The following is a 57671-nucleotide window of genomic DNA, read 5'->3' on the forward strand; positions in this document are numbered from 1 at the left end:
TGCGCGAACCGTTGGGTGCCGACCGGGTGGCGCTCGCCGAACTGCAGGACGACCGGCTGGCGGTCACCGTGCTCGACCCGCCGCAGCCCGTCGCCTGGCCCCGTACCTGGCGGGCCGAGTGGCCGGACGCACCGATCGACGCCCTGCCCACTCTCCGGAAGGCCCTGCGGCGCGGACGCATGAGCCTGTGGCCTGCCGGTGCCGCGCTCGAGCCCGGTCTGTCGGAAATCGGTCCCGGCGCCCTGGCCGTCCTGCCGCTCCCCGCCAAGAGCCGGGTCACCGGCGTGTGCCTTGTCGGGTGGGACGAGCCGCACGAGTTCGTTCCCGCCGAGCGGTCCCTGCTCATCGCGACCGCCGGCCTGATCGGGCAGGCCCTGATGCGGGCGCACGCGTATGACGCCGAGCAGGAGCTGGCGACGATGCTGCAGCGCAGTCTGCTGCCCCGGCGCCTGCCCGAACTGCCCGGTGGCGTCGCCGTCGCCCGCTATCTGCCCGCCGAGCGCGGGCTGCAGGTGGGCGGTGACTGGTACGACGTCATCGCCCTCTCCGAGACCCGGGTCGCTCTGGTCATCGGCGACGTACAGGGCCACAGTGCCGCAGCCGCGACCATGATGGGCCAGATGCGCACCGCGGTCAGGGCCTACGCGGTGGAGGGCCATCCGCCCGATGTGGTCGTCTCGCGTGCCAACCGCCTCCTGGTCGGGATGGAGAGCGACCTGTTCGCCACCTGCTGCTACGTCGAGCTGGATCTGGAGGAGGGCAACGCCTGGTTCGTCCGGGCCGGCCACCTCCCGCCGCTCGTGCGCCGCCCCGACGGCAGTACCGGGGAGGTGCAGGTCGAGGGCGGACTTCCGCTGGGTGTACTCGCGGAGGCGGAGTTCCCGATGACCGCGGTCACCCTGGCTCCGGGCACGGTCCTCGTCCTGGTGACCGACGGCCTGGTCGAGTCCGCCGGCCTCCCTCTGGACGAGGGCATGCACCGGACGTGTGACGCTCTCGCCGCCGCCGATCCCTCGGACCCCGGGCGGATGGCCGACGACCTGCTCGGGGACGCCGGGCGCCGCGAGGACGACATCGCGCTGCTGCTGCTTCGCTACGACGGGCCGAAGGTCCGGCCGGTACGGGCCGGCTACGTGGTGTGGCGGCTGCCCGACGCGGTGATGCACGCCCGCCGTTTCGCAGCGCGCACCCTGCGCGCGTGGAAGATGACGGAGCACGCCGACGCCGTGCTGCTGATCGTCTCCGAGCTGGTCACCAACGCCGTGGTGCACACCCAGGGGGCGGTTCGCCTCGATCTCACCCGTGCCGCGGACCGGGTGCGGGTCGCCGTGAGCGATTCCTCGCCGCGTGCACCCGCGAAGCCGGTGATCGTGGACTGGGAGGCGACCGGCGGCCGGGGTCTGCTGCTGATCGAGTCGATGTCGGCGGCCTGGGGCTCTGTACCGGTCGGCGGGGGCAAGCAGGTGTGGAGCGAGATCGTCGTACCCGATCCCGCTGATGCCGGGCCGGCGGAAGGACGAGGGGACATCGCATGAGGATCTGCGCGCAACAGGTCCTCGCGGCCGTCGTCGCGGGTCTCACGGCCATGTCCCTGGCCGGCTGCGGAAGCGGCGGCGGGGGCGGCAGGGACGGCTTCACCGTCGGTCTGCTGCTGCCGAGCCGTGGGCTGCCTCGCTGGGAACAATACGACAAGCCCTTGGTCGAGAAGAAGCTGAAGGAGCTGTGCGCCCGCTGCACCGTGGCGTACCGCAACGCCGAGAACGACGCGACGAGACAGCGTCTGCAGATGAACTCCATGATCGCCAATGGGGTCCGGGTCGTGATCCTCGACGCCGTAGCCCCTGAAGCACTCCGCTCCTCGGTCCGGACGGCGCACAGGGCGAACGTCCCGGTCGTCGCCTATGACCGGCTCGCCGAAGGCCCGATCTCGGGTTTCGTCACCTACGACGGCGCCAGGATCGGCAGGCTCCAGGGCGAGGCTCTCCTCAAGGCCATGGGAGAGAAGGCGCACGGCGGCCAGGTCGTCATGATGAACGGCGATCCGACCAGCCCCAACGCCGCCTGGTACGCCCAAGGGGCCCTGTCCGTCATCAAGGGCAAGGTGAAGATCGGCAAGACGTACGACACCCTGGCCTGGACGACGGAGAGCGCACGCGACCGTATGACCGCCGCCATCACCGCCCTCGGTCCGGAGCGGATCGGCGGTGTCCTGGCCGCCAACGACGCCATCGCCGCCGGAGTCGTCACCGCTCTCAAGAACGCCCACGTCGAGCCGCTGCCCCCTGTCACCGGTCAGGACGCGGAGCTCGAGGCCGTACGGCGCATCGTCAGAGGGGAGCAGTACATGACTGTGTACAAACCCTTCGGGGCGGAGGCCGCCGCAGCGGCCGCCATGGCCGTCGCCCTGGAACGCGGCGAGCGCATCGGCGGCAACACCACCGTCAAGGGCGTCCCGGCTGTCCTCCTCGCCCCGATCGCCGTGACGCTCGGCAACATCCGGCAGACCCTCGTCGAGAAGGGCGTCTACACGACCGACCAGATCTGCACGCCGGAGCTCCGGCACGCCTGTGACACGGCCGGCCTCCTCCGGGAGACGCACTCACCCGGCAAAGGGAGGTGATCCCCGTGGCGTACCCACCCGTGCTCTCGTTGCGCGGCGTCTCCAAGCGGTTCGGCGGCGTGCACGCGCTCGTGGACGTCGAGCTCCAGATCCGTGCCGGGGAGGTCGTCGCCCTGGTGGGCGACAACGGCGCCGGCAAGTCCACCCTCATCAAGGTGATCTCCGGTGTCGGCCCCGCCGACAAGGGCGCCATCGAATGGGAAGGCCGCCCCGTACAGATCAAACGCCCCCACGACGCCCAGAGGCTGGGCATCGCGGCCGTCTACCAGGACCTCGCGATGTGCGGCAACCTCGACATCGTCGGCAACCTCTTCCTCGGCCGTGAGATCGGCAGATTCGGCATCCTCGACGAGGTGGAGATGGAACGCCGCGCCCATGAGCTGATGCGCACGCTGCCCATCCACATCCCGGATGTGCGCATGCCCGTCGACGCACTGTCGGCCGGACAGCGGCAGGCTGTCGCGATCTCGCGCTCGCTCATGACCGCACCCAAGGTTCTCCTTCTCGACGAACCCACCGCCGCACTGGGCGTCGAGCAGACGAGCCACCTCCTCGACCTCATCGAGGAACTGCGCGACCGTGGCCTCGCGGTCCTCCTCATCAGCCACAACATGGGCGACGTCAAGGCCGTCGCCGACCGCGTCGCCGTCCTGCGCCTCGGCCGCAACAACGGCCTCTTCGACGTGAACACCACGCCACAGGAGCAGATCGTCTCCTCCATCACCGGCGCGGCGGACAACGCCGTGGCCCACCGCACGACGCGCGACGAGGAGGCATGGCCGTGAGCAGGAAGGGGGCACCCGAGGATTCAGGGCACAGCCGCACGGGCACCGGCACCGCGTCCACCACGTCCGGCCGGGAACCGCGCAGCCACGTACGGAACCTGTCCCTCAGGGGATACGCCGCAGCGTTCAACGCCAGGTTGCGCGGCGACGAACGCGGCCCGCTCCTGATCATCCTCGGCCTGGTCGCGATCTGGCTCGTCTTCCAGGGCCTCGACGACAACTTTCTCTCGCCGCGCAACCTGTCCAACCTCAGCGTGGACATCGTCGGTACCGGCCTGGTCGCCGTCGGCGTCGTCTTCGTACTGCTGATCGGCGAGATCGACCTCTCGGTCGGTTCCGTCAGCGGTCTGGGCGGGGCCGTGTTCGCCGTACTGAACGTGAACCTCGGCGTACCGGAATGGCTTGCCGTCGTCGTGGCGGTGGCCTCGGGGACTGCGGTGGGAGCCGTCCACGGGTTCTTCTACGCCCGGGTCGGCGTGCCCGCGTTCATCGTCACCCTCGCCGGACTGCTGGCCTGGAACGGCCTGACCCTTCTCCTCCTGGGTTCGAGCGGCACCGTCAGCATCGACGAGGGAGGCCTGGTCGCCTCCCTGACCAGCACGTACTTCGGTGCCGCCGGTGCCGCGTACGGTCTGGCCGGGCTCGGTACCACGGGGTACCTCCTGGTTTCCCACCGGAACAGGCGCCGACGCCGGGACGCCGGGACGCCGTACCGGTCGCTGAGCGAGATCTGGGTGCGGACAGCTCTCCTGGCCGTGATCTCCTTCGCCGCCGCCCACATGCTCGACCAGTTCCAGGGGCTTCCGTTCGCCCTCCTGATCTTCCTGACGGTCGTCGTCGCCTCGGACTGCTTCCTGCGTCGCACCCGCTACGGGCGGAGGGTCTACGCGCTCGGGGGCGGTATCGAGGCGGCTCGCCGCGCCGGCGTGGGTGTGGCAGGGGTGCAGATCATGGTGTTCATGGTGTCGGGGACGCTGGCCGCGACCGGTGGGCTGATCGTGGCCTCGGAACTCACCTCGGCCAGCCCGACGACAGCCCGCGTCGCCGGCTCCGGCATGCTGCTGATCAACGCCATCGCCGCGGTCGTCATCGGGGGCACCAGTCTGTTCGGCGGGCGCGGTACGACGTGGTCCGCGCTGCTCGGGGTGCTGGTCATCGAGTCGATCGCCTCGGGCATGGCGCTTCTGGGCGTCCAGGACTCCGTCCAGTTCATGATCACTGGTGCTGTACTGCTCGCTGCGGTCACCACCGACACCCTCTCCCGGCGGGCGGCACGTTCGTACCCGAGGAGATAACCCATGCGAGTTGAATTAGCATGAAATATCCATCCGAGGCGAGATCGGGAACGAGAGGAAAAAGGCGGACCCCGGAGTCATCGGAGTGCCATGAAGCGCAGGAGCCTCAGCCGTCCGACCGCGGCAGCCGTGGCGGCCGCGGCCGTCGCGTTCTCCGGCTGCACCGCCACGCACCAGCCGTCCGGCGGGCCGAAGCGGAGCATCAACGTGCTCGCGCTGGACATCGCCCAGACACAGCAGCTGGAAAGGCTCACGAAGAGGCACTTCACCGCGGACTCCGGCATCACGGTGCATTACACCCTGCTGCCGGAGAACCAGTTGCGCGTCAGGACGGCTCGCGAATTTGCGAGCCGGGCGGGGCATTACAACGTCGTGATCGTCGGCTCGTACGACGCACCCATCTACGCGAAGGACGGCTGGCTCGCCCCGCTGGACTCCTACGCGAAGGCGGACAAGTCCTTCGACCAGGGCGACATGTTCCCCAACCTCATGACATCGATGACCGGGACCGACGGCAGGGTCTATGCCGAGCCCTTCTACGGTGAGGGTTCCTTCCTGATGTACCGCAAGGACCTCTTCAGGAAGAACGGGCTGACCATGCCGCAGAATCCGACCTGGGACCAGGTCGCCTCGCTGGCGGCCAAGGTCGACGGCACCGACGGTGTGAACGGCATCTGTCTGCGGGGGCTGCCGGGATGGGGCCAGAACCTCGCCCCGATCAACACCGTCGTCAACACCTTCGGAGGCTCCTGGTACGACATGAACTGGAACGCACAGCTCACGTCACCGGCGTTCAGGAAGGCCGTGCGGTTCTACGTCGACCTGGTCCGCAGGTACGGGCAGCCTGACGCCTACCGCAGCGGTGTCCTGGAAACACTCGACACCTTCGTGGCAGGCAAGTGCGCCATGATGTACGACGCGACCTCCCTGGCGTCGTCCGTCGAGGCCGACGGCTCGGCGGTCAAGGGCAAGGTCGGCTATGTCGCCGCCCCGCACGACAGGACCGAGAAGACCGGCTGGCTGTGGGCGTGGGCCTGGAGCATCCAGAACGCGAGCAAGAACAAGGACGCCGCCTGGAAGTTCATCTCCTGGGCTTCCTCGAAGGAGTACCAGTCCCTGGTCGGCACGGAACTCGGCTGGATCGCGGCACCCGCCGGAAGCCGGAAGTCGCTCTACGCCAACTCCGACTACCAGAATGCGGCCGCCGCGTGGTACCGGCAGGAGTACGCGGCGGAGACGAACTCCGCCGACCCTCGGAACCCGGGGGTGGGCCCACGCCCCTACACAGGCGTCCAGTACGTGGGCATCCCCGAATTCGCCGATCTCGGTACCAAGGTCTCCCGGGAGATCAGCCGCGCCATAGCCGGTGGACAATCGGTGGACACCGCTCTGCGCAGGTCACAGCAGCTGGCCCAGGCGGCGGCGAAGAAGTACCGCACCGGCTGAGCCGCCTGCCCGTGCGGCTCCGCGAGGCCGGGCCGGCCCGGTGCGGCGTCCGCCGGCTCCGTGGCCGGGGCCCGCTTTCCGCCGGCCGCCGGAGGGGTCGGCGGCCGCTCCGGCCGAAACGCCTCGAGCACCGACCGCTGCGGTACGCGTGGGTCGGAGCGCACGGTCTGCGACAGCAGGGCCGGTCGTCGAACGGCGGTGGCGGCGGACGCTTCTGCGTCAACGCGGTGAGCGCCTCGGTGCCCCAGGGCACGCCGGTCAGGCCAGGATCTCGACGTACCCGTGGGTTCCGTGCACGCGGATCCGCTGTCCGTCCCTGATCAGCCGGGTGGCCCGTTCCACACCCACGACGGTCGGCAGGCCGTACTCCCTGGCGATCACTGCGCCGTGGGTCATCAGGCCGCCCACCTCCGTCACCAGGCCTTCGATTCCGACGAACAGCGGCGACCAGCTGGGGTCCGTGAAGGCCGTCACCAGGATGTCGCCCGCTTCGAGATCGGCCTCCGCCATGTCGAGGACGACGCGGGCCCTTCCCTCGACGGTCCCGGCCGAGACCGGCAGGCCGACCAGGGCGCCGGCCGGCACGTCGTCGCGCCGGTACGCACCGTTGACGGCTTCGCCGTCCGAGGTGAGGACCCGGGGCGGTGTGAGCGCGTGGTACGACCGGAACGCGTCCTTGCGCTGCTGGATGAGCCGGTCATCCGCCCGGTGGGAACGCACGAGGTCGCGGAGTTCGTCGAACGTGAGGAAGAAGATGTCCTCCTTCTCGGGAAGCACGCCGGCCCGCACGAGGCGTTCCGCCTCCTCCAGCAGGGCCTGCTTGTAGACGAAGCAGCGGCTGATGATGCCGTACTTGGGGTACTCCCGATACCCGATGAAGGTTCGGACCCGGTCGATCATCCGCTTGGTCTCGTCGGCTTTCCGGTCCCCGTCCGGCAGGGCCCGCAAGCATGACAGCACGTCCCGTTCCTTCTTCTCCGCCTTCTGCCGCCCTTGCTCGAAACGCCGCTCGGCGGCACCCGGTTCGAAGTTCCTGACGTTGTCGAGAATCATGGGCACGAGCGTGGTGGGGCGCTCGCGCCAGCGTGGCCTCGTGATGTCGATCTCGCCGACGCAGCGCATGCCGTACCGGTCGAGGTAGGCCTCGAGGGCGTCGCGCGCCTCGGCCCCGCCCGGGAGCTCCTCCAACTCGTCCATGAAGCCCTCGTCCTCGACACCCTGCAGGAACCCCACCACCTCCGGCTGCCTGCGGATCACGTCCGCGACATCGAGGAGCGCCAGTCCCATTTCCGAGGTGACGTTGCCGGGGGCGGACAGAGTCAGCGTGTCCGCCGCGTTCTTCTCACCCAGCCACTCGTGCAGGTTGTCGTTGAGCCACCACGTGGCCTCCATCCCCGCCATGATCACTTGCATGCTCAGCGGATCGCTGAGCACTCGCTTGTGCTCCTCGAACGCCTCCAGCAGGAAGTCGAACAGCGCCGGCCCTGTCTTCGTCCGGATGCCTCGCTCAAGGGCGGCGAGGGACGCCTGGCTGCGCTCGACCAGTTCGGTCACGACGGCCCGATCGGTGTCGATCACAGCGGACGCGCCACCGGCCGGCGGCCCCCCGGGACCCGTACCCGTGTCCGGGAGCGACGGGACGAAACCGTCGCGGTCCAGGAGGGTTTCCAGAGCGTCCCTGACCAGCGGATCGCCTCTTCCCATGACGTCCAGAAGGCCGGCGCGGCTCACGGGCGAGGCCAGCCGCCGGGTGGCGTCGACGAACAGCCTCCCGCCGGCCTCGTGCATCGGCACCATGGCCGTCAGCTGCCACATGGAGAGCCCGAGGGGCTTCATGGGGTCGGTCATCATCTGCTGATGGCCGACGGAGACATAGACGTGATTCTCCTGGTCACCGCTCTCCGGAACGGGGAACAGTGTGGTGATCGGCCGGCTCTGAACGAGGTGGAAACCGTCGTCGGCCAGGCACCACTCGATGTCCTGAGGGCGGCCGAAGTGCGCTTCGATCCGCCGCCCGAACTGCACGAGGCGCACGACCTGCGCATCCGTCAGCGCAGGCTGCTCCCGGCGCCGCGCGTCGATCACCACTTTCCGCGTGCCTCCGGACGGCAGGGCGTGAACGGCACACCGTTTGGCGGCGATCGTCCTGGCGACCACCTCACCGTCCCGCACCTTGAAGACGTCGGGATTCACCAGGCCGGAGACCAGGGCCTCGCCGAGGCCGAAGCCGGCGTCCACGGTGGCGACCTTCCGGTTGCCCGTGACGGGGTCGGCGGTGAACAGGACGCCGGCCGCGTACGGGAAGACCATCCGCTGCACGACCACGGCCATGTGGACCGTACGGTGGTCGATGCCGCTGCGCTGACGGTAGGTCACGGCCCGCTCGGTGAACAGCGAGGCCCAGCAGCGGCTGATGTGCCGGAGGACCGCCGTCGGCCCCACGACGTTCAGGTACGTGTCCTGCTGCCCGGCGAAGGAGGCCGCAGGCAGGTCCTCTGCCGTCGCGCTGGATCGGACGGCGTAGGCGGCCTGCTCACCGAACCCGGCGAGCGCGCGGGTGATCGCCGCCGCGAGATCTCCCGGGACGGCGGTTTCCTCGATGGTGCGGCGGATCTGCGCGCTGAGTGTACGGATCGCCTCCCGGTCGTCCGGGTTCAGGCGCGACAGCCGGTCGAGCCGCTCGTCGATCGACGGCGCTTCCGCCATGACCCGCCGGAAGGCGTCCGTCGTCACGCAGAAGCCACCGGGCACCCGGATGCCGTCGATCCGCGACAGCGCGCCCAGGTGCGCACCCTTGCCTCCGACGGCCGGGCCCTGGCTCTCGTCGATCTCTTGAAGGTCCAGCACGTACTGCCCGATCACCGCGACACCTCCGTGCGGTACGCCCTCGACCGTGGTCGCCTTCCCGGCCCCGTTGCCGGTCCCACCGCCGGTTCGACGCCACCGCGCCCCTCTTGACATCGACAACGACACACGCACGTCATACCCCTGTTTCCGCAGGTTGTGGCCTTGGCCGACGATTCTGCGCCGCGACCCGGGTCTTGCCGCAAGCCCCCCGGCGCGCTATAAGTTAAGAGTGGCGAGGACAGAGTGCTCCTTGCCTTTTCCTTTGCGGGTGTCCCCATCGGCCGGCTTGCGGATGTCCCGTCGACCGGACGCCCTCTTCAGCAGCACGCTGCGCGAACCCGGACTTCGACGGTGTCGCCACGACATGCGTCCTCGCCCGGGAGGAACGGGCCCGGGAATCCTCGGCGTTTCATGCGGGACCGCATCACCGAGGAACTCACCTCGTAGCACGCTCCGCGTTGTCGATGCCGACGTTGCTGGTGATGGTGCCGGGGTTGCTGTTGCAGGTGAACCCGTGAGGGCCGTCGTCGCAGGCGATGTCGTGCCGGACGGCGTGGTGGACGGCGATGTCGCCGCCGCCGAACTGGCAGCCCTGGCGGTCGCCGCTGTCGTTCACGGTTCCCGCGGTGTCGCGCCCCCGGCCGGATCCTTCCTCGACTCGTGCCCGACCGGCGTCCGGCGTCCGCGCACGCGGCACACCGCGGGCCGTGTCCGATTCACCGGAACGGACATCCGACCGCCCTTTTGATCCGTACCTTCCATGACGAACCCGTGAGGAGCGTCCTGAGGAAGGAATCCGGAACCATGGCGATCTTCAGTCATATGAATCCCGCCAAACACGGGAAGCACCACAAGACCACGACCGACACCACGAAGGGCACGACGCACAGCGTCAGCCGCCGCCGGCGTCGCCGGCACAGCCACGCGACCTCGCGGGGCTGACCTGACCGCACTCGAACGGACCGACGGGCCGGGGACGTCTCCGGCCCCTCGGGCCCCGGATCATCCCGGATGGTGCGATGCCTGACACACGGCGGCGCCTGACGGCCGCGCTGCGTCGGCTGCTGTCCGTGGCGGAGGATCCCGATGCCGTGGTGGCGGCCGCGCCGCCGGTGCCGTTGCGGGAGGTGTTCCGTCGCTTCTGGCCCTGTACGAAGGGCGGCCGGCGCTGGCTGTGGCTGATCCTCGTGTTCAGCATGGCGGGGCCCCTGATCGACGCGGCGGAGATCTGGCTGTTCAAGCTGGTCGTGGACGAAGTGCTGGTTCCCCGTGACCTGAGCCCGTTCGGGCCGATCGCGCTGGCGTACGGAGGGTTGTTCCTGGCGTCCGGTGTGCTGGCCTTCTCCGACGACGTGACGTCGACCTGGGTCAGCGAGCGTTTTCTGCTCTCCCTGCGTGCCGACCTGTTCCGGCATGTGCAAGGCCTGTCGCTCGGCTTCTTCGAACGGCGCAGACCGGGTGACGTGCTGTCACGGGTGACGGGGGACGTGGACGCGGTCGAGACCTTCCTGCTCTCCGGGATCGCCAACGCCGTGTGGTACGTGATGCGCCTCGGCGTCTTCGTCGGCCTGCTGTTCTACCTGCGCTGGGATCTGACCCTGCTCGCGCTCGTCATCGCGCCGCTGTTCTGGTTCGCCGCGCGCCGCTTCTCCCGCCTGATCAAGGCCGCCTCACGTGAACGGCGCCGCCGCAGCGGCTCGATCAGCGCCGTCACCGAGGAAGTACTGGGCAACATCGCCCTCGTCCAGGCCTACAACTGCCAGGACCGGGAGCAGAACCGCTTCCAGCGCGAGAACCTGGGACGCTTCCGGGCCGCCATGGCCTCCACCCGGATCAGGGCACTGTTCGGGCCCATGGTCGATCTGATCGAGCTGGCCGGCGCGCTGACCGTGATGGGGCTGGGTACCTGGGAGCTGGAACACGACCGGATCACCCTGGGCGGGCTGCTGGTCTTCCTCGGTCTGATCAGTCAGCTCTACAGCCCGATCCGGGGCCTGTCCCGCCTCAACAACACCTTCTACTCGGCGTCCGCCTCCGCCGAGCGGATCATCGAACTGCTCGACCAGCACCCCCAGGTCATCGAGACCACCGACCACCGGCCGTTGCGGCGGGCGCGCGGCGGCATCGAATTCCGCCACGTCCGCTTCAGTTATCCGCAGAGCCCCCGGCCGGCGCTGACCGATGTGTCCTTCCAGGTCGCACCCGGCGAGACCCTGGCACTGGTCGGGGCGAGCGGCGCCGGCAAGTCGACCGTCGCCAAGCTGCTGCTGCGCTTCTACGACCCGGATCCCGGCTCCGGATCCGTGCACCTGGACGGGATCGATCTGCGCGACCTGTGCCTGGCCGACCTGCGGGACAACGTCGCCGTGGTGCTCCAGGAGACGCTGGTCCTGCACGGCACGGTACGGGAGAACATCGCCTACGGACGCCCGGGAGCCACCGACGCCGAGATCATCGCCGCGGCCCGGGCGGCCGACGCGGACGAGTTCGTCGGGCGACTGCCGGAAGGGTACGACACCGTGGTCGGCCAGCGTGGCCGATTGCTGTCGGGCGGGCAGCGCCAGCGGCTGGCCATCGCCCGGGCCATGATCAGGGACGCCCCGGTGCTGATCCTCGACGAGCCGACCACCGGACTGGACGCCGAGTCGGGCCGGCGGATCCTGGGACCGCTGCACCGGCTGATGGCCGACCGCACCACGATCGTCATCTCCCACAATCTGCTCACCGTCCGCGACGCCGACCGCATCGTCGTCCTCGCCCACGGCCGGATCGTCGAGTCCGGCACCCACGACGGCCTTCTCCTGCGCGACACGGTGTACGCCCGCCTGCACAAGCTCCATGACTCCTCGTTCCGGACGGTCCCATGAGCGCTCGCACCGCCGCACCACCGCCGCCTCCCCGCACGTCCCCGGGACCGGCCCCCGCCCCCGGCTACGACCTGCTGGCCCATATCTCCCGCACGGGATGGCTGGACGTCTACGACGCCTGGAGCCGGGAGCGCGAGTGCCGCTGCGTGGTCAAACTGCTGCGCCCGGACCGGCGGCACGAGACCCCGCTGCGCCACCGGCTGCTGCAGGAAGGCCGCTGGCTCCAGGAGTTCACCCACCCCCACCTGGTCCGCGCGTACGACACCATCGAGGAACCGGAGCCGCTGGTCGTCCTGGAAACCCTGACCGGGGAGACACTGTCGTTCCTCATCCACCGGCTGCGGCACCGTCCCGCCGCCACCGACCTCGCCTTCCTGGGTCTGCACCTGTGCTCGGCACTGCACTATCTGCACGGCCGAGGGCTGCTGCACCTGGACATCAAGCCGACGAACGTGGTGGTGGAGTGCCACCGCGCCAAGGTCCTCGACCTGAGCGTCGCCCATGCCCCCGGTCCGGTGCCGGCCGGGACGGGCACCTTCGGTTATCTCGCGCCCGAGCAGGCACGCGGCGGCACGGTCACGGCGGCCGCCGACGTGTGGGGGGCGGGCATCACGCTCTACGAGGCGGCCACCGGCGCGATGCCCTTCGACTGCGGAGAGACCGCCTCCGCCACCGACGGGTCCGGGGACGACGACTGGTATCCCCAGCTGGAGGGACGTGCCCCGCCGGTCAGGGCCCGGCGCCGGCTGCCGCCCGTGCTCGGCCGGGCGATCGACGGCTGTCTGGAGCCGGAGCCCCGGGACCGCCCGTCGGTCACCGAACTCGCCGAACTCCTCGACACGCTGCTCCCCCGGAGCAGACGCAATCCCTCGTCGGAGGTGTTACGTAATAGTGGTATGCAGTACGGCGTTCCCCTGGAGCAGCTGCCTGACGACGCACTGCTGGAGGGCCTGACCACCGGGGATCCCTGGCTCACGGTGTCATTCGTGCGGAGGTTCCAGCAACGGGTCTTCGGCGTGGCCGTCACGGTGACCGGGGATGCCCAACTCGCCGAGGACATCGCCCAGCAGACCTTCGAGCAGGCGTGGCGGCATGCGCAGATGTACGATCCGCGGCGCGGATCCGTACGCGGTTGGCTGACCACCATCGCCCGCAACCTGGCCATCGACGCCACCCGCGCCCGCCGGGCCGTCCCCGTCGACCCGGGCGAGCTGTCCCTGCTCCTGGACGAGGCCACCCGTACCCCCGAAGGACAGGCCCTCGCCGACGAGACCTCCGCCGAACTACGCAGCGCGCTCGCCCGGCTGCCCCGCGAGCAGGCGCGGGCCCTGGTCATGGCAGGTGTCTACGGCATGACCGCCCAGCAGGTCGCGGACGCCGACCATATCCCGCTGGGCACCGCCAAGACCCGCATCAGGGCGGGCATGAGCAAGCTCCGGGCCGCGCTGGCCCCGCGGGACGCCCGGAACGGAAGTGAGCCATGACCAGCAGCGGAGCCTCCCCGCTGAGCTGCGCCCAGTTGCACGAGTGCGGCGCGGAGCTGGCACTCGATGTACTGCCCGGGCCCGAGCGCTCCGGCGCCGTGGCGCACCTCCAGCACTGCGCGGAGTGCCGGACGTACGTCCGTGATCTGACGCCGGTGGCCGACGGTCTCCTCGATCTCGTCCCGGCCGCCGAACCGCCGCCGGGCTTCGATTCCCGCGTCCTGCGACGTATGGGGCCGCCCGCCCGGCCCCCCTGGCACCGGCGGCATCGGATCGGCCGCACCCTGGCCGCCGCCGCGGCCGCCGCGGCCCTGGTCCTGGGCGGCTGGGCCGTCGGCAACGCGTCCGCCCCCACGACGCACCCGGCCCTGCGCACCGCCGTGCTCACCGCCCAGGAACGGCACGTCGGCAAGGTGTACGCACACACCGGCGCGTCCCCCTGGCTCTACGTCGATCTCGACGCCGGCGCGATCGCCGACGACCCCACCGTGCGCTGCCAGGTGGTACGCGCCGACGGCTCGGTCAGCACGGTCGGTACCTTCCGGCTGGACGACGGCTACGCCCACTGGGGCGGCCCCTACCCCGCCGGTTCCTCCCCCGTCACGACCGTGCGGCTGCTCGCGCCGGACGGGTCGGTCCTGGCCGCCTCCGACTTCCACGACACCGGCGCGTCCGCACGGCCGGGAGACCGGCACGGCGCTCTCGTCGGCAGGACCCGGGGAGGCGGCACGATCGTCGCGACGGCCCGGTGAGCTCACCGGGGTCTTGCCGGATCGCTCCGGTGACGCCTCCCGCTCGAGTTGCCGGCACGCGCCGTGCGACGGGCCGACTCGGGCCGCGGCTTCCCTGTCGGAGTGGGCGATCACGAGGACGCCGTCGAGATCGATGACGACCCGGCCGTCGGTGTCGGGCGCGTGCTCGCCGGCCATCGACCAGGCGCGAAGACGTACTTCGGAGCGCGCGGAGCGGATGACCGGCAGGTCATTCCCGCCGGAGGCGGCCAGGGCGTCCGTCAGGCGGGAGACGGTCGGGCCGGACGCCGGTTCACCCCGCAGCATCGGTCTCCCCGGCGGTACGGGCGGCGGCTGCGACAACGGTCGCCAGGTCGTCGCTCGAGAAGCCGGCGCGGCTCAGCACTGCCAGGGACTTGTTCGTCGCCAGCGTGCACAACGCCAGTTCTGCCGCCTCCCGCTCACCGGCCCCCGCCGCCAGCAACGCCCGCTCCAGCATCGTCCGCACACCGTCGATCATGCCGCGGACCATCGCCTGGCCCTCTGTGTCGAGGGCCGGGAACTGCGCTGCCGACATCGTGAGCAGGCAGCCGTCCGGGACCGCCGGATCGGCGATGCGGTTCAGGGTGACCTGCAGGTAGGCGGCCACCACGGCGCCGGGGCCCGGGTGGGGGCCGGACAGTGCCCGGTCGTACAGCGGGTGGTAGGTCTGCGCGTACCGCTCGAGGCTTTTCCGGAAGAGGGTGCTCTTGTCCCCGAAGGTGCCGTAGAGCGAACTCCGGCCCAGGCCCGTGCCCTCGGTCAGGCGATCGATCGAGGCCTCCGAATAGCCCCAGCGCCAGAAGACGTGCATCGCACGTCGTAGCGCCTCGTCCACGTCGAATTGCTTACGGCCCGCCATGGTTCGTCAGCCTACACATCTTGCACCGATCGTTTCAAGATGTGTAAGGTCACCGGCATGACATGTTGCACCGATCGTTCCATGATGAGTCCGGCCGACGGCACGACAAGCCTGGGTTCGCTACGGCTGCCCGAGGGGTTCACCGAGGTCTTCACGAGTCGGCTCGTGGAGCTGAACGGGCTGCGGCTGCACGCGGTCACCGGCGGGGACGGCCCGCCGCTGCTGCTGATCGGCGGGTGGCCCCAGACCTGGTACGCCTGGCGGGAGGTGATGCCCGCGCTCGCCCGCCAGCACACCGTCGTCGCCGTCGACTCGCGCGGGGCCGGGCTCTCCGGCAAGCCCGACGACGGTTACGACGCCGGCACGCTGGCCGCCGATCTGGTCGCGCTGATGGCCGCGCTCGGGCACGACCGGTTCGACGTGGTCGGCCATGACATCGGCACGTGGACCGGATACGCCCTCGCTGCCGATCACCCCGAGCGGGTGGGCCGGCTCGCCGTCGTCGAAGCCGTGATCCCCGGTGTCGTGCCGTCCCCGCCGGTCTTCAGCCCGGCCTCGGTCAACCAGAAACTCTGGCAGTTCGGCTTCAACCGGCTCACCGGGCTCAACGAGGAACTGGTCCGAGGGCGGGAGCGGCTCTTCTTCGGCCGGCAGTTCGCCACCAAGGCCGCCACCCCGACAGCGATCCCCGCGTACGCCGTCGACGTCTATGTCGACGCGATCGCCGCGGATCCTCGCGCACTGCGCGCGAGCTTCGCGTACTACCGGGCGCTGGACGAGACGATCGCGCAGAACGAGCGGCGCAGCAGGACCCGGCTGACACTGCCGGTGCTCGCCGTCGGCGGCGCGCTGTGGAGCGGCGAGAATGCCGCCCAGACGATGCGCCTGGCGGCCGGCGACGTCACCGGGGTGGTCCTCGACGACTGCGGCCATTATCCGGCCGAGGAGCAGCCGGAGCGGTTCACCGAGATCCTGGAGGACTTCCTCGGCGGCGAACCGGCAGCAGGCGTGCCGCACGGCTGACACATCGGCGGCGGAGCTCCGCTGTGCCCGTCTTCCGCCCCCGTTCGTTCACGGCCGCACGTGCTTCCCGCGCACCGGGAATCGACGGCGATGCGTATGCCGTGGGCGGTACGTGAGGAACGACGCCGATATCCACAGACAGCCGGCGCAGCGTTCCGGCCGCGATGATCACGGCGGCGCTCTGCGCCGGAGCCGACCCGCCGTCCGAAGCCGACGAAGCGCTGCCGACCGGCTCGCCACGTACCTCGGAGGCCCCCTGCTCACCCTCGTGCACCCGGTCGACGGCCCGCGGCCGAGCCGGGAGCGGATGCGATCAGAGCTGGTGGACCAGGACGGGTCACAGACCGCCTGGTCCGGCCGGGCCCATCCCTGCCCGTGCCGCCGGGGCCGGCGGGCGCCCGGGGAGCCCGGCACATCCGCCGATCGCGCTTCCCAGGGCGCCGGGCACGGGAGGCGTGACCGATCGGCAGAGGAGGAACCGCCCATGCCTGCACACCGACGCGACCGCAGGAAGCCGGGCATGTCCCCCGCACGGGCACCCAGGCGACCCGCCTCCGACGTCTGACGCCGCTTCGAACCGTTTTATGAAGGTTCGTCAAGACAGAAGCAGGGAAGACCAGTTCACGTGTCGGCCGAAAGCAGACGATCCACCTGTGGGGGGCTGGTATGGAGGGCTGGACGGACGCCGCGGTGAGAGCGGGATCAGCCGGTGCGGCGCGGCCACGGCTGGTCCTGGTCCACGGCATCGGGAACATACACGACCCCGACGAGGCACGCCGTGAGTGGACCGGGGCGCTGGCCCGCGGCGCGGTGGCGGCGGGGCACTCCGCTGCCGCGGGTGCGTTACGGGACGGCTCGGGCGCGGACGTCGTCTTCGCGGGATACAGCGACCTGTTCCAGCCGCGGCGCGGCACTGCGCAGGGCGCCGGTGAAGGGGAGGCGGACGGGGAGACGGAGGAGGAAGCCCTCCTGACACTCCGTCTGATCGGTGAACTGGTCGACGCGCAGATCGCCGAGGGGGTCGACGACGACTCCCGCGCGATCCTGGAGCAGGCCAGGGACCGGATCCGCCGAGCGCGGGACGGATCGGCTCCGCAGGGTCCCGGCGAGTGGGTACGCGTCTCGTTGAACGTTCTCACCACGCTGCTCGAACTGCGTGGACTGCGGCGCGCCGGCCAGTGGACCCGGGCCGTCGCGCTGCGCGGCCCCTTCGCCCAGGTCTCCCGGTACCTGAGTCGCGAACCCGCGAAGAACCCGCTCGACCGCCTGGTCCGGGCCAGGGTGACCACCGCGCTCGGCACCGGTCCGGCCGTGGTGGTGGCGCACTCGCTCGGCAGCGTCGTGGCTCTGGAGGCGCTGCACGAGTCCATGGCCCGGGTGCCGCTGCTCGTCACGATCGGTTCCCCCCTCGGTATGCGTACGGTGGTGTGGCCGCATCTGACGCCCCGCCCGCCGGTCACCCCGGAGTCGGTGGACCGCTGGCTGAACTTCTGGGACCGGGACGACGTCATCGTCAGCCGTGCCTCGCTGTCGGGGATCGGCACCAACTCCCGTCGTGTCGGGCCCGAGTCCTTCCGGGTCGACTCCGACGGTCTGCTCGTGCACTCGGCGGTGAAGTACCTCGAGCAGCCTGCGGTCGCCGGGCCGGTCGTCGAAGCCCTGGACATCGTCCGGGACGTCGTGTGAGCCGACCACGCCGCCTGCTGGTGGTGGCGAGCCAGTGCCGGACCATGCACCACCTGGACGGGCTGTCCGATACCGCGCGCGACCTGGCCACGGTGCTGCTGGACAGCCGTATCGGCGGATGCCTGCCGGCCCTCGCCGACGGCCCGCTGCTCCGCGCGGCCGACGGGACCGGCTTCATCCCGTCCGCCGAGATCGTCGAGGCCGTCCGCCGGACGGCGCGGGAAGCGGCCCAGGAGGGTGCGACGCTCGTGCTCGCGCTGCTGGGCCACGGATTCATCCCCGGCAACGCCCGTACCCTCTACTTCATGGGCGCCGACGCGGTCGACCAGGACCGCGGCTCCGCCGTCGACGTGGGAGAACTGCTGCTCGCCGCGGACGCGCCGGGCATGGGCGGCGTCGTGGCCCTGATCGACACCTGTTCCGCCGGTTCCGCCCTGCCACCGGTGAACGAACTGCTCGCCGGCCGCCGCGGCGGCGAGGCCGGGCTCGCGGTGCTGGCCTCCTCGGGACCCGACGACCCGTCCTACGACCTCGCGTTCACCCGGGAACTGTGCGAGGTCCTGTCAGCGGGAACACCGGGCGCCGCGGAGCGGCTGTCGGTCGGCGACCTGGAAACCGCCCTGAGGGAGCGGCTGGAGGGGCAGGTCCCGAAGGCAAACAGCCTGGGCGGCGGCATGAGCGACCGGCTCTGGGTGGCCCACAACCAGGCCCTGGCTCCGCGCCCGGTGCACGCCGGGGCCGGACCCCGCGGCGCGGTGTCCCGCGCCCCGGTGCCCCGGCCCGCCGACGTGCCGTACCGCACGCTCTGCGACCGCTATCTGGGGTGGGCCGAGGAGGCGTGGCGCTTCATCGACCTGGGCGCGCTCGGCGCCGAGCAGGGCCGGGCCTCCGGCCGCCCTCCGGTGCAGCGGCTACCGCTGGAGCGGATGTACATCTCGCTCCAGGCCGATCCCCGTACCCTCACCGACCGGCAGCTCAACGAACGGCTGCGCCGCCAGGACGAGGCCGACGAGGCGCCTCCCGTCGCACGGCACATCTCCCAGCGGGAGATCATCCGGCAGATCATCGACAGCCGGGAGAGCGACAGGGAGGAGGACCCCGGCCCTCCAGCGGGCCGAGGACCCCAAGAGGGCCAAAGGGATCACAGCGCGCAGCGCGGCCGCGCCGATGCCCGGACGCCCTCGCCCGGCGTCGCCCTGGAGACGGCCTTCGCCCGGCACCGTCTGTTGGTCCTGCTGGGCGGCGCGGGCAGCGGGAAGTCCGTGACCTGCCAGTGGCTGGGAACCACCCTGGCCAGGGAAGGTCTTGAGGTGCTGTACGGGGAGCGGCCGGGGCCGTTGCGCATACCGCTGCGGTTCCGGGTCGCGCAGTACGCCCAGTACTACGAGAACGAGTTCGCCTCCGGCGACGAGCCCGGCTCGCTCGCGGAGTTCTTGGCGTGGTCCCTGTCGGAGGAGGACCTCGACGGCGTCCCCGTGCGGTACCAGGCCATGATCCAGCGCGCACTGGACGACCGCCAGGCGGTACTGCTCATCGACGGACTCGATGAACTGATCCACCACCGCGAGGAAGTGATCGGCTCACTGGCCGGGCTGGTCACCGACTACGTGGTCGCCGACGCCACCGGCACCAGCCGGGCGGTGATCACCAGCCGGGTCGACGGGTACGACAGCGTGCACCTGACGCTGGAGGACGTGGCCCACTACCTGATCCGTCCCATGTCCCCCGAGCAAGTCGAGCATTTCACCGAAAGTTTCTTCACCGCTATCGGCGAACCGGGACAGACCGGACCGTTCCTGGCCCGGCTGGCAGCGGACAGACCCGTGGTGCGCCGACTGGCCGCCAATCCGCTGCGGCTCACCTCCCTGTGCTCCACCTGGCACCGGTGGCACGAACTGCCCGCCGGCCTGGCCCCGCTCTGCCGGAGGCTGATTCTCGACACCGCGTATCTCTGGCGCGGCTTCGGCGACGACAGCGCGGACCCTGCGCTCGGCCGGGTGCTCGCCGACGAGGACTTCTTCCTGTGGATGCTGGCCCATGTCGCTGAGTACGTACAGGAGGACAAACCCGACGGACAGGTGAGCCGGACGCAGCTGCTGCGCCTTCTCGACGAGGCGTTCTACGGGTCCGGGCTGCTGACGGCGGACAGCGTCGGCACCACGGCCAGAGTCCTGGCGAACCGGATCCGGGAGAAGGTGGGGGTGCTGGCCGAGGTCTCCCACCAGCAGTTCCGTTTCAATCACGCGACGTTCCGGGAATACCTGGCGGGGTACTCCCTGCTGACCACCGCCCCGTCGGCGTCAGCGGGACCGGGAGTGCGGGTCCGCTGCTCCGGCACCGAGTTGCTGCGCCGCTTCCAGGAACGACTCGTCGACCCGCGATGGCGGCAGCCGTTGGTCCTGGCGCTCGGTGAGTGCACTCCCGAAGAGCGCGCGGCCCTGGTCGAAGGGGCGCTCGACGCCGGTCCGGAACAACTGCCCGAATGGGCCGACGTCCTTCTCACGGCAGCCCTGGACCGGTCGTCGGACATCGCGGACCGCGACGAACTGGCTCTGCTCCTCCATCTGGTCGCCCGGGCCTCGAACGGCCTGCGCCGGCGCCCGGACCTGCTGGCCGGCCTTGACGACAGCCTCGCGGAACTGCGCCGGAACGTGGGCACGAACCGGTTCGACGACCTGGCGATGGAACTGTGCGCCCAGCGGTGGACGCTGACCGGCCCCCTCACCGACCTGTATCGACGGCATGGCTGGATCACCCGGCCGGTGCTGGAGACCTTCGTCCGGCTCGCCCGTCACGACGACCCCGCCTGGGGACTGCCGGTGCAGCGGGTACTGCGGCGGGCGGGCACCGGGACACCGCAGCGCACGGTCACCTTCGTGGCCGAGCTGAAGCACCCTGAGGGCGACGACAAGGAGACCCAGTACTTCCAGCGGCTCCACGAACTGGGGCAGCGGGCTTGGGAACGGCAGGTCAGGCAGACCGCCGAAGAGGAGTACGCGGAGATCCCGGTGGGGGCGCTCCCGTTGCGGGAACTGTTCATGGACGACGGCGACCTGTGGTCCGAGGTGGTGACCGATCCGGGGTGCGCCCGGGTCCTGGCCGGCCTGTTCGGTGGTCTCGACCACCATGAGGCACTGCGGTGGGCGGACGAGTGGGATGATTTCGCGCGCCTGCTCAGCCTGCCGGATCCGGCACGGGCGGACGAGATCGAGGCCCGTGCGGCGGAGCTGGTGCCCCGCTTCGGTGTGGACGAGACCGTCTATCAGATCGCCGTCCTGCTCGACACCGTGGGCGGCAGGGTCACACTGTCCAAACCCGCCCCCGCACTGGAACCGCGCTGGCTCACCAGGCCGTCGCTGCCCGCCGTCCGGGACGCGGTCCGCAACTGGGCGATGCGCACCCCGGGTGACCGGGCGCGGCTGCGCGCCGCTCTCGAGGCGGTCGCGACGGGGCCGGGCATCGATCACGACGAACGGGCCGAGGCCGAACTGGGCCTGCTGGTCCTGGACGGCCGGCCCATGAGCGTCGACCGGCGGAGCGTCAACGCCCTGGAGCGCGCTCTGGAAGCGACCGGGGACGCCGCGTTGCGCAGTTCCGCGGCGTGGTTCCGGTGGGTGGGGCAGGGCCCCCTCTCAGAGGCCGAGCGGCCGGTGGCGTACCGGTTCCTGCTGCGGACCTTCTTCTCCCTGGCAGGGCACCCCGTTCCGCTGCCGGGCAGCAACACGGAACAGACGGCGCACCCGGTGGGTCGCGCCGACGCCCTGGCCCGCAGGGTGCTGGCCCGGTCCTGGGGAGCGGAGGAGACCGACCTGCCGGACCTGTCCGCGATGCCGGCCTCCCAGCTCCTGACCGTCCTCGGCTGGCTGAGCACCCTTCCGTACCTGGGCCGGGCGTCGCCGTACAGCGGGGCCGTACCGCAGTTCCTGTGGCACGACGCCGTCCCGGACACACCGGTCCGGCGACGGGCCCTGCTGGGCAGTGCCCTGCGTGACATCGTCCACTGGGTCCGGCAAGGGGCACCCGGCGTCGAGCCGGAGCTGAGCACGGCGCTGGCCGGAGACCGGGAACCCTGGCGGGAGCCCTCCGCCCAGGAGGCCGCCGCACCGGGACCGGAGGAACCGTCAGGTCCGATGGCCGTGTGGTGGCGGTTCCTGGCCGACCACCGCCGGCAGACCGTCGGCGGAACCGGACCGGAAGAGCTGGCCCGGCTGGCCGCGCAACCGGTGTCCGGGTACGGGATCGAAGAGGTGCTGCTGCTGGTCGCCCTCTCGGAACGGGCCCCGGACCAGGCCGCGGCACTCCAGAGCGCCGCACTCACGGCCCTGGCCGGTGAGCCCGACCAGTCCGTCCGCGCGGAGGTGCTGCGCAGATGCCGTCCTCGTCTCGTCGAGGACCCGGCGGTGCGGGAACGCTTCGACGCACTGGTGGCTGAACTGGACAGCCCGCTGCTGCGCGCCGACGCGCGGGACGACCTGGCGGCCTGCGCCGAGGCACTGGCCGCCATGACGCCGGCCACGGCGCCGGATCCTGGTCAGTGGCACCCTTCCACCGCGGCACACACCGCACTGCTGACGGCCTGTCACCTGCTGCGGGAACTCGGCCGCCTCGGCGCCCCGGACCTGCCGGACACCTTCCCGAGCTCCTACGAGCAGAGCCGGCACTCCAGTGCCTGGTCCCTGCGGCTGGACCTCCCGCTGCTGGACAGTCTGCGGCGTCGGCTCGCCGAGGACCCCGGCCGTGCCGATGAGGTGGCGAAGGAACTGTCCCTGGTGACGGACGTGGACGCGGACGCGGTTCCGGAGCTGGCCGCCTGGGCGGCGAGCGCCGGGGAGCCGGCCCGCTGGGCGGCGAGCGCCCAGGACCTGGCCGTGCTGCGCCCGCTCACCCGCGGCAGCGGCACGGAGGAGCTGCGCCATCTCGCGCGGCTGGCCCTCACGGGGGACGCCGGGGCGTCCGCCCGCGCCCGGCTGGAACTGCTGGGACCGGTACGGCAGGTCGAGCACCCGTCGCGCCACCACGTGCTCAGCGACCTGGGGGTGGACCTGTGGTGGAAGATGGGCCGGGCCGCCGTCACGGAACCCGGCCGGCAGAGCAGGCTGCTGTTCTCCCGCGCTCTGAACTGGGACATCGATGACGCGGACGCCGTGCACGAAGTCCTCCGCCGCTCCCGGAACGAGGAGTACGGCCGCGAGACCCGGGCGGCGCTCCTCCAACCGGGCCCGCTGTGGCGTGCCGACGCTCAACTCGCCCTCGCGGCCGCGCTGGACGCGTCCACGACCGCCGACCCGGAACCCGATGCCGAATGGGTGTCGAGGACGTTCGTCCTGGTCTGCTCGACGCTCGCGAACGGGACCCCCGAACCCGTCCTGCCGGAACTCCTCGACGCGGTGCTCCGGGCCTGCGCCAGGACAGGACTCCAGGCTCGGTTCCTGCCGGACATGGCCGAGGGCGAACTCCGGCTCGGGGTGGCCGAGGCGGTCGTACGGTGTTGTGCGGCGGCCCTGGGGCGACAGGACGAACCGGACGCCCCCGACGGGGAGCCGGCGGCCGCCGAGGTCGGCAGGGCACGGGCGCTGTTCCACCGCCTGACGGACCCGGTGTTCCCCGCCGACGGCGGCCTCCCGCAGACCGGCCCGCTCAGGGACTACGGCGAGCTGGCGTGGTCACTGATGAACGCCCGCCCGCAGGACGTCGCCCCCTGGGTACCGCAGGACCTGGGCGGCGAGAGCGTCGTCCGGCTGCTGTGCGACTGGCTCGCGGAACTCGCCGGGGAAGGGCTGGGCGCGGGAACGGGCACGGACCTGCTGGGGGAGGCCACCTACGAGGCGATCCTCAATGTGCTGGTGGTGCTCAGTGAGCGCAAACCCCATGTCTTCCTGGTGGCCTGCCGACCCGAGCGGCTTCAGCCGCTGCTGAGTCGCGCGGTGCTCAGTGTGTACAGCACCCAGAGCGAGGCGGCGATGCTCCTGCTCGGCCGACTGCGCTTTGTCGACCTGTCCTCCGATCCCGGGGTGATGGAGGTACTGGACTACGCGCTGCGCGCCGAGGAGAGGATCCGCAGAGGGGCGTTCCGCTTTCTGCGGTCCGTGCGGCAGGTACGGGGCGACTCGATCGCCGAACGCATCACCGAACGGATCCGCTCGTCCAGGAACGAGGCCGTCGCCCAGGGTTTCACCGCACTCGCCGAGATCCATCTGCGCTCCGCGACGTGCACCGGACAGGACCGTCTGCTGATCCGGCAGACCCTCCAGACGCGCGCGAGGCAGCGGTACAGCGGTTTCAGGCCCGTGGAGATCGCGGGGTCGGGCTCCGCCCAGGACCCGCTGAGGCTCTCCCGCGGCCCGGACCGGCTCTCCGGTCTGGGAGCCCTGCTGGGTCACCATGAGGAGTACTAGCCGGCCCGGCACCGTGGCTGAGGAACGTGAGCGGGTGCGGGCGGAGGGGTGAGGCGGACCCGTGCCGCGCGAAGGCCGTGTCGATCTGGGCACCGGGGGCCATCCGCCGGCCGGGAAGCCGGTGGTGGGACCGCAGCGGTCGGGCGGGTCCGGGTTGCGTCTCGCCCTACAGGTAGGGGTAGTCGGTGTACCCGCGGTGGTCGCCGCCGTAGAAGGTGGCGGGGTCCGGTGTGTTGTAGGGCCCCTGGGCGGCCAGGCGGGCGGGCAGGTCGGGGTTGGCGAGGAACAGCGCCCCGAAAGCGATCATGTCCGCGGTGTCGTCCTGGATGAGGCCGAGTGCGTCCGGGCCGGTGGGGTCCGGGTGGGTGAACGGGTTGAGGACGAACGTGGAGGGCCAGGTCTTGCGCAGACGCGTGGTCAGTTCCCGGTCGGTTCCTTCGATCATGTGCAGGTAGGCGAGACCGAGTTCGCCGAGCCGGGTGACCAGCGTGGTGTAGGTCCGCTCCACATCCGCCGCGTCGTGCTCGGCGATGTCGTTGTAGGGGTTCGCGGGCGAGATGCGGAACCCGGTGCGGTGGCCGCCGATCGCTTCCGCGACGGCGGCGGCCACCTCCAGGGCGAAGCGGACCCGGCCGGCGCTGTCACCGCCCCAGCCGTCGGTGCGCCGGTTGGTGTCGGGGGCGAGGAACTGGTGGATCAGGTAGCCGTTCGCGCCGTGGATCTCCACCCCGTCGAAGCCGGCCGCGATCGCGTTGCGTGCTGCGTCGGCGAAGTCGGCGACGGTGCGGGCGATGCCGTCGGCGTCGAGTTCCTGCGGGGTGACGAAGTCCATCGGGCCCTGACGGGTGAACACCTGGCCCTTGGCCGCGACGGGTGAGGGCGCGACGGGCATCAGCCCGGAAGGCAGCAGGCTCGGGTGGCCGATGCGGCCGGTGTGCATCAGCTGCGCGAAGATCACCCCGCCCTCGGCGTGGACGGCGTCGGTGACCTTACGCCAGGCCCTCACCTGTTCCGGCGCATGCAGGCCCGGCGTGTCGGGGTAGCCCTGACCGACCGGCGAGGGCTGTATCCCTTCGGTGACGATGAGGCCGGCGCTCGCACGCTGGCTGTAGTAGGTGGCCATCAGGTCGGTCGCGGTGGCGCCCGGCCCGTAGGCCCGGCTGCGGGTCATCGGCGCCATCACGATGCGGTTGGCCAGCGACCGGCCGGCCATCTCGATCCGGGCATATGCGTTCGGCATGGGTGTCTCCTTGGTGTCGCGAGAGGGGTGAAGAGAAGAAACGGCTGCTGGTGCGTGGCCGGACCGCGCGTCGTTCCGGCACGCCGGTCCCTGGCGGGGGGGGCTGCGTCAGCGGGTCCGCGGCGGCCCTACGGGCGTGCGGCACACGCGTCGCCGACCGCCGCGGTCATGCGCCGCTCATGCGTGAGGTCGAGGCATCCCAGGAGGGCTCTGAGGCCATGGGGAGGTGGGGCCATCGGGCCTGAGGCCATGGGGCCCTGGCGGCGAGGGCTGCGCCCGGGCGAGCCCTCGCTCCGTACAGGGCAGGGCAGGAGAGGGGCCGCCGGGCATGTGGCGGCCTCCTGCTGCTGCCTACTCGGCGGGAGACTGCCGGCTGCGCTCCCTGAGCACCTTCTCGATGATGTGCGCACACGTGGTGAACGCTTCGACCTGATCAGGGGTCAGGTCACGTACGGAGAGCTGCTCGAGGGAGCGCCACATGCCGGCGATGGGCTCCTCGAGGGCCCGGCCGGCGTCGGTGAGGCGGACCACCATGACCCGCCGGTCATGCGGAGCGGGCTCCCGGGTGAGCAGCCCCGCCTCCTGCATACGGCGCAGGGACTTGGAGACGGTGGAGTGGTCGAGACCGGCCCGCTCCAGCAGTTCCGCCTGGGTCCGGCCGTCGTGGTCGAAGAGCTGCATCAGCAGCAGTTCCTGACCCGGGTGCAGGTTCATGGCACGCAGCATGGCTGCGGCGTGGGCGCGGTGGGCGCGGGCGAGCTGGAAGATGGCGTAGCTCAACGGCCCCTCGCCCGCCGTGTTCGGCAGCTCCGATGAGGTGGTGTCTGACATGGTTGCTCCCTCCTCGCACAGAGAGTGGGGTGACGGATCAGTCGACGGTGAGGACGATCTTGCCTCGGTTGTGGCCGGCGTCGCTGGCCTGCTGGGCCTTGGCCGCTTCGGCGAGGGGGTAGGCGGCGCTGATCGTGATGACCAGGGTGCCGTCGGCGGCCTGCCGGGCCAGCTCGGCGAGGCGGGCGGCGGAGCGGCGCTGGGGGCCCACGGCGAAGACGACGCCGAGCTCGGCGGCGCGGAAGTCGGCGGTGGTGACGATCCGGTCGGTGCCGCCGCGCAGGGTGATGGAGTCCTCCAGGGCGCCCTTGCCCGCGGCGTCGAAGACGGCGTCCACCCCGTCGGGGGCTATTTCACGGACCCGCTCGACCAGGTCGTCCCCGTAGACCAGCGCGGTCGCGCCGAGTGAGGTGACGTACTCCTGGTTGGCCGGTCCCGCGGTGCCGATGACGCGGGCTCCGCGGGCGACGGCCAGCTGGACGGCGACGGTGCCCAGTGCCCCGGACGCGCCATGGATCAGCAGCGTCTCACCGGAGGTGACGCCGAGCAGATCCAGGACCCGTTCGGCACCGTCGCTCGCCACGGGCAGGGCGGCGGCGTGCCTCCAGTCGAGAGCGGCCGGCTTCGGCGCGAGGACGGCCGCGGACGCCAGGGCGTACTGCGCGTAGGAGCCGGTGTCGGACCAGCCCAGCACCTCGTCCCCCGCCTTCAGGTCCTCGACGCCCTCGCCGACGGCGTCGACCACACCGGCGATCTCCCCACCCGGCACGGCGGGCAGCGTGGTCGGGAAGATCGCCTCCATGCCACCGGCGCGGATCTTGCCGTCCACCGGGTTGACGCCGACGGCGCGGACCCGCACACGGACCTGGCCGGGGCCGGGCCGGGGCGTGTCGATCTCCGCCTCGTGCAGGACCTCGGTGCCGCCGAACATGTCGAAAACGATGGCCTTCATGACTGCTCTCCTTGAAGCGGGATGCCCCGCCGGCCACATTATGTGGCCGACCACATAAAAGTAGCACTGTTTATGTGGCTAGCCAAGTAATTGCTGCGAGGGGGATCCCGAAGCGATCCGCCTGCCGCCGGACGCGCCACGCCCCACTGCGGCTGCGGCTCTTCACCGCTGCCGCCCGGATCACATCGCCACCGGGCGCCGCCGCATTCCCCGCCTCGCCGGGCACTGGCCCCGGACACACGTGACCACCACGGCCCTCCAACGCCTCGCCACCCTGCTTCCGTACGCTGCCGCTCCTTGGCCGAAAAGTGCGGGAGAAGCGGGGGTATTGGTACAGGCCATTGACAGGGCGGGGGCGGCCCGCTGTCATATGGGGCTGTCGTGATCCCCCCTCCTCTCCCTCCCCTTTCATCCCTCCTCTTCACCTCAACCCCTCACCCCCCACCGTTCGAACGACGGAGGAGTTGTGCGCAGAGTTCTGCTGTTCCTGGCGGCCGTGGCCGCCGCCCTGCTGCTGATCTCACCGAACCCGGGCACGGGTCCAAATGGCGGCACACTCGACGACACCACCCCGGCGGCCGCCTCGGCCGTCGATCACACGGTCACCTTCGTCAATGACACCGGCCGGAAGATCTGGGTCGGCAGTGAGGTCAACGCCGACGGGTCGAAGAACTTCGGTTCCCTGCCGGTCCTGGAGGCGGGTCAGTCGGCGACGATCACCATCCCCGAGACCTCCGATCCAGGCCACTGGCGCGGCAAGTTCTTCGCGCGCATGGCGTGCGGCGGTGTCTCCGGCAGCACCTTCCACTGCCAACTCGGCGACTGCGGCGTGTACACCGACCACTGTGCCCCGAACACGAGTGAACAGCCGGTGAGCCTGGCCGAGTTCAACTTCGACAGCGCGGACGCTCTCGCCACCTGGTACAACGTCAGCTACGTCAACGCCTTCTCGGTGCCGATCACCATCACCCCCACCCGTGTGACCGGCACCGGCGGCGGCTGCGCCACCATGGGCTGCACCGAGAACCTGCTGCCCGACTGCCCCGCCGCGAACCTGACACGCTGGGCCGACGGCACCCCGATGCTCTGCACCAACCCGAACCGCGACGCGAAGACCGCCTACAGCGACATGATCGCCACCAACTGCCCGAAGGCGTACGGCTGGTCGAAGCAGGACCAGGAGCCCGGCAACCAGGTGATGCAGCAGTGCAGCCGGTGCACCGGCTTCACCGTCACCTTCCATCACGGCGCCTGAACGGACGGACGAAAGACACCATGCGCAGAAGGAACGTACTGACCGCACTGGCGGCGGCACCGATCGCCCTCTCGGCCGCCGGCCGCACCGCCGCGGCCGCACCGAGGACCGGCACCACCGCAACGACCGGCGCCGCCACGACGAAGAAGAAGGGCGTCAGCGCCTGGGACTTCACCGGGGTCACCCAGTGCCTCACAGACTCCCGGGCCGGCTGGTTCTGCACCTGGTCCTCGGGGCTGGGCGCCATCACCCCACCGGCCGGCGTCGAATTCGTCCCCATGATCTGGGGCCCGAACTCCGTGACGGACGCCGAACTGAACCAGGCCGAGCAGCAGGGCACCACCCTGCTCGGGTTCAACGAGCCCGACCACCCGGGACAGGCGACCATGACCGTGACGCAGGCGCTCGACCTGTGGCCGCGGCTGCAGTCCACCGGCCTGCGCCTGGGCGCCCCCGCGGTGGCCACCGGGGCGGACGTCGCCGGCGGTTGGCTGGACTCCTTCCTCCAGGGCGTCACCACCCGCGGTCTGCGCGTCGACTTCGTCCCCGTGCACTGGTACGGCGCCGACTTCGACGCCACCAACGCCACCGCCCAGCTGCGCGGCTACCTCCAGGCCGCCTACGACCGGCACAGGAAGCCGCTCTGGCTCACCGAGTACGCGCTGATCGACTGGTCGTCCGGTACGGCGAGGTACCCGACACAGGGCCAGCAGGCGGCGTTCGTACAGCAGTCGACGGCCATGCTGCAAGGTCTGTCGTTCGTCGAGCGATACGCCTGGTTCACGCTCTCCACCAGCCGGGGCGACGGTACCGGCCTGTACAACGGCACGACCGCCACGCAGGTGGGCGCCGCGTACCGCTCCGCCGGCTGAGCCTCACCCCTCGCCCCTCGGTCCCGAGACGGCGCCGGGGTCGATGGCCTTGGTGCGGTGGCCGGTGCCGGTCCACGCCTCGGTGACGCCGGATGGGCATGGCGCCGTACCCGGGCAGCCCGTGCCGACCGGTCATGTGGAGGCGCGGACGACGAGCTGGGCGGGCGGCTCGTCGGTGGCCGGAGGGGGCGTGTCGGCGGGGATGGCGGGCCCGTGGCGGACGGCGGCATGCACCCACGCCGCGAGATCGCGCGCCTGGGTGGTGAGGTTGAACCGCACCGAGGTGAGCGGCGGGTGGGCGAAGGGCGCCGCGCTGGAGTCGTCGACGCCGACGACTCCCACGTGGCCGGGCACGTCCACACCGGCACGGTCCAGGGCGGCGAGCAGTTCCAGAGCGGTCAGGTCGTCGAAGGCGCACAGGCCGGTGCGGCGCGGGTCGTCCGCCCAGCCGCGCACCAGCGCGGCGAGCGCCTCGGTGCCGGCGTAGACCGACCGTTCGACGGGTGGTCCGCCGGCGCCGGTCAGCGCCCCGGTGTACCGGCCGTCGGCTCGCCCCGGGTGCCCGACGTCGGCCGGCTGGACGTAGACCAGCCGCTCGAAGCCGCGCTCGCGCAGGTGGCCCGCCTGGAGGGCGCCCATCGTCTGCTGGGTCAGCGGCAGCGTGTGCGGGTGGCCGGGGTAGTCGAGCAGGTAGCCGTGCACGCAGGGGATCCGCAGGGTGCGCAGCCGGGTCTCGTCGGCCGGGTCGACGGGTGCCAGGGAGATCACCGCCGCGGGGGACGCCGCGGCCAGCAGGTCGCGCAGTGAGGAGGTGGTCGTCACGTGGGTGACGGTGACGTAGCCGAGGGCGTGGAGCTCGGCGGCGGTGCGCTGCACGAAGGCGGACAGTGCCTCCGTGGTGGCCCACGGCGGCACCACGCACAGCACCAGGCGTGAGCGCCCGGAGCGCAGGGTGCGTGCGGCGGCGGACGGCACGTAGCCGAGGCGTTCGGCCGCGGCGAGGACCGCCCGGCGGGTCGGCTCGGAGATCGTCTGTGAGGGGGTGTCGTTGAGGACGAAGCCGACGGTGGCCCGGGACACGCCTGCGGCGCGGGCGACGTCCTGGGCCGTCGGCCGTCGTCGGGGGGCGTCGTGCGTGGCCATGTGGGTGGTACCTCCGCCGTGGAGCGTAGGGCACGCACGCCGCCCGTGTCGGGTCAGATGGCCGTGGCGACCTCGAAGGCGTCCCAGATCGCGTACATGATGTTCGAGACGCTGCGGGCGTCGCCCAGCAGGTGCGACGGGACGGGCGACCGGCGCAGCGCCTCGCGCAGGTCGGCGTTCGGCCGGTAGCCGATCGCGGTCACCACGACGTCCGCGGCCACCGTCCGCTCGGCGCCGTCGACCGTGACCACGAGGCCGTCCGGCGTGGTGCGCCGCGCCTGGGCGTCGGTGACGACCTCGATCCCGCGGAACGGCACCAGGTCGTGCAGCATGTCGTGGTTGGCGTGGCAGATCGGACCGGAGACCGCCAGCAGGTCCGCACCCGCCTCGACGATCGTCACCCGGGTGCTCGGCTCGAGCTCCTTGAGGTGCAGGGCGAGCTCGCAGCCCGTCAGGCCTCCGCCGACGACCGCCACCGTCCTGCCGAGCAGGTCCTCGGGGTCCATGAGGGCGTCGATCGCCTCGATGACCGGGACGGCGTCACCGAGGTCGAGCGGGCGCGGGCGGGAGCCGGTCGCCACCAGGACGTGGTCGGCGGCGGTGTCGGTGATCGTCTGTTCGGTCACGGACGAGCCGAGGTGCACCGGGACCCCGAGTTCGGCGAGCCGGCCCTCGTACCAGCGGATCAGGGCCAGGTCGTCCTCCTTGAACGACGGCTGGCCGCCGGCGACCACGACGCCCCCGAGCCGGTCGGAGGACTCGTGGATCTCGGGCCGGTGGCCGCGCAGGGCGAGGACGCGGGCGGCCTCCATGCCGGCCATGCCTCCGCCCACGATCAGGACCTTCTTGGGGCGCAGGACCGGGCGGATCCTGTCGTCCGCCTCCCGGCCCGCCTCGGGGTTCACCGCGCAGTTGATCGCGGTGAACTTCTGGATGCGGCCCATGCAGCCCTCCTGGCAGGAGATGCAGGGTCGGATCTGCTCCGGCCGGCCGGCGCGCAGCTTGTTCACGTAGTCGGGGTCGGCGAGCAGCGGGCGGCCCAGGCTGATGATGTCGGCGAAGCCCTCGGTGACCGCGCGGGTGGCACGGTCGGGGTCGTCCATCCGGCCGGCCAGGATCAGCGGGACGTCGGGCAGGGCGTCCTTCACCGGCTTGGCGTAGGGCATGTACAGGCCCTTGGCCTGGTACATCGGCGGGTGCGACCAGTACCAGGAGTCGTAGGAGCCGACGTCGAGGTCGAGGGCGTCGTAGCCCCAGTCGGTCAGCAGCCGGGCCGCCTCCAGCCCCTCGGGCATGTCGCGGCCCCTCTCGGTGAACTCCTCACCGGGCATGGCGCCGACCCGCCAGTCCTTGATCATCGACTTCGGGGAGAAGCGCAGCGTGACCGGGAAGTCGTCGCCGCAGCGGGTCTTGATCTCCTCGAGGATCTCCTTCGCGAACCGCAGCCGGTTCTCCAGCGAGCCGCCGTAGGAGTCGGTGCGCCGGTTGAACATCGCGATGGCGAACTGGTCGAGCAGATAGCCCTCGTGGACCGCGTGGATCTGCACCCCGTCGAAGCCGGCCTTCTGCGCGTTGACCGCGCCCCTGCCGAAGTTCTCGACGGTCTTGCGGATCTCCTCGACCGTCATCTCGCGGCAGGTCAGGTCCGTCCAGCGGTGCGGGATCGCCGACGGTGCCACCGGCGGCTGCCCCGCGGGCAGGAAGTTCGGCATGATCACGCGGCCGAAGCCGGCGGACATCTGCAGCATGATCGCCGCGTCGTAGGCGTGCACCCGTTCGGTCATCTCCCGGGAGCTGCGGATGAAGTGCCCCGGATTCAGCACGGAGGAGGCGCAGTTGGGCTGCGGGACCCACTCGGCGGGGTTCTCCACGAACGTCACGCCGGTGTGGATCAGGCCCACCCCGCCGCGGGCGCGCGCCACGTAGTACTCGATGCCGCGCGCGTTCCACCCGCCCTCGGAGTCGGCGAAGCCCAGCGGGCCCAGCGGGGCCATGGCGAAACGGTTCTTCAAGGTCAGACGGCCGATCGAGGTCGGCTCGAAGAGGACATCGTGCGCGTGGGGGACGCGCACCTGGGGAAGGGCGAGCTCGGTCATGGAGGCGAAGGCGCTCTCTCGGCGGGGCCTCTGCGTACGGGGGCCGGGAGCGTCAAAGTAGAGCAGCCAGCTAGCACGTGCTAGTGGGGGCTGTGTGTCCTTGGCCACCCCGCGGGCAGCCGGCCTGCCGTCCGGGGCGTCAGCTCCTCGAACACCTCCCGCCGGCAGGCAGGTTCTACGCGGTGACCCGCAGCCGCCGCGTGATCAGCGGTGACCTTCCCCGCCCCTCGGCCGGTCCCCCGGCAAGACCGCGCCGTCCGGCTGGAGCGCCAGGTCGCGCCGGTACCAGGTACCTGGTCTGCCGCCGAGGCGGGCGGGGTCCGCCGGACCGACAGCGACGAACCCGGCCTTGGTCAACACCTTCCGGGACGCGGCATTCCGGCGGGTGGTGGCCGCCCCCAGTGTGCGCAGCCCGTACCGGGTCGCCGCCGGCCGGCACAGCTCCCGGACGGTCGCGGTCGCCACGCCACGGCCGGCGACACGCTGCGCGACCCGGTAGCCGAGTTCCGCGGTGCGGTCCTCGATGTCGATCAGGTTGAACCTGCCGAGTACCGAGCCGTCCTCGGCGACGGGCACGTGGAAGACGCAGACGCCGGCGTCCTGTTCGGCCGGCAAGGCGTTGTACCGGTCGGTGAACCGGTCGAAGAAGTCGTCGCCGCGGTCGGAGACCGAGGCGGCGAAGCAGGCGCGGTTCGCCGGCTCGAAGGCCGGCACCGCCGGGGCATGACCAGTGAAGACCCGGAACCGTCCGATGTCCCGGGCTCCCCCGGCGCCTCCCCAAGTGGTCGACGGGCGCCGCTCGTTCGCGCGAACACAGCCGGAGGAGTGACCGGCGGAAGCGCGAGGGGAGACGACGGGCGGTCGGCGCGGCGGGAGGAGCGTCTGACGCGCCGCTGGAGCGCGCGCTCGTGGCCATTCTGACGCAGGCGTGCGACGGCACGGTCACCGTCGGCGTCGCGGGGAAGACGGTGGCGGCGGACACGCCACAGCCGGCGGGGCCCCGGCCGTGGACCGCACGCAGGGAAGAACGGCGTACCGGTGCCGGCACCGGCGGGTGGCCCTCGGGGGAACTCCACCCGTAGTTCCACCCGTGGGTCCAGGCGCTCAGCCGTCCGCGGCAGCAGGGTAGGTGCATGACCACGACCGACTGGATCACCGACACCGCCCTCCTCCTCGTCGTCTTCCGGCAACTGCGAGAAGGCCGTCTGGACGTCAAGTCCTACCTCATCCCTCTGGGGATCGTGGCCTACGTGGCCCACAGCTATCTGAACGCCGTCCCCACCGCGGGCAACGACCTGCTGCTGATCGGCACGCTGGTCGCCGTCGGCGCGGCCCTCGGCATCGCGGGCGGCGTCTACACCCGTATCCGCAGTGTCGGCGCACATCTCTTCATCAAGGCGGGCGCGGTCTCCGCCACCCTGTGGGTGCTGGGCATGGGGGCGCGCATGGGCTTCCAGCTGTGGGTCGAGCACGGCGGCGCCGACGACCTGGCCCGGTTCAGCGCCGTCCACCGGATCACCACGGCAGACGCCTGGGTGGCCGCGTTCGTACTGATGGCGCTCACCGAGGTGGTCACGCGGCTCGCCACGATCTTCATCCGCGGCCGCATGGCCGGCCGGGCGCAGCAGCAGCCCGTGGACGGCCGGCGTGCGGCGGTCACCGCGGACCAGGCACTCTGAGGACGGGCTATCGTCGCGCCGTGTCCGTTTCCGACAACTCCTCCGCCCCTGGGCCGGCCCCCGAACGGGAGCCCGGCCCTCGGGCCGTGCCCCGGCACGACGCCCGTCTCCAGTGGGCCGTCACCCTGCTGATCATCGCCGTCGCGGTCAGCACCGTCCGGCCGTTGGGCGTCAGCGGCCGTGGCCTGGCGGTGGCCGCCCTGCTCGTGGTCAACTCCGTCGCCCTGCTGGCCCGGCATCTGCCGCCCGGCTTCCCTCCCCGGGCCGGCCTGGCCTGGCTGACCACCGGTGTCGTGGCGGCCGCCGCCCTGCTGGAGTTGAGCACCAGCGGCTCCGGCTACCTCTTCGCCTACTTCCTCGTCGGCCACGCCGGCTACCGTCTCGCCCTCAGGCAGGCCCTTGCGGTCGCGGCCCTGTCCAGCCTGCTGTGCGGCGGTGTCCTGTACTTCTACCTCGGCCCCGGTCACGCGGTGCTCACCTGGACCTTCGGCCTCGGAACCGGCATCCCGGTGGTGGCCGGAATCCTGAGCCGCAGCAGGCAACAGGCCGTGGAAGCGATGGTCGAGGCCGCCGAGTCCGCCGCGCGGGCCGCGCAGGCAGAGGCGCGGACGGCCGTGCTCACCGAACGCGGCCGCATCGCCCGGGACGTCCACGATGTGCTCGCGCACTCACTGGCCGGGATCAGCATGCATCTGGAACTGGCGGACGCCCTGATCGACACCGGCGACCTCGACAAGGTCCGCGCGGCGCACGACAAGGCGCACAGCATGGTCAAGGAGAGCTTGAAGCAGGCCCAGTGGACCGTCCACGCACTGCGCGAGGACTCCCTTCCCTTGCTGGAGAGTCTGACCGCCATGACCGAATCGTCCGGTCACCGTGACGTCCTCACCGTCACCGGAACCGTCCGCGAGCTGCCGGCCCGGGTCACCCAGAATCTGCTGCGCATCGCCCAGGAGGCGCTGACCAACGCGGCCCGGCACGCTCCCGGCGGCGCGGTCGGGGCAGAGCTGGCCTTCGGCACCGCGTCGACCACGCTCACCGTCCGCAACGGGCCCGCGACCGGCGAGGCGACCGCCGGTGTGGGCAGCGGACTGGGACTGATAGGAATGCGCGAACGCGTCGCCCTGCTGGGCGGCACCATCACCGCGGGTCCGCTCACCGAGGGACCGGACCGGGGCGGCTGGCAGGTGGAGGCAGTGATCCCAGGATGACGACGAACGAACCGACCCAGGACCCGCAGGGCGCAGAGGGCTCGGCGGACGCGCGGCCCTTGAGGGTCGTTGTCGCCGATGATCAGGCCGCCGTCCGCGAGCCGTTGGCCGCGGTGCTCGACATGGCCGCGGACATCGAGGTCGTGGCCATGGCCGCGGACGGTGCCGAGGTGCTCGCCGCCGTGGCTGCCGCGCCGGTCGTCGACGTCGTCCTGATGGACCTGCGCATGCCTGTCATGGACGGCACCGAGGCCACCCGCCGGCTGAGCGAGGAGCACCCGGAGACGGCCGTGGTCGTGCTGACCACCTTTGCCGACGACGACTCGATCCTGGCCGCCCTGAGCGCCGGTGCCCGCGGCTATCTGACGAAGAACGCGGGACGCCAGGACATCATCCGCGCGATCCGGGCCGCAGCCGCGGGACAGTCCGTCCTCGACCGCGAGGTCCAGAACCGCCTCCTCGCCACCGTCCGCACGCGTCCGCCGGCCGACGCACAGCCACTCCCGCAGGACCTCACCCGCCGCGAACGCGAAGTCCTCACCCTCATCGGCCGGGGTCTGCCCAACCGGGCCATCGCCGAGAAACTCTTCATCAGCGAGTCCACGGTCAAGACCCACATCAACAACCTCTTCACCAAAGCCGGCTTCCAGGACCGCGCCGACGCCGTCCGCCGCGCCATCGCGGCCGGCTTGGCGTGACCCGGCCGCCCGGTCCCCGGCTTTCCGTGGAACGCAGCGCCGGCCAGGGTCAGGGCTGGCGCCAGGAGCGCAGCCTCTCGGCGATGCCGTAGGAGTCCAGTCGTAGCCCCCGGATGTCGTGGATCAGTTCCCGCCACAGCTCGAACTTCGTGTCCACGCGTTCTCCGGACGCCTCGAGGTAGGCGAGGGCGACGCCGTATCCGTACACCTCGTTGCGGGCCGGGAGCGGGCGCAGCAGCACGCACTCCTCCAGCAGGACCCCGGCCCGCCAGAAGGCGTCGGGGTGGTGCTGGTCGTGGCGGGGCGGGTCGACCCGGTGGCGCTGGGCCATGCCGACGAGGACGGAGAAGTCGTTGACGGTCAGGTCGTCGCGGAGGATCTCCTCCTGGCGTTCCAGGAACCACCGGTAGTCGACGTAGACGACGGGAGGCACAGGTCAGGCCGCCCGCGGGGTGCGGTGCGCGGCGGAGGGCAGCCCGCCGAACTCGGCGTCGAAAGCGTCCATGACGCCGGGCTCGCTGATCGCACGGCGGAAGGTGGCGGTCGCTGTCCGCAGGGCCCGCTCCTGCTCCTTCTCCCCGGCCACCTTGGCGAGGTAGGCCTTGACGGACAGGCCTTCGGCGGCGGCGAGGCCCTGCAGGGTGTCCCTGGTGCTCGTATCGACCTTGACGGTGGTTTCAGCCATGCCGCAAGTATCCCGCACGGTATACGCTCCGCGCTACCTGGTCGTTCGGACGGCCTCGCGCCGCCGTGCCCGCTCACGGGCGGCGCCGACAGATCACGGCCGGGGTGCTGCCGCGGGCTTTGCCGCGTGTTCTTCCCGGTCGTTCTTCCGTTCCGCCGGAACGGGCGATGTCAGTGGTGGCAGGCAGGATGCGGATATGACAACCCCTGCAGCTGTGATCATGGATGCCGCCGCTTACGCGCAGGCGGTCGAGGACGCGGTGACGGCGTCGGCCGCCTACTACACGGGCGGGACGTCGGCGTTGGACGACGACGCCTACGACCGGCTGGTGCGGGGCATCGCCGCGTGGGAGGACGGACATCCTGACCAGGTGCTGCCCGGCTCGCCGACCGGGAAGGTCGCCGGCGGCGCGGTGGAGGGCGATGTCCCGCACACCGTGACGATGCTGAGTCTGGACAATGTGTTCTCCCCGGAGGAGTTCACCGCCTGGACCGCGTCCCTGGCCCGGCGTATCGGCCACGAGGTCGAGCGGTTCAGCGTGGAGCCGAAGCTGGACGGGCTCGCGGTCGCCGCCCGTTACACCGCCGGCCGCCTCACCCGGCTGATCACCCGCGGGGACGGGACGGCCGGGGAGGACGTCTCGCACGCGATCGGCACCGTCGAGGGCCTGCCCCAGCGGCTGGCCGAGCCGGTCACCGTGGAGGTCCGCGGCGAAGTCCTCATGACGACCGCTCAGTTCGAGCACGCCACCGGGGTGCGCACCGCGCACGGCGGTCAGCCGTTCGCCAACCCGCGCGGCGCCGCGGCGGGCACCCTGCGCGCCAAGGAACGCGCCTACACGGTGCCGATGACGTTCTTCGGCTACGGTCTGCTGCCTCTGCCCGATACCGGGGCGGCGCTCGCCGCACGGCTGGGCGACCTCGCGCACAGCGAGCTGATGGCGCAGGCCGCCGCGTTCGGGGTGAACACGACCGCCACCACCGCGGTGCCCGGCATCACCGCCGGTACCGTCGAGCAGGTGATGGCCCGGGTGCGGGAGATCGCCGCTCTGCGGGCCGAGCTGCCGTTCGGGATCGACGGGATCGTCGTCAAGGCCGACCTGGCCGCCGACCAGCGGGCGGCGGGATCGGGCTCACGCGCACCCAGATGGGCGATCGCCTACAAGCTCCCGGCCGTCGAGAAGATCAGCCGGCTCCTCGAGGTGGAGTGGAACGTCGGCCGTACCGGCGTCATCGCCCCGCGTGCCGTCCTGGAACCCGTCGAGATCGACGGCGCCGTCATCACGTACGCCACCCTGCACAACCCGGCCGACATCACCCGCCGGGACCTGCGTCTGGGCGACCGCGTCATGGTCCACCGCGCCGGCGACGTCATCCCCCGCGTCCAGGCCCCGGTCGCCCATCTGCGCACCGGCGACGAACAGCCCGTCGCCTTCCCGGAGACCTGCCCGCGCTGCGGATCGGACATCGACAGGAGCGAAGAACGCTGGCGGTGCGCACAGGGCCGCAACTGCCATCTGGTCGCCTCTCTCTCCTACGCGGCCGGCCGCGACCAGCTCGACATCGAAGGCCTCGGCACGACCCGCGTCGTCCAGCTCGTCGACGCCGGCCTCGTCACCGATCTCGCCGACCTGTTCACCCTCACCCGCGAGCAGCTCCTCGGCCTGGAGCGGATGGGTGAGACCAGCACCGACAACCTCCTCGCCGCGATCACCGCGGCCAAGGGCCGGCCGCTGTCACGGGTGCTGTGCGCGCTCGGCGTCCGCGGCACCGGCCGTTCCATGTCCCGCCGTATCGCCCGCCATTTCGCCGCCATGGACACCGTCCGCGCCGCGGACGCGGAAGCGATGCGGCAGGTCGAGGGCATCGGCACCGAGAAGGCCCCTTCCATCGTTGCCGAACTCACCGAACTCGCCCCGCTCATCGACAAACTGGCCGCCGCCGGGGTCAACATGGCCGAACCCGGCGCCACGTTCGTGCCCGCCGCCGCGGCGACCGGTGCCGAGGACACGACGGCAGTCCCCGCCCCGGCCGCGGGCCCGCTCGCCGGGATGACCGTCGTGGTCACCGGCGCGATGACCGGGCCCCTGGGACAGCTCAGCCGCAACGAGATGAACGAGCTCATCGAACGGGCGGGCGGCCGCTCGTCCTCCAGCGTGTCCAGGAAGACCTCCCTCGTCGTCGCCGGTGACGGCGCCGGGTCCAAGCGGGCCAAGGCCGAAGACCTCGGTGTCCGCCTCGCCACACCCGACGAGTTCGCCGCCCTTGTCGCCGATCACCTCAACTGACACCACGGCAGGAGCGACATGCGTCCGACGTCCCGGTCGGGGTCGCCGGCGTGCCCGGCAGCCGGTGCCTCGCCTGCGGTGACGAGTGCTCCGCGGTCCCCGGCGCACTCCCCCATGGATGGTTCCGGCCGGCCGTCACCGCCGGTTCGGGGGCCGGCCCCTGCCTGATACCCGGCCGCACCCGGGTTTGCCTCCTCGCTGGTGGGATGCTGCACGCGGGGAGTTCGAGACGGGCGGGTCGACCCCGGAGGCCGTCGCAGAGCTCGGTGTCCGCTCCGGGATGCCGCACAGCCGGGTGTTGCGGTGGCGTCGCCGTGGCTCGGTCTCCTCCGCCCGGTCCAGGGCCCGGGGCCGGGCCGGGCGGAGGTGCGCCGTCGGCCGGTGGTCACGAACTGTCCGGCCGCGGTGATCAGGGAGAGCCGTGGCCGACGGGGCCGGCCGGGCGGGCGGGGGGCCGGAGGCCGTCCATCAGGAGGTCCAGCAGGCGGCCGGCCTTGGCCTCGTGTCCGGGCCGGGGAGCCACGGTGAAGATGCCGATGAGGGCGGCGGCGATGTCTTCGGCACTGACGTCGGAGCGGAGGTCGCCCGCCGCGCGGCCCGCGTCGAGAATCGTGGTGACGGCCGCCAGCAGCTCGGTCCGGGTCCGCGCATGGGCGATCTCACCCGACTCGATCATCGCGAGCAGCGTGTCGAGCATGCCGTTCTTCGTCGCGATCCAGTCCCCGAACAGGTCCATCCAGTGCCGCATCGCCGCGGCCGGGGGCAGGCGGCCGAGCAGTTCGCGGGCGCCGGCCGTCAGCCGCGCGACCTGGTCCCGGTAGACCGCGTCGACCAGCGACTCACGGGTCGGGAAGTGCCGGTAGAGCGTGGCGATGCCCACCCCGGCCTCACGGGCGATCCCGCGCATCGACGGCTCGGTGTCGGCCGACACGAACACGCGGGTCGCCACCGCGAGCAGGTGGTCACGGTTACGGGTGGCGTCCGCCCGCGGCGCGCGTGTCTCCGCCCCCATCGAAACGGATCGCGCTCCGTTTGTGCTACGGTCATCCATGTAAACGGAGCATAGTCCGTTTACATGTGTTCCCCCGGCCTCAAGGAGACAGGCACACATGCAGGCACAGAGCGATCCCCCGCCGGCGGGCAGGAGCAGGGCGGTCCGGCTCGATTCGTTCGGCGGCCCCGAAGTCCTGGACGTCCGCGAGATTCCCGCTCCGCAGGCCGGCCCGGGACAGGTCCGGGTGCGGGTCACCGCGGCCGGCCTGAACCCGATGGACTGGATCATGACCGCCGACGCGGACACCGCCGCCCGGTTCGGCCTGGGCCTCCCGGCCGGATTCGGGACCGACTACGCGGGAGTGGTCGACCAGGTCGGTGACGGGGTGACCGGTTTCGCACCTGGCGACCGGGTGTTCGGGGGCGCCCTGTCCCGCGCGGTCGCCGACTTCGTGGTGATCGACCCGGCCGGGGGGATCGCGGCGAACGAGGCCCACCACACCCCCGACGGTGTCGACGACCGCACCGCCGCCACCCTCGCGATCGCCGGCCGCACCGCGTCCGCCGCCCTCGCCGTGGTCGGCCCCGGCCCGGACGACACGGTGCTGGTCGGCGGCGCGGCGGGCGGGGTCGGGGTGTTCGTCGTCCAACTGGCCCGGATCGCGGGAGCACGCGTGATCGGGACGGGATCGGCGGCATCGTCCGATTTCCTGCGCGGCCTCGGGGCCGAGCCGGTCGTCTACGGCGACGGCCTGGCCGACCGGGTCCGAGCCCTCGCCCCCGGCGGTGTCACCGCCGCCGTCGACCTGCACGGGACGGAGACGGTGCACGCCGCGAGGGAACTCGGGGTCCCGGACGGCCGCATCTGCACCATCGCCGCACAGGTCGACGGCGTACCGGCGGCCAACGGCGCGAACGCCGCTCCCGGCGCCCTGGAAGAGATCGCCCGTCTGGTCGCGGCGGGCCGGCTCCGGGTGCCTGTCGCGGCGGCCTTCCCGGTCGGGCAGATCCGCCGCGCGGTCGAACTCCAGGCCGGCCGGCACGTGCACGGCAAGGTCGTCATCGACCTCTGATCAGGCCAAGGCCGTCGTGACGATGGATGCGATGCCGTCGTCACCGATCACACGGGGAGGGCTGTCCGCCCGCCGGGACGTCTCACGATGCCGAACCGCCAAGCCTCTGGAGCCGGCGAGGGAGGGAAGCCGACGTGCTCACGCGGCGTCCGGCACGGCGCTTCTTCCCGGATGCACGGCTGACGGGGGCGGATCCCGCGTACGCCTTGATGCCGCAGGCATCGGCCCGGACGACGGGCAGGGCTTCATCGCGTGGGTGTCGTTCCGGCCGGCAGGACGCCGGGGCCGGCCTTCGGATGTGGCCGGTGTCCGTGGTGCAGCGGCCCGGACGGAGGTCTCGGGTGGCGGAGATGCCGGCCGGGCCGAGCGGGCTGGCGATCCGGCGGGCGGTGTGACCCGCCGTGCCTAGTGCCGCGGCAGGCACTGTTTGCCCGTGAAGGAGCGGCGTCCGGTGCGTGCTCTCTGGGGGTCCCCCCTGCTCGAAGAGCTTGGGGGAGCGTGCCGGGCGTCGCGACGGGGCGGACATTGCCTGCCGCGGCACTAGGGCACGTATCGCCCGAGCGGCCCCGGCACGTGATCCGGCGGTTCAGGACCGGTGGGCAGCGGCCTGGACCGTGGTGCGGAGCCGTCGGCGGTAGTGCAGAGGGGACTCCCCGACCGTGCGTTTGAACGCGGTGCTGAAGGCGCTCTCCGAGCCGTAGCCGAGCTCGGCGGCGAGGGAGCCGACCCGGACGTCGGGGTCGCGCAGGGCGCGCTGGGCGAGCAGCATCCGCCAGTGCGACACGTAGGTCAGTGGCGGTGTCCCGGCGATCGCGCGGAAGCGCTCGGCGAAGCTGGTGCGTGACATGCCGGCGGCGCGGGCCAGCTCGAGGAGCCCCCAGGGGTGTCCGGGCTGTTCGTGGATCAGCCGCAGCGCCGGGCGGAGAGGTTCGTCGGCGAGCAGGCGGAGCCACCCGACCGGTGTCTCTTCCTGCTCCAGGTACGCGCGCAGCACCTCGAGCAGGAGAAGCTGCCCGTTCTGACGGATGGCGAACGCCGAACCCAGCCGCCCGCTCGACGCTTCGTCGAAGAGCCGCTCGACGATGCCGCCCAGGCGGGAGGCGGCCGAGGTCGCCGCCCGCACGTGCACCAGGCCGGGCAGCGCCGCACTCAGCAGCGCGAGGCCCGCGGGGCTCACCTGGATCCACCCGCCGACGAGGACGTCGTCGGTGGCCAGGTCCGCCGCGGCCAGCGCCATGGCGTCGAAGCCGGCTTCGGGTACCAGCGTCACCGGTGCGCCGTCGCCGTGGCCGCCGCGCACGTCGAGCCGGGTGCGGTGGTTGAGCAGCACCACATCGCCGGGGGCAAGCTCGACGGGACCGTCCGGGCCGCCCGGTCCGTCCGCGGCGGCCGTGGCCGATCCGGCGACCAGCGCGATCAGCTTGAGCGGTCGGGAGACCGTGCCTGAGGACGCCCACGGTCCGCGCACCGCGAAGCCGCCCGTCATCATCCCCTGGACCTCCACCAGGTCGAAGACGTCGGACAGCACATCGATGACGGCCGGATCAGACACTCTCGTACTCTCGCGCAGAAAATGCGGACGCGCAATCATTCAGCGTCCGGCAGCTGCGGCCGAGACTGGAGGCATGACAGCACCGCAGACCCCTCTGGGCACCCCGTTCACCGCCTTCTCCACCGCCGCCGACGTCCTCGACGGCCTCGATCTGACCGGGCGGGAGGTGGTGGTCACCGGCGGTCACGGCCGGCTCGGCCGTGAAGTCACCCGCACGCTCCGCGCCGCCGGCGCCACCGTGACCGTCGCGGCGCGCGACCCCGAGCGGGCGACCGCGGCGCTGGACGGGATCACCGGGGTACGTGTCGAGCCGCTCGACCTCACCGACCCCGGTTCGGTCGACGCCTTCGCGCGGCGCTGGCTCGCCACCGGGCGGTCGCTGCACGTCCTGGTCAACAACGCCGCCGTGCTGTTCTCACCCGAGCCGGTGCGTGACGCGCGAGGTCACGAGTTGCAGTTCTCGACCTCGCACCTCGGCCACTTCCAGCTCACCCGGGCACTTCTGCCGGCGTTGCGGGCGGCGGAGGGCGCGCGGGTGGTCACGGTGACCTCGGGCGCGGCGCGCTTCGGTGAGATCCGGTGGGACGACCTGGACTTCGCGACCGGGTACGACCCCGTCACGGCGTACGGTCAGGCCAAGCGGGCCAACGTCCTGTTCACCGTCGAACTGGACCGGAGGTACGCCGATCAGGGTGTCCGGGCCTTCGCCGCCCACCCCGGGGTGGTCATCGGGGCGGGCCCGTTCACGCCGGAGCAGGCCGCGTCGTACCGCGCCCAGGGGCTGGTCGACGACGACGGTGTCACCGTCATCGACCCCGAGGCCGGCAAGAAGACGATCGGGCAGGGAGCCGCGACCCTCGTCTTCGGCGCCGCCGGCCCGCTGCTGGACGGCCTGGGCGGGGTCTATCTCAAAGACAGCGACGTCGCCGTACTCGACGACGAGCAGCGCCCGTTGACCGCGGACAGCATCCCCTCCGACGCCAACTCGGCCATGCTCGATCCTGACGACGCGCGACGGCTGTGGGAGCTGAGCGAGCAACTGGTCTCCTGAGCGGCGGCACCGGGGCTGTCCGGCACCGGGTGCCTGCTCGCCCCGTTTCTCCCTGCCGGGGTAGATTCCCGTTGAACCCGTCCGCCGTGTTCTTCGTTGCTTCCACTGACTGACGTCACCCTCAGGACCGAGGATCTCTTCAGAAAGTGGTGACCATGGCTGCTCACCCAGGTACAGGCCTCGCGTCGCACGCAGGCCACCAGGGCACGCACAACGACCTGCACTCCGGACAGGGGGCGCTCCCAGGAGAACACCCGGGCCGCGCCGCGAACCCGGTGATCAAGGCACACGACATCGCCTGGCTGGAGTTCTCCAAGCCCGACCTGCCCCGTGCGGAGGCCTTTGCCGCGGCCTTCGGGTTCCTCACGTCCTATCGGGACGACCACGAACTGCACCTGCGCGGCAGCCGGGCGGGGGCGCCCTGCGTGATCGTCCACAAGGGGCCCCGGTCCCGGTTCCACGGGCTCGCCTTCCACGCCGCGGGCGCCGGCGACCTGCCGCGGCTGGCGGACGCCAACGGCACACAGGTGCGCAGGCTGCCGGAGAGGCTGGGAGGTTCCACGGTCGACCTGGCGGATCCGGGTGGTCTGAGGGTGCGTGTGGTCGCCGACACGCACGAACTGCCCGCGCTGCCCGGACAGCACCCCCACACATTCAACTTCGGCGACGACCTCAAGAGGTCCAACCAGACCCAGAGGCCGCTGCGGGAGGCCGCGGGCATACGGCGACTGGGACATGTCGTCCTGCGGACGACGGCCTACCGGCGCACCCTCGACTGGTATCTCGAGAACCTCGGCCTGATCGTCAGTGACTTCCTCTACTACGCGGGGCAGCGCGACCGGGGGCCCACCATGAGTTTCGTCCGCTGCGACCGCGGCAGCACCCCGGCCGACCACCACACCCTGGCCCTGGCTCTGGGGCCGTCCAACCGCTACATGCACTCGGCCTACGAGGTGGCCGACCTGGACGCCCTGGCTGCCGGGGGCCAGCACCTGATGGACAAGGGCTACTTCCGTTCCTGGGGCATCGGCCGCCACATCCAGGGCAGCCAGCTCTTCGACTACTGGCGCGACCCCGACGGCTTCATGGTGGAGCACTACGCCGACGGCGACATGTTCGACTCCACCCTGGAACCGGGCTGGGCACCCCTGACCGCATCCGGGCTGGCGCAGTGGGGACCGCCCGCGACCAAGGACTTCCTCGGTATCGCGCCGGGGCGTGACCTGCTGGCCGAGCTGCGTTCCATCGTCACCGCGCTGCGCACCGACGACAACGAGTTCGACCGCGAGCGGCTGCGCGGCCTGTTGAAAGTGGCTTCTTCGTGAGTGTTTCCGTATTCCGCGCCTCCGAACCGACGCGGAAGTGCGCAAGCGGGTCGACGCCGTGATGCGAAAGCGGCCCGCCCCTGCCGGGTCGTGCGGACGCGGAGCGTGTTTGCGGGCGCGTCGCTCCGGGGGAGGATGACGTGTCTACGACACGACGGAGGCTGCCATGCGGGTGAGTGCGGACGGTGTGACCGGGCGGATCGCGGTCCTGACCAGGTTCACCGTGACGGGTGATCAGGCCGAATTCGACCGGCTCTTCGCCGAGCACGAGACGTACATGCGGGCCCAGGAGGGTTTCGTGGACTGCTATTTACTCCGATCCGTCTCCCGTCCCCGGCAGTTCAGCCATGTGGGGTGGTGGGAGAGCCCGGGCGTGTATCAGCGGATCTGTGACGGCGACGAGTACAAGTCGCAGATGAAAGGGCTGCTCGCTCTCGCCGACATCATGGACGTGGACGTCTGCACCTTGGCCTCGGGCGACGACCGCACACGGGTCGACCCCGCGTGAAGACGCCCGGCACCGCGCGAGGGCCGGTGCCGGGCGGCGGGGTCGCGGGCACTTCCGAGTGCGCCGGTGCTCGCGCGGCGCTCGGGCGCGGCGACGGTCGTCAAGCGTGACCGGCTGCCGCGCCCGGCACCGTCCAGGCACTGGTCGAGGCGGCAGCCCGGCGCGTCGGTCAGCACGGTGAAGAGTTCCGTCCGGGGACGCTGCGAGCCGTGGTTCCCGGGCGCGGGTGGGAGGGACGCCGGTGCGCGGTGGCCCGCGACAGTCCGTCTGCCGACAAAGAACGGCCGGAAGAACTGGCGGATTCCCGAATCGAGTCGCGGAAGGCGGACATGGTGTAGTACCTGCAGAAACGCAGATCCACCGACGCCCGAGCACGGGATACCGGGAATCCGGGCAATCCGAGAGGTCACCGCATATCCGAACCAGTACTTCCGGCACTTCCAGCACTTCCCGAGGGCACTGACGCGAAATCGGCGGGGTGGCCTGTTCCTCCGGGCGCCCGCCCGTACGGCCTGAGGCAGCGGAGATACCGGGGCGGCCCACCGCGGCCGACGGGCCCGGTACTGCCGGCACCCGCCTTCTGCCGTACCGCTCCCGGCCCCTCCTCGCCTTTCCGACCTCTCCGGCGCCCCGGAATTCCCCGTATCACGCTGCAGTTCTCCGCGTCTCTCCACCACTGACCACGACGGAGCTCCCATGACGGCCGCACAGCGAATGACCGGTTTCACGACGATATCCGGATTATCCCCTCGACCGCGCACCGCCGACGGCGCCGCCGCCACACGCCGGAAGCAGGAGGAGGCACGATGACCGCCGAAGCCATGACCGTGCCCTCTCGGCAGGATGTCCGCTCCCTGCTGGGGAAGTTCGCCGAGACGGCGGCCGGCAGCCGGCAGCTCTCGCACCCGCCCGTGATCCGGCAGTTCTGGGAGGACGCCGGTGCGGCGGGCCTGCTCGCCCCGGCCGAGGCGGCCGGCCCCGAGTGGCGGCGCTTCAGCCTCGTCGTCGCGGAGGAGTTGGGCCGTCACTGGCTGCTCGACCTGCCGCTGTGGCTCCAGAGCGACGTGCTGCCCACCGTCCTCCGCCTGCACGGCACCCCGCGGCAGCAGGCCCTGCTCCCGGAGTTCGCGCGCGGCTCCGCGGTGGTCTCCGCGGCACTGTCCGAGACGGCCAACGCGTCCTCCCTCACCGGACTGTCCTCCACGGCGCGGCCGGTGGGCGACGGCTACGTGATCAACGCGGACAAGCGGAACATCAGCAACGCCGTGATCGCCGACCACATCGCGGTCTCCGCCGGCATCGGCGAGGACGGCCCGACCACGGGGCTGTTCCTGGTCCCCCGGAACACCCCCGGTATCGAGGTGACCCAGACTTCGATGGGTCTGGGGCTCGAACTGCTCGGGACGGGCACGGTCACCTTCACCGACGTGCACGTTCCGGCCGAGGCCCTGCTCGGCGGCGTGGCCGACGCGGGCGGCCAGCTCCAGTCGGCGATGGCCCTGGAGTGGTTCTTCCTGGCCCTCATGAGCAACGCGGCGGCATGGTCGGTGGTGGCGGAGACGTACACCCGGGTCAACGCGCCGCGCGGGGCCGGTCCGCTGCTGGGCCACTCCTCCGTGCGGCAGCGGGTCGCCGAACTCGTGAGCCGTCTGCACACGGTGACCGCGCTGATGCGGACCCTCGGTGCCGGTTACGTGGAGACCGGCACGGCGCCCGCCGACCTGGCCGCCGTCAGCAAGAACGAGGCGGCGCAGGTGCTGCTCGCGGCGCTCGATCTGGAAAGCGGGCTGCGCGGCGCCGCCGACCTCACGGCGTCCCCGGCCACCAGCAGGACCGACGTGGACGGCCGCCGCAGGGCCGCGGCCGCGCAGGCACTCGCGGGTGGCGCGACACACGCGCTGCACGGGGTGACGCTGGCGGGGCTGGCGGCGAGGGTCGGACAGGAACCGATCATCTGACCCCCTCCCCGGTGGGTGCGGAGGCGGGGCCGGGCACGGACACGAGTCGGCTGGTCGTGGCCATGACGCAGGCGGCGGGGCCCGGCTCCCGCTCGGCGGATGCCGCCGGAAGGCAGGACGGCACGCTCGCCGGCCGGGACGCCGCCGGTACGGTGGCGCGACGGACGCTTCGCCGGCGTCGAGGCGCGGTCCGTCGCACTGCCGGCCCGCGACCGGTACGCGGGCACGAGACCGCCGCAGGTCTCAAGAGGCGTGCCCGGTCCGGTCCGTGGTGGTCCTGAAGCACTCTTTTCCGCCACCCGCCGCGGGGCTGAAGCAGGCTTGCAGGGACATCCCGGGGCTGACCACGCTCATGAGGGTGTGGACGTAGGTGTCCGCCTCGTCGCGGCTGGTGACCCGGGCGCCGTGGAGGGAGCCCGTCCGGCCGACCGCCCGGATCTCGACGCTGTCGTCCACGACCGCACCCCACATCCGCGCCCAGCTCGTCCCGCATTCCTCGCTGTAGCGGATCTGGACCCACGCGCCCGTGGCGGTCCGGTGCTCGGCGAGGGTCAACGGGTCGGCAGCGCATTGCATCGTGATCGGGTCCTGGTTCTGGCAGGCGGTGTGCCGGCAGAGCACCCCGGTGGCCGGCGGGTGTGTGGGGGACGGTGACGGCTCCTCGCGTGGCGACGGGGGAAGACGGACCAGGACGAGCACTGCCAGGGCCACGGCACAGGCCGACGCGAGCGCGGTGAGGACGGTTGCGTAGCGGTGCCCGGCCGGTCCGGTGCGATCACGGCCGACGTCACTTGAGCTGGCGCCACTTGAGCTGAGGTCACTTGGGGCGGTGGCGGGCGGGGCGGTGGTGGAGGCCGGGGCCGGTGCGTCCGTCCGGTCTATCCGGTCCGTCTGCTCCGTATGCTCCGTACGGGCGATGTCCAGGAGTGCCAGCGGGTGGCGGGCGGATTCGCCGGCGAGACGGCACAGCTCTTCCACCGCGCTGCGGGGCGGCAGGGACTTGCCGTTGAGATAACGCTCCCAGGACGACTTGCTGAAGGTGGTCGCGTGCGCGAGCTGTGCCAGGCTCAGGCCGGTGAGCTGCTTCTGCTGCCGGAGCACGACGGCCAGCCGGGCGGCCGACGGCGAGGGTGTGCTCCGTGTCATCCACGCAACGCCTTCCAGGAGCGCGGCCCCAGCATGCCGTCGACGACCAGGCCCGCCCGCTGCTGGAACGTTTTGACCGCCCGCAGTGTCAGCGGGCCGAACATGCCGTCGATCCCGCCGGGTGAGATGCCCGCCCGGCGCAGCAGGCACTGCGCCTCGGCGACGTCGGCGCCTGTGGCACCGTAGTAGATCTCGGTGTTCCGGCCGTTGTTGATGCCTGCCGACCAGCGGCCGTCGCTGCGGGCGATGCGGCAGGTGTAGGAGGGTGGCGTCGAGGCCGCGGTGGTACGTGGCTGGGCGGCGGCGGCCGCCGGGGGGACGTCCTCGCCGAGCCGCAGCATGAGCAGCAGCACCGCCAGGAGGGCCACGGCGAGGGCCGCGACACCTGCCGTGAGCGCGATGCGGGGAAAGCGGCCGGGGGCCGGTCCGGTGGCGGCCGGTGCCGTGAGCACGATCGGTGGGGTCCGCGGCCCGGAGTGCGGCGCCGCCGGCCCCGTCAGGCTTGCCGGCTGTTCCCGCCCGTCCTCCGGCTCCGCTTCAGGCGTCCGCTCCGGCGGTTGTGCACCGGTTCTGGCGCGGCGGCCGTTCCGGGCGTCGGTGGCGATCTCGTGCAGCGCGAACAGGGGGACGGGGTCGTCTCCGGTGAGCCGGGCCAGTGCTTCGACCGCCTCCCGGGGCGGCAGTGTCGTACCTCCCAGGTAGCGCTCCCACGACTTGGCGCTGTAGCCGGTCTTGGCCGCGAGGTGCCGCATCGTCAACTCGCCCCGGTCCTTCATCTGGTGTAACCGTGTTACCAACTGCCTCTCGCTTGTTTCGAGTTCAGTGGGCAGTGCCTTGGAGCGCGGCATTGTTCCCCCCAGTGCGGTCATCAGCGTCAACAGCGGGCCCCTCCGCTGCTGGGCATTGTGCATGAGGCCGCCGTGTCTGTCACAGGCGTCCCGCGCGACCGTCCCTGCGAGCACCGTCATCGCAGGTCAGCGGGTTCGTCGTCCCGTAGGTCCGTCACCTGTGCCACAGCGGTGGCCGCCGCACCGGGGCGTCGTGCACGGTGGGACCCGCCCTGCCCGCCGAGCGGGACAGGTGCCGACCCACGACAGAAAGAGGAACGCATGCGATCGAACGCTCTGGGCAGGACCGTCGCCGGACTCGTCGCCGTGGCCGCACTCGCTGCCGGCAGTGTGGCGACCGCGGGTACCAGCTTCGCGGCGACCGCGGCCTCCGCGCAGACGGTGGTGGCCGCGCAGCCCGCCGTCGCGGCCACGACGCAGAACTTCGGCCTGACCACGGCCGAGGCCAAGAACGTGCAGCAGTTCCTCGCGGATTACTGGGGATACACCGATTCGATCGACGGTCAGCTGGGCACCAACAGCTGGAAGGCCTTCCAGCGCTGCCTCGCGACGTACTGGGGCTACACGGGCGCCATCGACGGGGACCCCGGCACCAACACCATCAAGGCGCTGCAGCGTCTGCTGGCGGCCGACTACGGCTACACGGGCGCGATCGACGGCATCGCCGGTGCGGGCACCCGGGCGGCGTTCAAGCGCTTCGCGGCCTGACCGGTCCCGTACGCCCGACCGGTGAGTGACCGCCCGCGGCCCGTCCCCGCCCTGCGTGGACGGGCCGCGGGCGCGTGTTCCCACCACCTGCCCGGACCGGCTTCGCCACCGCGCCGGACACGCACGACGACCCGCCACACGGCCGACCGTCACACAGCGACAAGTCAGGCGGTGACAGTACGGCGGTGACAGTACGGCGGCGAGCTGGCGACGACGTGTCAGACGATCTTCCTCAACCGAAGGAGAACCCCGCCGTATGGAAAGACTCACGTTCCTCGTTCCCGCCGAAGACGCACGCTCACCGCACCGGACCGCGCACCGCACCCGGCCGGGGTGGCAGATCCGTCTCGGGACGTTCGCCGCCACCGCGGCGATGGTCTCGGCGGGCATCGTCCTCGGTGCCGGTCCGGCAGCGGCGGCGGCGCCGGTCGCGATCAGGCTGACCTCGGCCTCCTGCCCCGCCGAGATCGTGCAGGGCCAGGTGAGCGGCTGCGTCACGGAGTTGCAGAACCTGCTCAACGCGCACGGCGCCGGTCTGGTGGTGGACGGTCAGTTCGGGCCGAGCACGCTCTACGCGGTCCGTGAGTACCAGGCCGCCACCGCGATCGCCGTGGACGGGCGGGTGGGCCCCGCGACCAAGAGCAAGCTGTACGCCACCGGCGGCTCGGCGCCCGCCCCCGTCAACCTGAACTCCTCCTCGTGCCCCGCGAACATCGTCCAGGGTGACAAGGGCGGCTGTGTCACCGAACTCCAGCGGCTGCTCATCCACCACGGCTACGCGGTCGACGTGGACGGCGACTTCGGCGCCGGGACGGCGAGCGCCGTCCGCAGCTTCCAGTCCTCCCACGGCCTCACCGTGGACGGCCAGGTCGGCACGGACACCAAGCGGGCGCTCTACGACACCGACGAGTCACCGTCGACGAGCCTGGACCTGAGGTCGGCGTCCTGCCCCGCGAACATCGTGGAGGGACAGAGCGGCGGTTGCGTCGCCACGCTGCAGGCTCTGCTGAACGGCAAGGGCCAGAGCCTCGACGTCGACGGCAGCTTCGGCCCTCTGACCCTGACGGCCGTGAAGGCGTTCCAGTCCGCGAGCGGCCTCACCGCCGACGGCGAGGTGGGTCCGAACACCAAGGCCGCGCTGTACTCGAACATCGGCGGTGGCGGAGGCGACGGCGCGCCCGCCCCGGTCAACCTGAACTCCGCCTCCTGCCCGAGCGAGATCGTGCAGGGGCAGCGCAGCGGCTGCGTCACCGAGTTGCAGAGCCTGCTCAACCACCACGGTGCCGATCTCGCGGTCGACGGGGACTTCGGGCCTCTCACCGACAGCGCCGTCCGGGACTTCCAGGCCGAGAAGGGCCTGTCGGTCGACGGCAAGGTGGGCCCGAACACCAAGGCCGCACTGTACGGCGCGGTCACCCCTCCGTCGTCGACCCCGCCCGGCGGCGGCTACGCCAACATCCTCGGCGTGGCCGAGGCCGAGGTCGGCACGGCCGAGGGCAGCGCCCGCGCGAACAGCTACGGCTCGGCCGTGGGTCTTTCGCTGTCCACCAGCGACTACGCCTGGTGCGCGACCTTCGTGAGCTGGGTGGCCCAGCAGACCGGGGCCACCTCCTACCGCAACTCCTACGTCTCGGGATGGGTCAGGCAGGCACGGGCCGGCAACTACCACCTGTCGGTGACGACCAGCCCGCAGCCGGGTGACATCGTGGCCTTCGACTGGGACGGCGGGAGCGACTTCACCGGCGGCAACGAGCACATAGGCATCGTGCGGACGGTGTCCGGATCGTCCTTCACCACCGTCGAGGGCAACACGGGCAACCCCAACGGCAACGGCGACGGTGTGTACGTCAGGTCCCGTGCCACGAACAGCGGTTACGACGTGGTCTTCATCCGGGTCCGCTGACCGGCTCCGCCGGGGCTGCGGGAAGGCCGGCCCCGGAAGCCGCCCCCGCCGGCGTCGAGAGAGTCCTTACGGCTGCCGGCGGCGGGGCTCCGGCCGGCGCGCCACCAAGGCAGGGCGCTTGTCGCCTCGTCGCATGATCCGCGGGTGACCGTTGCCACCGGTGAGAGCGCCGTCGGCCCCGGGGGGGAGCCGACGGGTTCGCGGGGCACGGCCGAGTGGGCGGCCCGGTGTCCGGCCGGGTTCTCCGCGGGCACCGGCCCCTTCACGGCGACCGGCACCGGTCGGCCCGGACGGCACCGGGACGGCCGGACGGCGGCGCTCTTGTGGTCCGCTCCCGGCCCGGCACCGGCGGCGGCACGCCGAGGACCGCCTGTCCGCTCCCCGGTGCAAGGGCTCGACCGGGACCGCCGGAACGAACGGCGTCAGGGAGCTCGAGGGGCGAAGGGCAGCAGTTCGTCCGCCCCCGGCTGCACCACGCCGCAACTGCCCTCGGGAACTTCGTTCCAGGCGCCAGGAAGGTCCCCCAAGGGCTCGGAGACGACGAGCCGGGTCTCGTCGGACACGTCCCGCAGGAACGCCGTGTCGGGATGAAGCGCCCGAAGTGTCTCGACCCTCGTGCTGTAGTAGAGCGTGCGGGACATGCCCTGGCTGGAGTAGCGGAAGGCCCACAGGCTCTGCCCGTCGGTCACGGCGACGGTCATCTGCAGCGGGAATTCCACACCGTGGCGGTGACCGGTCTCTTCCACGAGGCCCGCCATCCGTCCGACGGCACCCGGGGGATCCTGTTCCAGGCCGAGGGTGAAGGCCAGGAAGAACATCATCTCCGAGTCCGTCGATCCCTCGATGTCCGGGAAGAGACGTGGATCGACGGCCAGGGCCAGGTCCCGCCGCATCTCGTGGAAGCCGGCGATCGCCCCGTTGTGCATCCACAGCCACCGGCCGATGCGGAAGGGATGGCAGTTCGTCTGCTGGACGGCCGTGCCGGTGGTGGCCCGTATGTGGGCGAAGAAGAGGGGAGAGCGCACATGATCGGCTATCTCCCGGAGGTTGCGGTTGTTCCATGCGGGTCCGGTGTCCCGGACGACCGCGGGAGTGTCGAGACCCGGCGTGTACCAGCCGACCCCGAACCCGTCGCCGTTGGTCGTCTCGACGCCCATCCGGGCGTGCAGACTCTGGTCGATCAGCGAGTGCGCGGGGCGGTAGAGGATCGTGTCGAGCAGGACGGGTGTTCCCGTGTAGGCAAGCCAGCGGCACATCGGCTTCCCCCTTCCTGGTGTCGAGGTCCGTCACGGCAGGAGGGCCGGCCCCGGCACCGTGCGGTGGGCAGGGCCGGGCTCGTGGAGCCCGGGCCGTGGCCGAGGAGACGGACAGGGCCGCGCAGCCGGCGTCCGTCCCCGAGAGGTTCCGGTGCCGGCCTGCCGGGGCCGCCCCGCCGGACCCGGCTGCCGATCACGGGCGGAACGCCTGCCTCCGCCCGTCGGGATCGCGGCGACGGGGCACCGGTCCCACGGTCCCGTGACGCCGTGGGCCGCCGGGTCACCCGCGGCGGGTGATTCGGTCCGCGCACGGGCGGGAGCAGCGTCGTCCCCCGCCCGCCGCGCTTTTGCCGAGGGACCGTTCCGCCGGGCGGCGTGATGCCCTCACCCGGGTCGCTTTTTCTGTTATGCCAATTGACAAAACAATATATCTCTCCCTAAGTTCCTGTCATGCCCGAAGCAAAAGGGCGGGGACGTCCCCGCAAGGACCCTCAGGCGCCGGCCCGTTGGATCCCGCCGGAGGGCTGGTCCCGGCTGGTGGCGTGGGTCTCGGCCGAGGAGAAGAAAGCCCTCAAACGCGTGGCGGTCGAGGCGGAGGTGTCGGTCGCCGATCTGGTGCGCGCTCTGGCGGGTGGACTGGCGGCCGGGGTGATCGACGCGGAAGAACTCATCCGGCAGGTCCGAAGGGGTATGCGGGTCATGGAGAAGATCCCCACACTGTTCGAACGGGACGACCGCTTCCGGGTCGTCGACCGGCCCCGCGCCGGATGCGCATGGGTCTTCGAGGGCGAGGGCACTCCGACCGAGAAGCTCGACGGCACGAACATCCGGATCACCGTCCGCTCCGGCCTGCCGGTGCGGGTGGAAAAGCGCCGCAACCCCGGCAGGGCGCAGAAACAGCTGGGCATCACCGACGGCTGGTACGTCGACACGGACGAGTACGCGGCCGACGACAAGTGGATCCTCGCCGCCGCCCGCAACACCGATGTCTCCGGCTGGCCGGACGGTGAGCACCCCTGCGAGGCTCTGGGCCCGCGCATCCAGGGCAACCCGCTGGCGCTGGACGACCACCTGTGCGTGCCGTTCGACCTCGACGTCCCGGTCTACCAGGACGTGCCGCGCAGCTACACCGGGTTGAGGGACTTCCTCGCCGGACTCGAGAGCCGCTACGCGCCGGGGCACCTGGCCGAAGGAATCGTCTTCCACCATCCCGACGGGCGCCGCGCCAAGATCAAACGCAAGGACTTCCCGCGGGCCGCCTGACGCTCACGGCGCCCGGCTCCGCCTGATCACGGCCGCCCCCGGCGTCACCCGACCGGTGCGGTGGCCCGCGCCGTCTCCGCACCGGGAGAAACATCTAAGTAACTTCGCTAAATCTCTTGCGTAAGTATTTTCATCGCTTCTACTCTCGGAGGCGGCCGAGCGGCCGAGTTCACTCAGCACGCGGAGGTGCCATGAGAACCGGTGCGGACTACTTGGCCGGCCTCAGCGACGGACGCTGCGTCCTCTTCGGAGGTGAGCGGGTCAAAGACGTGACCCGGCACCCGGCGACGGCTCCGATCGCCCACACGGTCGCCACGATGTTCGACTTCGCCGCGGATCCCGCGAACGAGATGATCTACACCGCCCCGGAGACCGGGCGCGAGGCCAACCGGGCCTTCATGACGCCGCGGAGCACCCGGGACCTGCGGGCCCGGCGTGAGGCGCACGTTAAGTGGGCCGGTCTGACGCAGGGCTTCGTCGGCCGCAGCCCCGACCACGTGCCCTCGACGATCGCGGCCATGGCCGCCCACCGCGGCATCTTCGACGAGCAGTCGACCGCCTTCGGTGACAACATCACCCGCTTCTACCGGCGGGTGCTCGACGAGTCGCTCTTCCTCGCCTACGCCATCATCCCGCCGCAGGTCTCACGCGACACCCTCGCCGGCGGCTGGGGCGAGGACTTCCTCCAGGTGGGCGTGGTCTCCTCCGACGACGCGGGCGTGACCGTGCGCGGCTCCGCGATGCTGGCGACCTCCGCCGCCGTGGCCGACGAACTCTTCGTCTCGTGCATCAAGCCGCTCAAGCCCGAGGACAAGGACTTCGCGGTCAGCTTCGCCGTCCCGATGGCCACCGAGGGTCTGAAACTGCTGGAACGCCGCCCCTACGCGCCCGGGGCGACCAGCGTCTACGACTACCCGCTCACCAGCCGGTACGACGAGACGGATGCCCTCGCCGTCTTCGAGGACGTCTTCGTGCCCTGGGACCGGGTGTTCGTCGACCGCGACCCGCGGCTCCTGCACCGCAGCTTCCAGGAGACCGGGGCGCACGTCCTGGCGAACTGGCAGGCCCAGGCACGGCTGTCGGTGAAACTCGACTTCCTGCTGGGCATCGCCCACCGGATCGCGTCGATGAACCGCGTCGACACGTTCCCCGGCGTGGTGGAGAAGCTGGGCGAACTGGCCGGTCTCGCCGCGTCCGTGACCGCGAGTCTGCACGCCGCCGAGTACGACGCCGTCGTGGACGCCGACGGTTTCGCCGTGCCCAGCCGTCCGGCCGTCTACGGCCAGGTCTCCCGGCAGGCCGACCTCTACCCGCGGGTCATCCACACGATCCGGGACCTGTGCGGCGGCGGCGTGCTTCAGGTCCCCTCCGGCATAGAGGACATGCACAGCCCCCTGACGCGGCCCGTCATCGACAGGTACGTGGTCTCCCCCGGCGTCCCGGCCGAGGAGCGCATCAAACTCATGCGGCTGGCGTGGGACGTGATCGGGTCCGAGTTCGCCGGCCGTCACCAGCAGTACGAGATGTTCTACAACGGTGCCCCGTTCCTGACCAAGATGTGGGCCTACCAGCAGTACGACTACGCCGCCGCCGTCAGACGGGTCGACGGCTTCCTCGCGGAGTACGACCTCGACACGAGGCTCGTCACGTCCGCGGTTCCCGAGTGAGGTGAGCGGCATGGGTACACCGGAGGCCACCCCGGCCCGGCCGCAGGACGTCGGCGCACGGGAACTGCGCCGCGCGATGGGCTCTTTCCCCACAGGCGTCGCGATCGTCATGACCGAGTCACGCGACGGGCCGCACGGGGCCACAGTCAACTCCCTGACCTGCGTCTCCCTCGACCCGCCCCTGATACTGGTCAGTCTCCGGGACGCGAGCAGGACGGCGCGGGCCGTCGAGGAGGCCGGCCGCTATGCGGTCAGCATCCTCGGCGCACGGCAGCAACCGGTGGCGAACACCTTCGCCGAGCCCGGAGGAGACCGCTTCACCGGCCTCGACGTGCACCGCGGGGCGACGGGCCTGCCGGTGGTGCCCGGAGCCCTGGCCGCTCTGGAGTGCAGTGTGGCGCGCCGGCTCGACATCGGCGACCACACCGTCTTCTTCGGCCGGGTCCATCACCTCACCCACCGGGGCGGAACACCCCTGGTGTTCCACGCCGGCAGGTTCGGCGGCCTGCTCGACCCCGGCCTTCTTCCGGAGACCCGGTTCTGAACACGGACGACGCCACCCGACCGTTCGAACGGAGACATCTCCATGAGCCTCGCCCTCGTCAACATCGGCGACTCGGTCGCCGGCACCCGCGACGGAGCACCCCTCCGGGGAGACGCCCTGGTGTGTGAATCCGGCGTCATCACCTGGCTCGGCGACACCGCGGACATCGACCCGGACGCGCACGAGACCGTCGTCGACGCCGCCGGAACCACCGTGCTGCCCGGCTTCATCGATTCGCACGTCCACTCCACCTTCGGCGACTACACACCACGGCAGAACACCGTCGGCTTCCTGGAGAGCTACGTCCACGGCGGGACGACATCGGTCATCTCCGCCAGCGAGGTGCACGTGCCCGGCCGGCCCACCGACCCGGCGGGGGTGAAGGCGCTCGCCCTGGCCGCGAACCGCTGCTACCTCGACTACCGGCCCGGCGGCATGCGGGTGCACGCCGGGTCGATCGTCCTCGAACCCGGTCTGACCGCTGAGGACTTCAAGGAGATGCGGGAACTCGGCGTCTGGCTCGCCAAGGCGGGTTTCGGCGCGTTCGAGTCGCCCCTCGCCTACGCACCCGTGGTCCGGGCCGCCAGGGAAGCCGGCCTCAAGGTCATGTTCCACACCGGCGGCGGCAGCATCGCCGGAAGCCAGGACAAGATCGACCTGACGGCGCTGCTGGCCGCGCGACCGCAGATCGCCGGGCACTGCAACGGGGGGCCCACCGCCCTGACCCCGGAGGAGAACCGCCGTCTGGTCGTCGAGGGGCAGGACATCGCGCTGCAACTCGTGCACGCGGGCAACCTGCGCTCCGCCATCGACATCGCGGCCCTGGCGCTCGAGCACGAGCAGTTCC

At 71.5% G+C, this 57671-nt stretch carries 45 protein-coding genes and 2 pseudogenes (2 of these 47 only partly in view); 30 read left to right on the forward strand and 17 right to left on the reverse strand.

Features of this window, described 5'->3' with window-relative positions; all coding sequences use genetic code 11:
* The 5 genes from ABZ862_RS27720 to ABZ862_RS27740 form a co-directional block, all read left to right on the forward strand.
* Positions 1–1535 carry the 3' portion of a SpoIIE family protein phosphatase gene (locus ABZ862_RS27720; RefSeq protein ID WP_360963423.1) on the forward strand. The gene continues 970 nt to the left of window position 1, outside the view, so 1535 of the gene's 2505 nt are visible here — the last part of the coding sequence; its start codon lies off the left edge, out of view; the stop codon is at positions 1533–1535.
* Positions 1532–2620: a substrate-binding domain-containing protein gene (locus ABZ862_RS27725; protein WP_360963426.1), complete on the forward strand. Its 1089-nt coding sequence runs from the start codon at positions 1532–1534 to the stop codon at positions 2618–2620. The genes ABZ862_RS27720 and ABZ862_RS27725 overlap by 4 nt, the downstream gene beginning before the upstream one ends.
* 5 nt (positions 2621–2625) lie before the next feature.
* Entirely contained in the window at positions 2626–3405 is a 780-nt protein-coding gene (locus ABZ862_RS27730) for an ATP-binding cassette domain-containing protein (protein ID WP_360963429.1), read from the forward strand.
* Positions 3406–3542: 137 nt separating this feature from the next.
* Positions 3543–4700, forward strand: a complete 1158-nt coding sequence (locus tag ABZ862_RS27735; RefSeq protein WP_360963645.1) for a sugar ABC transporter permease — start codon at positions 3543–3545, stop codon at positions 4698–4700.
* 90 nt (positions 4701–4790) lie between these two features.
* Positions 4791–6146: a sugar ABC transporter substrate-binding protein gene (locus ABZ862_RS27740; RefSeq protein WP_360963432.1), complete on the forward strand. Its 1356-nt coding sequence runs from the start codon at positions 4791–4793 to the stop codon at positions 6144–6146.
* Between the two features lie 258 nt (positions 6147–6404).
* On the opposite strand, the gene rph is transcribed toward ABZ862_RS27740, so the two are convergent.
* Both rph and ABZ862_RS27750 read right to left on the reverse strand, forming a co-directional pair.
* Entirely contained in the window at positions 6405–9008 is a 2604-nt protein-coding gene (gene rph / locus ABZ862_RS27745; protein WP_360963435.1) for a rifamycin-inactivating phosphotransferase, read from the reverse strand.
* A gap of 421 nt (positions 9009–9429) precedes the next feature.
* A complete protein-coding gene (locus tag ABZ862_RS27750) occupies positions 9430–9609 on the reverse strand; it encodes a hypothetical protein (protein ID WP_360963437.1) in 180 nt (59 codons plus the stop codon).
* A gap of 188 nt (positions 9610–9797) precedes the next feature.
* Between ABZ862_RS27750 and ABZ862_RS27755 the strand changes: the two genes are divergently transcribed.
* The 5 genes and pseudogenes from ABZ862_RS27755 to ABZ862_RS27775 all read left to right on the forward strand — a co-directional run bounded on the left by ABZ862_RS27755 (position 9798) and on the right by ABZ862_RS27775 (position 14096).
* Positions 9798–9935: a hypothetical protein gene (locus ABZ862_RS27755; protein ID WP_360963440.1), complete on the forward strand. Its 138-nt coding sequence runs from the start codon at positions 9798–9800 to the stop codon at positions 9933–9935.
* Positions 9936–10012: 77 nt separating this feature from the next.
* Positions 10013–11860 carry an ABC transporter ATP-binding protein gene (locus ABZ862_RS27760; protein WP_360963443.1) on the forward strand — a complete coding sequence of 616 codons (1848 nt, stop codon included), beginning with the start codon at positions 10013–10015 and terminating at the stop codon, positions 11858–11860.
* Positions 11857–12681, forward strand: a pseudogene (locus ABZ862_RS27765) (serine/threonine-protein kinase); the annotation flags it as partial. The gene ABZ862_RS27760 and the pseudogene ABZ862_RS27765, both read left to right, overlap by 4 nt.
* Positions 12682–12756: 75 nt before the next feature.
* Entirely contained in the window at positions 12757–13344 is a 588-nt protein-coding gene (locus ABZ862_RS27770; protein ID WP_360963648.1) for a sigma-70 family RNA polymerase sigma factor, read from the forward strand.
* A complete protein-coding gene (locus ABZ862_RS27775; protein WP_360963446.1) occupies positions 13341–14096 on the forward strand; it encodes a hypothetical protein in 756 nt (251 codons plus the stop codon). Before ABZ862_RS27770 ends, ABZ862_RS27775 begins: the two co-directional genes overlap by 4 nt.
* 81 nt (positions 14097–14177) lie before the next feature.
* Here the strand turns inward: ABZ862_RS27775 and ABZ862_RS27780 are convergent.
* A pseudogene (locus ABZ862_RS27780) lies at positions 14178–14384 on the reverse strand (IS1380 family transposase); the annotation flags it as partial.
* Positions 14385–14388: 4 nt separating this feature from the next.
* Positions 14389–14976 (reverse strand): TetR/AcrR family transcriptional regulator, encoded by a 588-nt coding sequence (locus ABZ862_RS27785; RefSeq protein WP_360963449.1) that lies wholly within the window; start codon positions 14974–14976, stop codon positions 14389–14391.
* A gap of 81 nt (positions 14977–15057) precedes the next feature.
* Here ABZ862_RS27785 and ABZ862_RS27790 point away from each other — a divergent pair, with 81 nt between their 5' ends.
* The 3 genes from ABZ862_RS27790 to ABZ862_RS27800 all read left to right on the forward strand — a co-directional run bounded on the left by ABZ862_RS27790 (position 15058) and on the right by ABZ862_RS27800 (position 24080).
* On the forward strand, positions 15058–15999 hold the full coding sequence (locus ABZ862_RS27790) for an alpha/beta hydrolase (RefSeq protein WP_360963451.1): 942 nt from the start codon (positions 15058–15060) through the stop codon (positions 15997–15999).
* A 666-nt stretch (positions 16000–16665) separates the two neighbouring features.
* Positions 16666–17685, forward strand: a complete 1020-nt coding sequence (locus tag ABZ862_RS27795) for a hypothetical protein (RefSeq protein ID WP_360963454.1) — start codon at positions 16666–16668, stop codon at positions 17683–17685.
* The gene (locus ABZ862_RS27800; RefSeq protein ID WP_360963457.1) at positions 17682–24080 is read left to right on the forward strand and encodes an NACHT domain-containing protein; all 6399 of its coding nucleotides are present in this window, start codon (positions 17682–17684) and stop codon (positions 24078–24080) included. Before ABZ862_RS27795 ends, ABZ862_RS27800 begins: the two co-directional genes overlap by 4 nt.
* 166 nt (positions 24081–24246) lie before the next feature.
* Here ABZ862_RS27800 and ABZ862_RS27805 read toward each other — a convergent pair whose 3' ends face one another.
* From ABZ862_RS27805 to ABZ862_RS27815, 3 genes are all read right to left on the reverse strand, one after another.
* Positions 24247–25320, reverse strand: coding sequence for an alkene reductase (locus ABZ862_RS27805; protein WP_360963460.1), 1074 nt, complete (start codon positions 25318–25320; stop codon positions 24247–24249).
* 351 nt (positions 25321–25671) lie between these two features.
* Positions 25672–26151, reverse strand: a complete 480-nt coding sequence (locus ABZ862_RS27810) for a MarR family transcriptional regulator (protein ID WP_360963463.1) — start codon at positions 26149–26151, stop codon at positions 25672–25674.
* Between the two features lie 37 nt (positions 26152–26188).
* On the reverse strand, positions 26189–27103 hold the full coding sequence (locus ABZ862_RS27815) for an NADP-dependent oxidoreductase (protein ID WP_360963466.1): 915 nt from the start codon (positions 27101–27103) through the stop codon (positions 26189–26191).
* A 466-nt stretch (positions 27104–27569) separates the two neighbouring features.
* On the opposite strand from ABZ862_RS27815, the gene ABZ862_RS27820 reads away from it, so the two are divergent.
* Positions 27570–28358 carry a thaumatin family protein gene (locus ABZ862_RS27820; protein WP_360963469.1) on the forward strand — a complete coding sequence of 263 codons (789 nt, stop codon included), beginning with the start codon at positions 27570–27572 and terminating at the stop codon, positions 28356–28358.
* A 20-nt stretch (positions 28359–28378) separates the two neighbouring features.
* Entirely contained in the window at positions 28379–29230 is an 852-nt protein-coding gene (locus ABZ862_RS27825) for a glycoside hydrolase family protein (RefSeq protein ID WP_360963472.1), read from the forward strand.
* Positions 29231–29362: 132 nt separating this feature from the next.
* Here the strand turns inward: ABZ862_RS27825 and ABZ862_RS27830 are convergent, their stop codons facing one another.
* From ABZ862_RS27830 to ABZ862_RS27840, 3 genes are all read right to left on the reverse strand, one after another.
* A complete protein-coding gene (locus tag ABZ862_RS27830) occupies positions 29363–30373 on the reverse strand; it encodes a LacI family DNA-binding transcriptional regulator (protein WP_360963475.1) in 1011 nt (336 codons plus the stop codon).
* A gap of 53 nt (positions 30374–30426) precedes the next feature.
* Positions 30427–32469: an FAD-dependent oxidoreductase gene (locus tag ABZ862_RS27835; RefSeq protein WP_360963478.1), complete on the reverse strand. Its 2043-nt coding sequence runs from the start codon at positions 32467–32469 to the stop codon at positions 30427–30429.
* Positions 32470–32673: 204 nt separating this feature from the next.
* Positions 32674–33183 carry a GNAT family N-acetyltransferase gene (locus tag ABZ862_RS27840; protein WP_360963481.1) on the reverse strand — a complete coding sequence of 170 codons (510 nt, stop codon included), beginning with the start codon at positions 33181–33183 and terminating at the stop codon, positions 32674–32676.
* 419 nt (positions 33184–33602) lie between these two features.
* On the opposite strand from ABZ862_RS27840, the gene ABZ862_RS27845 reads away from it, so the two are divergent.
* From ABZ862_RS27845 to ABZ862_RS27855, 3 genes are all read left to right on the forward strand, one after another.
* The gene (locus ABZ862_RS27845) at positions 33603–34148 is read left to right on the forward strand and encodes a hypothetical protein (protein ID WP_360963483.1); all 546 of its coding nucleotides are present in this window, start codon (positions 33603–33605) and stop codon (positions 34146–34148) included.
* 86 nt (positions 34149–34234) lie between these two features.
* Positions 34235–35359 (forward strand): histidine kinase, encoded by a 1125-nt coding sequence (locus ABZ862_RS27850; RefSeq protein WP_360963651.1) that lies wholly within the window; start codon positions 34235–34237, stop codon positions 35357–35359.
* Positions 35356–36057, forward strand: coding sequence for a response regulator transcription factor (locus ABZ862_RS27855; RefSeq protein ID WP_360963485.1), 702 nt, complete (start codon positions 35356–35358; stop codon positions 36055–36057). Before ABZ862_RS27850 ends, ABZ862_RS27855 begins: the two co-directional genes overlap by 4 nt.
* Positions 36058–36106: 49 nt before the next feature.
* Here the strand turns inward: ABZ862_RS27855 and ABZ862_RS27860 are convergent, their stop codons facing one another.
* Complete coding sequence (locus ABZ862_RS27860; protein WP_360963488.1) at positions 36107–36490, reverse strand: toxin Doc; 384 nt, start codon at positions 36488–36490, stop codon at positions 36107–36109.
* A gap of 3 nt (positions 36491–36493) precedes the next feature.
* Complete coding sequence (locus ABZ862_RS27865) at positions 36494–36742, reverse strand: antitoxin MazE7 (protein WP_360963491.1); 249 nt, start codon at positions 36740–36742, stop codon at positions 36494–36496.
* Between the two features lie 196 nt (positions 36743–36938).
* Here ABZ862_RS27865 and ligA point away from each other — a divergent pair, with 196 nt between their 5' ends.
* A complete protein-coding gene (ligA, locus tag ABZ862_RS27870) occupies positions 36939–39029 on the forward strand; it encodes an NAD-dependent DNA ligase LigA (protein ID WP_360963493.1) in 2091 nt (696 codons plus the stop codon).
* Positions 39030–39438: 409 nt separating this feature from the next.
* Here the strand turns inward: ligA and ABZ862_RS27875 are convergent, their stop codons facing one another.
* Complete coding sequence (locus ABZ862_RS27875; RefSeq protein ID WP_360963496.1) at positions 39439–40041, reverse strand: TetR/AcrR family transcriptional regulator; 603 nt, start codon at positions 40039–40041, stop codon at positions 39439–39441.
* A gap of 97 nt (positions 40042–40138) precedes the next feature.
* On the opposite strand from ABZ862_RS27875, the gene ABZ862_RS27880 reads away from it, so the two are divergent.
* Positions 40139–41095 carry an NADP-dependent oxidoreductase gene (locus ABZ862_RS27880; protein WP_360963499.1) on the forward strand — a complete coding sequence of 319 codons (957 nt, stop codon included), beginning with the start codon at positions 40139–40141 and terminating at the stop codon, positions 41093–41095.
* Positions 41096–41681: 586 nt separating this feature from the next.
* Here the strand turns inward: ABZ862_RS27880 and ABZ862_RS27885 are convergent.
* A complete protein-coding gene (locus ABZ862_RS27885) occupies positions 41682–42647 on the reverse strand; it encodes an AraC family transcriptional regulator (RefSeq protein ID WP_360963502.1) in 966 nt (321 codons plus the stop codon).
* 73 nt (positions 42648–42720) lie between these two features.
* Here ABZ862_RS27885 and ABZ862_RS27890 point away from each other — a divergent pair, with 73 nt between their 5' ends.
* The 4 genes from ABZ862_RS27890 (at position 42721) to ABZ862_RS27905 (ending at position 47489) form a co-directional block, all read left to right on the forward strand.
* A complete protein-coding gene (locus ABZ862_RS27890; protein WP_360963505.1) occupies positions 42721–43698 on the forward strand; it encodes an SDR family NAD(P)-dependent oxidoreductase in 978 nt (325 codons plus the stop codon).
* 155 nt (positions 43699–43853) lie between these two features.
* Positions 43854–45023, forward strand: coding sequence for a VOC family protein (locus ABZ862_RS27895; protein ID WP_360963508.1), 1170 nt, complete (start codon positions 43854–43856; stop codon positions 45021–45023).
* A 166-nt stretch (positions 45024–45189) separates the two neighbouring features.
* Entirely contained in the window at positions 45190–45531 is a 342-nt protein-coding gene (locus tag ABZ862_RS27900; RefSeq protein WP_360963511.1) for an antibiotic biosynthesis monooxygenase family protein, read from the forward strand.
* 806 nt (positions 45532–46337) lie between these two features.
* Positions 46338–47489, forward strand: a complete 1152-nt coding sequence (locus ABZ862_RS27905; protein WP_360963513.1) for an acyl-CoA dehydrogenase — start codon at positions 46338–46340, stop codon at positions 47487–47489.
* Positions 47490–47732: 243 nt separating this feature from the next.
* Here ABZ862_RS27905 and ABZ862_RS27910 read toward each other — a convergent pair whose 3' ends face one another.
* Together ABZ862_RS27910 and ABZ862_RS27915 are read right to left on the reverse strand one after the other, a co-directional pair.
* Positions 47733–48635, reverse strand: a complete 903-nt coding sequence (locus ABZ862_RS27910; protein WP_360963516.1) for a DUF2690 domain-containing protein — start codon at positions 48633–48635, stop codon at positions 47733–47735.
* Positions 48632–49411, reverse strand: coding sequence for a peptidoglycan-binding protein (locus ABZ862_RS27915; protein WP_360963519.1), 780 nt, complete (start codon positions 49409–49411; stop codon positions 48632–48634). Before ABZ862_RS27915 ends, ABZ862_RS27910 begins: the two co-directional genes overlap by 4 nt.
* A gap of 333 nt (positions 49412–49744) precedes the next feature.
* On the opposite strand from ABZ862_RS27915, the gene ABZ862_RS27920 reads away from it, so the two are divergent.
* Both ABZ862_RS27920 and ABZ862_RS27925 read left to right on the forward strand, forming a co-directional pair.
* Entirely contained in the window at positions 49745–50191 is a 447-nt protein-coding gene (locus ABZ862_RS27920; RefSeq protein WP_360963522.1) for a peptidoglycan-binding protein, read from the forward strand.
* A 256-nt stretch (positions 50192–50447) separates the two neighbouring features.
* Entirely contained in the window at positions 50448–52094 is a 1647-nt protein-coding gene (locus tag ABZ862_RS27925; RefSeq protein WP_360963525.1) for a peptidoglycan-binding protein, read from the forward strand.
* A 422-nt stretch (positions 52095–52516) separates the two neighbouring features.
* Here ABZ862_RS27925 and ABZ862_RS27930 read toward each other — a convergent pair whose 3' ends face one another.
* On the reverse strand, positions 52517–53350 hold the full coding sequence (locus ABZ862_RS27930; RefSeq protein ID WP_360963528.1) for a class II glutamine amidotransferase: 834 nt from the start codon (positions 53348–53350) through the stop codon (positions 52517–52519).
* Positions 53351–53800: 450 nt separating this feature from the next.
* On the opposite strand from ABZ862_RS27930, the gene ABZ862_RS27935 reads away from it, so the two are divergent.
* From ABZ862_RS27935 to ABZ862_RS27950, 4 genes are all read left to right on the forward strand, one after another.
* A complete protein-coding gene (locus tag ABZ862_RS27935) occupies positions 53801–54613 on the forward strand; it encodes a hypothetical protein (protein ID WP_360963530.1) in 813 nt (270 codons plus the stop codon).
* A 191-nt stretch (positions 54614–54804) separates the two neighbouring features.
* Positions 54805–56280, forward strand: coding sequence for a 4-hydroxyphenylacetate 3-hydroxylase N-terminal domain-containing protein (locus tag ABZ862_RS27940; RefSeq protein ID WP_360963533.1), 1476 nt, complete (start codon positions 54805–54807; stop codon positions 56278–56280).
* A gap of 10 nt (positions 56281–56290) precedes the next feature.
* A complete protein-coding gene (locus ABZ862_RS27945) occupies positions 56291–56824 on the forward strand; it encodes a flavin reductase family protein (RefSeq protein ID WP_360963536.1) in 534 nt (177 codons plus the stop codon).
* 42 nt (positions 56825–56866) lie between these two features.
* A protein-coding gene (locus ABZ862_RS27950) for an amidohydrolase family protein (protein WP_360963539.1) crosses the window boundary here: on the forward strand, positions 56867–57671 show its 5' portion. The gene runs 383 nt beyond the window's last position; 805 of the gene's 1188 nt are visible here — the first part of the coding sequence; the start codon lies at positions 56867–56869; its stop codon lies beyond the right edge, outside the window.

It is taken from the genome of Streptomyces sp. NPDC047000 (genome assembly GCF_040644295.1).
Taxonomy (GTDB): domain Bacteria; phylum Actinomycetota; class Actinomycetes; order Streptomycetales; family Streptomycetaceae; genus Streptomyces.

Coding starts and splice junctions, on each gene's coding strand:
- ABZ862_RS27725 (WP_360963426.1), top strand. CDS start 1,532: ATGAGGATCTGCGCGCAACAGGTCCTCGCGGCCGTCGTCGCGGGTCTC.
- ABZ862_RS27740 (WP_360963432.1), top strand. CDS start 4,791: ATGAAGCGCAGGAGCCTCAGCCGTCCGACCGCGGCAGCCGTGGCGGCC.
- ABZ862_RS27755 (WP_360963440.1), top strand. CDS start 9,798: ATGGCGATCTTCAGTCATATGAATCCCGCCAAACACGGGAAGCACCAC.
- ABZ862_RS27760 (WP_360963443.1), top strand. CDS start 10,013: ATGCCTGACACACGGCGGCGCCTGACGGCCGCGCTGCGTCGGCTGCTG.
- ABZ862_RS27770 (WP_360963648.1), top strand. CDS start 12,757: ATGCAGTACGGCGTTCCCCTGGAGCAGCTGCCTGACGACGCACTGCTG.
- ABZ862_RS27775 (WP_360963446.1), top strand. CDS start 13,341: ATGACCAGCAGCGGAGCCTCCCCGCTGAGCTGCGCCCAGTTGCACGAG.
- ABZ862_RS27785 (WP_360963449.1), bottom strand. CDS start 14,976: ATGGCGGGCCGTAAGCAATTCGACGTGGACGAGGCGCTACGACGTGCG.
- ABZ862_RS27790 (WP_360963451.1), top strand. CDS start 15,058: ATGATGAGTCCGGCCGACGGCACGACAAGCCTGGGTTCGCTACGGCTG.
- ABZ862_RS27795 (WP_360963454.1), top strand. CDS start 16,666: ATGGAGGGCTGGACGGACGCCGCGGTGAGAGCGGGATCAGCCGGTGCG.
- ABZ862_RS27805 (WP_360963460.1), bottom strand. CDS start 25,320: ATGCCGAACGCATATGCCCGGATCGAGATGGCCGGCCGGTCGCTGGCC.
- ABZ862_RS27810 (WP_360963463.1), bottom strand. CDS start 26,151: ATGTCAGACACCACCTCATCGGAGCTGCCGAACACGGCGGGCGAGGGG.
- ABZ862_RS27815 (WP_360963466.1), bottom strand. CDS start 27,103: ATGAAGGCCATCGTTTTCGACATGTTCGGCGGCACCGAGGTCCTGCAC.
- ABZ862_RS27825 (WP_360963472.1), top strand. CDS start 28,379: ATGCGCAGAAGGAACGTACTGACCGCACTGGCGGCGGCACCGATCGCC.
- ABZ862_RS27830 (WP_360963475.1), bottom strand. CDS start 30,373: ATGGCCACGCACGACGCCCCCCGACGACGGCCGACGGCCCAGGACGTC.
- ABZ862_RS27835 (WP_360963478.1), bottom strand. CDS start 32,469: ATGACCGAGCTCGCCCTTCCCCAGGTGCGCGTCCCCCACGCGCACGAT.
- ABZ862_RS27845 (WP_360963483.1), top strand. CDS start 33,603: ATGACCACGACCGACTGGATCACCGACACCGCCCTCCTCCTCGTCGTC.
- ABZ862_RS27855 (WP_360963485.1), top strand. CDS start 35,356: ATGACGACGAACGAACCGACCCAGGACCCGCAGGGCGCAGAGGGCTCG.
- ABZ862_RS27865 (WP_360963491.1), bottom strand. CDS start 36,742: ATGGCTGAAACCACCGTCAAGGTCGATACGAGCACCAGGGACACCCTG.
- ligA (WP_360963493.1), top strand. CDS start 36,939: ATGACAACCCCTGCAGCTGTGATCATGGATGCCGCCGCTTACGCGCAG.
- ABZ862_RS27875 (WP_360963496.1), bottom strand. CDS start 40,041: ATGGGGGCGGAGACACGCGCGCCGCGGGCGGACGCCACCCGTAACCGT.
- ABZ862_RS27880 (WP_360963499.1), top strand. CDS start 40,139: ATGCAGGCACAGAGCGATCCCCCGCCGGCGGGCAGGAGCAGGGCGGTC.
- ABZ862_RS27890 (WP_360963505.1), top strand. CDS start 42,721: ATGACAGCACCGCAGACCCCTCTGGGCACCCCGTTCACCGCCTTCTCC.
- ABZ862_RS27895 (WP_360963508.1), top strand. CDS start 43,854: ATGGCTGCTCACCCAGGTACAGGCCTCGCGTCGCACGCAGGCCACCAG.
- ABZ862_RS27900 (WP_360963511.1), top strand. CDS start 45,190: ATGCGGGTGAGTGCGGACGGTGTGACCGGGCGGATCGCGGTCCTGACC.
- ABZ862_RS27905 (WP_360963513.1), top strand. CDS start 46,338: ATGACCGCCGAAGCCATGACCGTGCCCTCTCGGCAGGATGTCCGCTCC.
- ABZ862_RS27910 (WP_360963516.1), bottom strand. CDS start 48,635: ATGACACGGAGCACACCCTCGCCGTCGGCCGCCCGGCTGGCCGTCGTG.
- ABZ862_RS27915 (WP_360963519.1), bottom strand. CDS start 49,411: ATGAAGGACCGGGGCGAGTTGACGATGCGGCACCTCGCGGCCAAGACC.
- ABZ862_RS27920 (WP_360963522.1), top strand. CDS start 49,745: ATGCGATCGAACGCTCTGGGCAGGACCGTCGCCGGACTCGTCGCCGTG.
- ABZ862_RS27925 (WP_360963525.1), top strand. CDS start 50,448: ATGGAAAGACTCACGTTCCTCGTTCCCGCCGAAGACGCACGCTCACCG.
- ABZ862_RS27930 (WP_360963528.1), bottom strand. CDS start 53,350: ATGTGCCGCTGGCTTGCCTACACGGGAACACCCGTCCTGCTCGACACG.
- ABZ862_RS27935 (WP_360963530.1), top strand. CDS start 53,801: ATGCCCGAAGCAAAAGGGCGGGGACGTCCCCGCAAGGACCCTCAGGCG.
- ABZ862_RS27940 (WP_360963533.1), top strand. CDS start 54,805: ATGAGAACCGGTGCGGACTACTTGGCCGGCCTCAGCGACGGACGCTGC.
- ABZ862_RS27945 (WP_360963536.1), top strand. CDS start 56,291: ATGGGTACACCGGAGGCCACCCCGGCCCGGCCGCAGGACGTCGGCGCA.